The organism is Burkholderia diffusa, from assembly GCF_902499115.1.
GTDB lineage: Bacteria > Pseudomonadota > Gammaproteobacteria > Burkholderiales > Burkholderiaceae > Burkholderia > Burkholderia diffusa.
This window is the reverse complement of sequence record NZ_CABVPN010000016.1, coordinates 55630-112841: the sequence shown is the minus strand read 5'-3', so window position 1 is coordinate 112841 and position 57212 is coordinate 55630. Positions and strand designations below refer to the sequence as shown.

Annotated in this window: 49 protein-coding genes (2 of these 49 only partly in view); 23 read left to right on the top strand and 26 right to left on the bottom strand. The window is 68.5% G+C overall.

The features are described from left to right. On the bottom strand, positions 1–254 hold the beginning of the coding sequence (locus BTE28158_RS17960; protein ID WP_151049678.1) for an AAA family ATPase. The gene continues 589 nt to the left of window position 1, outside the view; the window shows 254 of its 843 coding nt (coding positions 1–254); its start codon is at positions 252–254; its stop codon lies beyond the left edge, outside the window. 246 nt (positions 255–500) lie between these two features. On the opposite strand from BTE28158_RS17960, the gene BTE28158_RS17955 reads away from it, so the two are divergent. Both BTE28158_RS17955 and BTE28158_RS17950 read left to right on the top strand, forming a co-directional pair. Continuing rightward, positions 501–860: a c-type cytochrome gene (locus BTE28158_RS17955; protein WP_011885616.1), complete on the top strand. Its 360-nt coding sequence runs from the start codon at positions 501–503 to the stop codon at positions 858–860. 40 nt (positions 861–900) lie between these two features. Further along, a complete protein-coding gene (locus tag BTE28158_RS17950; protein WP_124612467.1) occupies positions 901–1260 on the top strand; it encodes a c-type cytochrome in 360 nt (119 codons plus the stop codon). A 72-nt stretch (positions 1261–1332) separates the two neighbouring features. Here BTE28158_RS17950 and BTE28158_RS17945 read toward each other — a convergent pair whose 3' ends face one another. Continuing rightward, entirely contained in the window at positions 1333–1800 is a 468-nt protein-coding gene (locus BTE28158_RS17945) for a DUF1841 family protein (RefSeq protein WP_409360402.1), read from the bottom strand. A gap of 214 nt (positions 1801–2014) precedes the next feature. Between BTE28158_RS17945 and BTE28158_RS17940 the strand changes: the two genes are divergently transcribed. Further along, positions 2015–2944 carry a DMT family transporter gene (locus BTE28158_RS17940; RefSeq protein ID WP_151052646.1) on the top strand — a complete coding sequence of 310 codons (930 nt, stop codon included), beginning with the start codon at positions 2015–2017 and terminating at the stop codon, positions 2942–2944. 109 nt (positions 2945–3053) lie between these two features. Here BTE28158_RS17940 and nth read toward each other — a convergent pair whose 3' ends face one another. Both nth and rsxB read right to left on the bottom strand, forming a co-directional pair. Further along, positions 3054–3698, bottom strand: a complete 645-nt coding sequence (gene nth / locus BTE28158_RS17935; RefSeq protein WP_151052648.1) for an endonuclease III — start codon at positions 3696–3698, stop codon at positions 3054–3056. After that, entirely contained in the window at positions 3695–4699 is a 1005-nt protein-coding gene (gene rsxB / locus BTE28158_RS17930; RefSeq protein WP_174919988.1) for an electron transport complex subunit RsxB, read from the bottom strand. The genes nth and rsxB overlap by 4 nt, the downstream gene beginning before the upstream one ends. Positions 4700–4855: 156 nt before the next feature. On the opposite strand from rsxB, the gene BTE28158_RS17925 reads away from it, so the two are divergent. After that, a complete protein-coding gene (locus BTE28158_RS17925; RefSeq protein ID WP_041490613.1) occupies positions 4856–5488 on the top strand; it encodes a TetR/AcrR family transcriptional regulator in 633 nt (210 codons plus the stop codon). Positions 5489–5585: 97 nt separating this feature from the next. Here the strand turns inward: BTE28158_RS17925 and BTE28158_RS17920 are convergent, their stop codons facing one another. Both BTE28158_RS17920 and BTE28158_RS17915 read right to left on the bottom strand, forming a co-directional pair. After that, positions 5586–7082, bottom strand: a complete 1497-nt coding sequence (locus BTE28158_RS17920; protein ID WP_151051665.1) for a polyhydroxyalkanoate depolymerase — start codon at positions 7080–7082, stop codon at positions 5586–5588. Positions 7083–7293: 211 nt separating this feature from the next. Continuing rightward, on the bottom strand, positions 7294–9123 hold the full coding sequence (locus BTE28158_RS17915; RefSeq protein WP_059600372.1) for a glycoside hydrolase family 15 protein: 1830 nt from the start codon (positions 9121–9123) through the stop codon (positions 7294–7296). Between the two features lie 165 nt (positions 9124–9288). Between BTE28158_RS17915 and BTE28158_RS17910 the strand changes: the two genes are divergently transcribed. Further along, entirely contained in the window at positions 9289–10536 is a 1248-nt protein-coding gene (locus tag BTE28158_RS17910) for a lactonase family protein (RefSeq protein WP_108064692.1), read from the top strand. Between the two features lie 100 nt (positions 10537–10636). On the opposite strand, the gene BTE28158_RS17905 is transcribed toward BTE28158_RS17910, so the two are convergent. Next, positions 10637–15517 (bottom strand): DNA translocase FtsK, encoded by a 4881-nt coding sequence (locus BTE28158_RS17905; RefSeq protein ID WP_174919987.1) that lies wholly within the window; start codon positions 15515–15517, stop codon positions 10637–10639. Positions 15518–15697: 180 nt separating this feature from the next. Beyond that, positions 15698–16243 carry an META domain-containing protein gene (locus BTE28158_RS17900; protein WP_059600375.1) on the bottom strand — a complete coding sequence of 182 codons (546 nt, stop codon included), beginning with the start codon at positions 16241–16243 and terminating at the stop codon, positions 15698–15700. A gap of 216 nt (positions 16244–16459) precedes the next feature. Here BTE28158_RS17900 and purT point away from each other — a divergent pair, with 216 nt between their 5' ends. From purT to BTE28158_RS17880, 4 genes are all read left to right on the top strand, one after another. Further along, positions 16460–17674 (top strand): formate-dependent phosphoribosylglycinamide formyltransferase, encoded by a 1215-nt coding sequence (purT, locus tag BTE28158_RS17895; protein WP_059600376.1) that lies wholly within the window; start codon positions 16460–16462, stop codon positions 17672–17674. 18 nt (positions 17675–17692) lie between these two features. Further along, positions 17693–17887, top strand: a complete 195-nt coding sequence (locus BTE28158_RS17890) for a DUF6726 family protein (protein ID WP_151051617.1) — start codon at positions 17693–17695, stop codon at positions 17885–17887. 82 nt (positions 17888–17969) lie between these two features. After that, on the top strand, positions 17970–18353 hold the full coding sequence (locus BTE28158_RS17885; RefSeq protein WP_124903341.1) for an MliC family protein: 384 nt from the start codon (positions 17970–17972) through the stop codon (positions 18351–18353). Positions 18354–18850: 497 nt separating this feature from the next. Further along, positions 18851–20344 carry a DEAD/DEAH box helicase gene (locus tag BTE28158_RS17880; protein ID WP_477021229.1) on the top strand — a complete coding sequence of 498 codons (1494 nt, stop codon included), beginning with the start codon at positions 18851–18853 and terminating at the stop codon, positions 20342–20344. A gap of 246 nt (positions 20345–20590) precedes the next feature. On the opposite strand, the gene gluQRS is transcribed toward BTE28158_RS17880, so the two are convergent. Next, positions 20591–21484, bottom strand: coding sequence for a tRNA glutamyl-Q(34) synthetase GluQRS (gluQRS, locus tag BTE28158_RS17875; RefSeq protein WP_151051619.1), 894 nt, complete (start codon positions 21482–21484; stop codon positions 20591–20593). A 22-nt stretch (positions 21485–21506) separates the two neighbouring features. Further along, the gene (locus BTE28158_RS17870) at positions 21507–22361 is read right to left on the bottom strand and encodes a sulfurtransferase (protein ID WP_059527299.1); all 855 of its coding nucleotides are present in this window, start codon (positions 22359–22361) and stop codon (positions 21507–21509) included. A 222-nt stretch (positions 22362–22583) separates the two neighbouring features. On the opposite strand from BTE28158_RS17870, the gene dnaE reads away from it, so the two are divergent. The 3 genes from dnaE to BTE28158_RS17855 all read left to right on the top strand — a co-directional run bounded on the left by dnaE (position 22584) and on the right by BTE28158_RS17855 (position 28956). Continuing rightward, positions 22584–26117 carry a DNA polymerase III subunit alpha gene (dnaE, locus tag BTE28158_RS17865; protein WP_059600381.1) on the top strand — a complete coding sequence of 1178 codons (3534 nt, stop codon included), beginning with the start codon at positions 22584–22586 and terminating at the stop codon, positions 26115–26117. Positions 26118–26441: 324 nt separating this feature from the next. Continuing rightward, a complete protein-coding gene (locus BTE28158_RS17860) occupies positions 26442–27530 on the top strand; it encodes a glycosyltransferase family 9 protein (RefSeq protein WP_151052294.1) in 1089 nt (362 codons plus the stop codon). 247 nt (positions 27531–27777) lie between these two features. Beyond that, positions 27778–28956 (top strand): glycosyltransferase family 9 protein, encoded by a 1179-nt coding sequence (locus tag BTE28158_RS17855; protein WP_151052296.1) that lies wholly within the window; start codon positions 27778–27780, stop codon positions 28954–28956. 169 nt (positions 28957–29125) lie between these two features. Here BTE28158_RS17855 and BTE28158_RS17850 read toward each other — a convergent pair whose 3' ends face one another. The 3 genes from BTE28158_RS17850 to BTE28158_RS17840 all read right to left on the bottom strand — a co-directional run bounded on the left by BTE28158_RS17850 (position 29126) and on the right by BTE28158_RS17840 (position 32281). Then, positions 29126–30406: an O-antigen ligase family protein gene (locus tag BTE28158_RS17850; RefSeq protein WP_059600384.1), complete on the bottom strand. Its 1281-nt coding sequence runs from the start codon at positions 30404–30406 to the stop codon at positions 29126–29128. A 134-nt stretch (positions 30407–30540) separates the two neighbouring features. Continuing rightward, positions 30541–31383 (bottom strand): glycosyltransferase family 2 protein, encoded by an 843-nt coding sequence (locus BTE28158_RS17845; RefSeq protein ID WP_151052298.1) that lies wholly within the window; start codon positions 31381–31383, stop codon positions 30541–30543. A 145-nt stretch (positions 31384–31528) separates the two neighbouring features. Then, on the bottom strand, positions 31529–32281 hold the full coding sequence (locus tag BTE28158_RS17840; protein ID WP_174919986.1) for a glycosyltransferase family 2 protein: 753 nt from the start codon (positions 32279–32281) through the stop codon (positions 31529–31531). 224 nt (positions 32282–32505) lie between these two features. On the opposite strand from BTE28158_RS17840, the gene msbA reads away from it, so the two are divergent. Together msbA and BTE28158_RS17830 are read left to right on the top strand one after the other, a co-directional pair. Beyond that, on the top strand, positions 32506–34257 hold the full coding sequence (gene msbA, locus BTE28158_RS17835) for a lipid A export permease/ATP-binding protein MsbA (RefSeq protein ID WP_239007344.1): 1752 nt from the start codon (positions 32506–32508) through the stop codon (positions 34255–34257). Between the two features lie 88 nt (positions 34258–34345). After that, positions 34346–34738, top strand: coding sequence for an RcnB family protein (locus BTE28158_RS17830; protein ID WP_151049479.1), 393 nt, complete (start codon positions 34346–34348; stop codon positions 34736–34738). A 58-nt stretch (positions 34739–34796) separates the two neighbouring features. Here BTE28158_RS17830 and BTE28158_RS17825 read toward each other — a convergent pair whose 3' ends face one another. The 13 genes from BTE28158_RS17825 to upp all read right to left on the bottom strand — a co-directional run bounded on the left by BTE28158_RS17825 (position 34797) and on the right by upp (position 46348). Further along, positions 34797–35375: an FUSC family protein gene (locus BTE28158_RS17825; RefSeq protein ID WP_124626821.1), complete on the bottom strand. Its 579-nt coding sequence runs from the start codon at positions 35373–35375 to the stop codon at positions 34797–34799. A gap of 31 nt (positions 35376–35406) precedes the next feature. After that, a complete protein-coding gene (locus BTE28158_RS17820) occupies positions 35407–36666 on the bottom strand; it encodes an MFS transporter (protein WP_151049481.1) in 1260 nt (419 codons plus the stop codon). Then, a complete protein-coding gene (locus BTE28158_RS17815; protein ID WP_151049483.1) occupies positions 36663–37625 on the bottom strand; it encodes a PRC-barrel domain containing protein in 963 nt (320 codons plus the stop codon). The genes BTE28158_RS17820 and BTE28158_RS17815 overlap by 4 nt, the downstream gene beginning before the upstream one ends. A gap of 393 nt (positions 37626–38018) precedes the next feature. Next, entirely contained in the window at positions 38019–38354 is a 336-nt protein-coding gene (locus BTE28158_RS17810; RefSeq protein WP_059600391.1) for a YggL 50S ribosome-binding family protein, read from the bottom strand. A 121-nt stretch (positions 38355–38475) separates the two neighbouring features. Next, positions 38476–39945, bottom strand: a complete 1470-nt coding sequence (gene rng, locus BTE28158_RS17805) for a ribonuclease G (RefSeq protein WP_059600392.1) — start codon at positions 39943–39945, stop codon at positions 38476–38478. 8 nt (positions 39946–39953) lie between these two features. After that, the gene (locus BTE28158_RS17800) at positions 39954–40586 is read right to left on the bottom strand and encodes a Maf family protein (RefSeq protein ID WP_151049485.1); all 633 of its coding nucleotides are present in this window, start codon (positions 40584–40586) and stop codon (positions 39954–39956) included. A gap of 51 nt (positions 40587–40637) precedes the next feature. Further along, on the bottom strand, positions 40638–41108 hold the full coding sequence (gene rlmH / locus BTE28158_RS17795) for a 23S rRNA (pseudouridine(1915)-N(3))-methyltransferase RlmH (protein ID WP_044844705.1): 471 nt from the start codon (positions 41106–41108) through the stop codon (positions 40638–40640). 19 nt (positions 41109–41127) lie between these two features. Then, complete coding sequence (gene rsfS, locus BTE28158_RS17790) at positions 41128–41568, bottom strand: ribosome silencing factor (RefSeq protein ID WP_006752218.1); 441 nt, start codon at positions 41566–41568, stop codon at positions 41128–41130. A 4-nt stretch (positions 41569–41572) separates the two neighbouring features. Continuing rightward, entirely contained in the window at positions 41573–42331 is a 759-nt protein-coding gene (locus BTE28158_RS17785) for a nicotinate-nucleotide adenylyltransferase (protein WP_151049486.1), read from the bottom strand. Next, positions 42328–43248: an oxygen-dependent coproporphyrinogen oxidase gene (hemF, locus tag BTE28158_RS17780; RefSeq protein WP_151049488.1), complete on the bottom strand. Its 921-nt coding sequence runs from the start codon at positions 43246–43248 to the stop codon at positions 42328–42330. The genes BTE28158_RS17785 and hemF overlap by 4 nt, the downstream gene beginning before the upstream one ends. Before the next feature lie 117 nt (positions 43249–43365). Further along, on the bottom strand, positions 43366–44646 hold the full coding sequence (gene purD, locus BTE28158_RS17775; RefSeq protein ID WP_059600396.1) for a phosphoribosylamine--glycine ligase: 1281 nt from the start codon (positions 44644–44646) through the stop codon (positions 43366–43368). Positions 44647–44751: 105 nt separating this feature from the next. Beyond that, positions 44752–45480 (bottom strand): YebC/PmpR family DNA-binding transcriptional regulator, encoded by a 729-nt coding sequence (locus tag BTE28158_RS17770; protein WP_044844700.1) that lies wholly within the window; start codon positions 45478–45480, stop codon positions 44752–44754. 217 nt (positions 45481–45697) lie between these two features. Continuing rightward, positions 45698–46348, bottom strand: coding sequence for a uracil phosphoribosyltransferase (gene upp / locus BTE28158_RS17765; RefSeq protein WP_006478229.1), 651 nt, complete (start codon positions 46346–46348; stop codon positions 45698–45700). Between the two features lie 216 nt (positions 46349–46564). On the opposite strand from upp, the gene BTE28158_RS17760 reads away from it, so the two are divergent. The 9 genes from BTE28158_RS17760 to kdpE form a co-directional block, all read left to right on the top strand. Beyond that, positions 46565–47344, top strand: a complete 780-nt coding sequence (locus BTE28158_RS17760; protein ID WP_059600397.1) for an SDR family oxidoreductase — start codon at positions 46565–46567, stop codon at positions 47342–47344. A 55-nt stretch (positions 47345–47399) separates the two neighbouring features. Further along, positions 47400–47792 carry a methylglyoxal synthase gene (locus tag BTE28158_RS17755; RefSeq protein WP_059533273.1) on the top strand — a complete coding sequence of 131 codons (393 nt, stop codon included), beginning with the start codon at positions 47400–47402 and terminating at the stop codon, positions 47790–47792. A gap of 172 nt (positions 47793–47964) precedes the next feature. Further along, positions 47965–48939 carry a quinone oxidoreductase family protein gene (locus tag BTE28158_RS17750; RefSeq protein WP_124626835.1) on the top strand — a complete coding sequence of 325 codons (975 nt, stop codon included), beginning with the start codon at positions 47965–47967 and terminating at the stop codon, positions 48937–48939. 307 nt (positions 48940–49246) lie between these two features. Further along, a complete protein-coding gene (gene kdpF, locus BTE28158_RS17745; protein ID WP_006752209.1) occupies positions 49247–49339 on the top strand; it encodes a K(+)-transporting ATPase subunit F in 93 nt (30 codons plus the stop codon). Next, positions 49336–51141, top strand: coding sequence for a potassium-transporting ATPase subunit KdpA (gene kdpA, locus BTE28158_RS17740; protein ID WP_151049492.1), 1806 nt, complete (start codon positions 49336–49338; stop codon positions 51139–51141). The genes kdpF and kdpA overlap by 4 nt, the downstream gene beginning before the upstream one ends. A gap of 54 nt (positions 51142–51195) precedes the next feature. Continuing rightward, positions 51196–53280 carry a potassium-transporting ATPase subunit KdpB gene (gene kdpB / locus BTE28158_RS17735; protein WP_151049494.1) on the top strand — a complete coding sequence of 695 codons (2085 nt, stop codon included), beginning with the start codon at positions 51196–51198 and terminating at the stop codon, positions 53278–53280. A gap of 27 nt (positions 53281–53307) precedes the next feature. Continuing rightward, positions 53308–53889, top strand: coding sequence for a potassium-transporting ATPase subunit KdpC (kdpC, locus tag BTE28158_RS17730; protein WP_151049496.1), 582 nt, complete (start codon positions 53308–53310; stop codon positions 53887–53889). 146 nt (positions 53890–54035) lie between these two features. Then, positions 54036–56879 (top strand): DUF4118 domain-containing protein, encoded by a 2844-nt coding sequence (locus BTE28158_RS17725; RefSeq protein WP_151049498.1) that lies wholly within the window; start codon positions 54036–54038, stop codon positions 56877–56879. After that, on the top strand, positions 56872–57212 hold the 5' portion of the coding sequence (gene kdpE, locus BTE28158_RS17720) for a two-component system response regulator KdpE (protein WP_124626846.1). 358 nt of this gene lie beyond the right edge of the window; only the first 341 of its 699 coding nucleotides appear in the window; its start codon is at positions 56872–56874; its stop codon lies off the right edge, out of view. Before BTE28158_RS17725 ends, kdpE begins: the two co-directional genes overlap by 8 nt.

Here is a 57212-nt window from a genome sequence, read left to right as displayed (position 1 = left end):
TCGCCGAGCTGCGAGTCGCGCAGCCGCGATACCGCGTCGTATTCGTACAGGCCCTGCTGCGCCTTCGTCGTCGACTTGATGTGCCACTGCAACAGCGGCATGTCGAGCGCGGCCGCCACTTCCTCGGCGAGCATGGTCTTGCCGGTGCCGGGCTCGCCCTTGATCAGCAGCGGGCGTTGCAGCGTCAGCGCGGCGTTGACCGCGAGCTTCAGGTCGTCGGTGGCGACGTAGTGCGAGGATCCTTCGAAACGCATGGCGGCGCTCTTTCCTGGTCGCAAAAAAACCCAGTATAAGTCAGAAGGGCTGTCCGGTTGGCCCGGGGCCGCGTATCGTTGCGGGGTTGCGGCGGGGCCGGACTGGGGCGCCATATGGACGCGTTCCCCGCCGACGCGGTACAATCTGGCCGTTTTTTTTGGCCTGCGTGGCGATCCGATAAGCAAAACGGCGCGGGCCGTTGCCGCTTCGGCGCCAGTTTCCCCTCAAGCTAGGTTACAAGAGCTATGAACAAATTCGTCGGCAAACACGTCGTTGTCGCAGCGCTCGTGGCGCTCGCGGGCAGCGCGCAGGCGGCCGGTGTGGTCGGCAACCCGAAGGACGGGGCGAGCAAGGCCGCCATGTGCATCGGTTGCCACGGCATCCAGGATTACCGCGCGGCGTACCCGGAGGTCTACCGGGTGCCGGTCCTCGGCGGCCAGAACCAGCAATACCTCGAGAACGCGCTGAAGGCCTACCGCAAGAAGGATCGCCACTTCCCGTCGATGAATGCGATCGCCGGTTCGCTGACGGACCAGGACATCGCGGATCTGGCGGCTTACTACGCCGCCCAGAAGGCCGACACGAAGGACAATCCCTACAAGTAAAGCGCGCGCCGCCGATCTGACCGGCGGGACAGGAGCATTCATGAATAACGCATTCAAGACGGCGGCGGTTGCACTGGCGGCCGGCCTCGCGATCGGTACCGCGCATGCGGCGGACACCACGAAGGGCAAGGAGCTGGTCGAGTCGCACAATTGCGCGGCCTGCCACGGCGCGCAGCTGAACAAGCCGATCAACGCAGAGTATCCGCGCCTCGCCGGCCAGCACGCCGACTACCTCGTGTGGGCGATGCGCCAGTACCAGATGGGGCTGACGAACCCGCTGCTCGGTCGCAATAACGCGATCATGCAGGCGCAGGTGCAGAACCTGTCGGTCAACGACATGAAGGACATCGCGGCCTACATCGAGTCGCTGAAAGAGACCGATCTCGTCTTCAAGAAGTAAGCGCATCGGACCTTCCTGGTCCGTGCAGCCAGAGTACCCCGCCGCGGCGGGGTATTTTTTTGTCCGCGGCGCTCAGTCGCGCGACGCGCGGCGCAGGATGCGCTGCAGGTACGCGTCCGTATCGGGCGGCGTGCCGGTGCGCTGCGCTTCCCAGATCGTCTCGCCGAGGCATTCCATGATCATGTGCTGCGCCTCGTGGGTCGAATCGAGCTTCGCGGCCAGCTTGTCGTGCGCGGCGCGGATGCCGGGCGGCTGGTCGATCGACAACTGCTCGCTGATCGCGAGGTGCATCGACAGGTGCAGGAACGGGTTCGTGCGGCCTTCCTCGGGCGTGTAGTTGCGCGCGGCGGCGCCGTCGGCGTCCGCGAGGTCGTCGTGGTATTCGGGATGCTCGACGATCCAGTCGGCTGCCATCGCTTCCAGCGGCGTCAGGATCTCGCCTGCGCGTTGCTTGCGCCAGGTCTCGGTGAAAAAGCGACGGACTTCGTCGCGACTCGGATTGAACATGGTGGGGATGCGTCGTGATTCGGGCGGCGTCATGCCGCGTCGCGCATTGTACGCCGGGTCGGCGCACGGCGCTGGCGGCGGGCGGCGCGCGGGCGGGGTGCGCACCGTGGCATAGCGCGGGCGACGTCAACTGGAGTCGGCCGGCGCGGGCCGCGGCGCGGCGCAACGGGTAAGCGCGGGCTAGGCTGCCGGCCACCGGGCCGTTAAACTCCGACGATTCCCGTCGTCGCGCTCACACCGTTCCGTCATGTCCGCCACCGTCCGCTCATCGTCCGCCGCGCTGCAGGGCGCGCTCTATGTCGCGCTGTCCGCCGCCGCATTCGGCGCGATGGCGATCTTCGGTCGTTATGCGTATGCGGCCGGCGTCGACGTGCTCGGGCTGCTCATCGTGCGCTTCGCGATCGGCGGCGCGGTCCTTGCCGCGATCGCCCGGCACCGCCGCGTCGCATGGCCGCGCGGCCGCGCGCTCACGCCGCTCGTGGCGATGGGCGCGCTCGGCTACGTCGGGCAGTCGTTTTGCTATTTCAGCGCGCTCCAGCATGCGCAGGCGAGCCTCGTCGCGCTGCTGCTGTACCTGTATCCGGCCTTCGTCACGCTGTTGGCCGCGTGGTGGCTCGGCGAGCGCCTCACGCGCGCGAAGGCGGTCGCGCTCGTGCTCTGTGTCGCGGGCTCCGCGCTGATGGTCGGCGGCGGCCACGGCGAGCCGCTCGGCATCGCGCTCGCACTGGCCGCCGCGGTGATCTATTCGCTGTACATCGTCGGCGGCACGAAGGCGACGCGCGGCGTCGATCCGCTCGCGACCACCGCGATCATCTGCCTGTCGGCGACCGCGACGCTCGTCGCGATCGCGATCGTGCGGACCACGGCGTTCGGCGCGCCGCCGCGCTGGCCGGAGACGGGCGCCGGCTGGGCGTCGATGCTCGCGATCGCGCTGGTGTCGACGGTCGCAGCGATGCTCGCGTTCTTCGCCGGGCTCGAGCGGCTGGGGGCCGCGCGCACGTCGATGCTGTCGACGCTCGAACCGGTCGTGACGGTCGCGCTCGCGGCGCTGCTGTTCGGCGAGGCGCTGTCGCCGTTGCAGTGGGTCGGCGGCGTCGCGATCCTCGCGGCCGTGCTGGCGCTCGTGCGTGCGGGCGGCGCGGCGGCCGACGACGCGACGGCGACGTCCAACGCATAAGCAGGGAAACGGGGAAAGTCGTGGGGGCCGCAACGGCGCTCCCGGGTCGTGCCCGCGCGCCGCGCACGGCTCGGGCGGCCGCTTGCGGCGCGTCAGCCGCGGCCGGCGGTCACTCGTTCGGCGGTGGTGTCTTCGGCCGGAATTCGCACAGCGGCTCGATCGCGCAGTGCCAGCATTCGGGCTTGCGGGCCTTGCACACGTAGCGACCGTGCAGAATCAGCCAGTGATGTGCGTCCTGCAGGAATTCCTTCGGCGTGAACTTCTCGAGCGCGGCCTCGACGGCTCGCACGTCCTTGCCCGGCGCGAGCCCCGTGCGGTTCGCGACGCGGAAGATATGCGTGTCGACCGCGATCGTCGGCTGGCCGAACGCGGTGTTCAGCACGACGTTCGCGGTCTTGCGGCCGACGCCCGGCAGGCTCTCGAGCGCGTCGCGATCGGCCGGCACTTCGCCGTCGTAGCGCTCGAGCAGGATGTTGCACGCCGCGATCACGTTCTTCGCCTTGGTGCGGTAGAGGCCGATCGTCTTGATGTAGTCGGCGACGCCTTCTTCACCGAGCGCGACGATTTGTCGCGGGGTGTTCGCGACCGGGAACATCTTGCGCATCGCCTTGTTGACCGACACGTCGGTTGCCTGCGCGGACAACATCACCGCGATCAGCAACTCGAACGGCGTCGTGTATTCGAGCTCGGTCGTCGGATGCGGATTGAGGCTCTGCAGCGTTTCGTAGATCGCGCGTCGTTTGGAGGCGTTCATGGACGGTTCTTGTCGGGCGGCGCGGTCGGGCCGTTCCGGTCGTCGTTGTTCGGATCGTCGTGGTCGTCGTGGTCGTCACGGGTGTCCGCAGCCTCGGTGTCGCGCTGCGCCTGCTGTTCGGCGAGCCGCTTGCGGCGGGCTTCGGCCGCGTCGATCTGCGCCTGCACGGCCGCGCTCACGCCTTCGGTGTTCTTCGGTCCGGCACCTCGTTCGGACAGTTCTTCCTTCTTCTTGCGTGCGCGTTCGAGCGCGGCGGCGATGATCGCGCGTTTCCTGGCGTCGGCATCGTCGGCCGGGGCGGCGCCCGGTGCGCCAGGCTGTGCCGCGGCCGGCGCAGCCTTGGCCGCACCGGCACTGGCCGCGCGGCGGGCGGCGGCACGCGCTTCGGCGGCCTCCCGTTCGCGACGCTGGCGGGCGAGCCGGCGGTCGTGGCGTTCGCGCGCGGCGTCCGCCTGTTCCTGCGACCACGCGTCCCAGCCGGTGCGCTCGTCGGTCACGGGGACCATCGCGATGCAGTCGACCGGGCAGGGCGGCACGCACAGGTCGCAGCCGGTGCACAGCGATTCGACGATCGTGTGCATCTGTTTCGGTGCGCCGACGATCGCGTCGACCGGGCATGCCTGCATGCACAGCGTGCAGCCGATGCACAGGCTTTCGTCGATGAACGCGACGGCGCGCGGATGCTCGGTGCCGTTGACGGGGTTCAGCGGGATCACGGGCTTGCCGAGCAGGTTCGCGAGGCGTGCGATGCCTTCGGCGCCGCCGGGCGGGCACTGGTTGTAGTTCGCGTTGCCGGCGGCGATCGCGTCCGCGTACGGACGGCAGCCGTCATAGCCGCACTTCGTGCATTGCGTCTGGGGAAGCAGATCTTCGATGCGATCTGCGAGGGTCTTGGAATCGGTCACGGTGACAACGGGCGCAGCAGCGCCGAATGGCTCTCGGCCGCGTCTGGCGCGGCCGGAAAGGTTTGCCAAACCTCGATTATCGCCGATTTCCCGCATTGCGCTGGACGCTGTCTGTGCGCATAATCGAACCGCTTTTTTGCAGGGGCTCAGCAGGAGGGCGGCCGCACGCGGTGCGCTCGTTCCAGGGCAGCCGGCGCCGAGGCGGTGGGGGTGCCGGTCCGGATCACGCGGCTCACATAGCAAAACGCCACCATGAATCAGCCAAAAATCAAAAGAGATCCTGAAGGTACCCGCCGCCGCATCCTGATGGCGGCAGCCGAAGAGTTCGCGAGTGGAGGGCTGTTCGGCGCGCGCGTCGACCAGATCGCGCGCCGGGCCGAAACCAACGAGCGCATGCTCTATTACTATTTCGGCAGCAAGGAGCAGTTGTTTACGGCCGTGCTCGAACACGCGTTCTCCGCGCTGACCGAGGCCGAGCGCGTGCTCGATCTCGACGGCGTCGCGCCCGTCGAGGCCGTGACAAGGCTCGCGCATTTCGTGTGGGATTACTACCGCGATCATCCGGAGCTGCTGCGGCTCATCAACAATGAGAACCTGCACGAAGCGCGCTACCTGCACAAGTCGACGCGAATCCGCGAGATGATGTCGCCGATCGTCGCGAAGCTCGGCAACGTGCTGATGCGCGGCCAGAAGGCTGGGCTGTTCCGCAGCGACGTCGATCCGCTGCGCTTCTACGTGACGCTGTCGGGGCTCGGCTACTACATCGTGTCGAACCGTTTCACGCTGGCCGCGACACTCGGCCGCGACTTCAGCGAAGCCGACGAGCGCGCGGAGATGGTCAGGATGAACACCGAGGTGCTGCTCGCGTACCTGTTGCGACGCTGAGCCCGCGCGCCGATGAGCGGCTCACCGTTGGCCGCCGGATAAAAAAACGCCGCCGTGCGCAAGCAACGGCGGCGTTTTTGCGTCGGAACGCGGCGCGTCAGGCGGCCTTGCGCGCGCGAACGGTTTTGGCGCGTGTGCCGCCCGCGCGTTTCGCGGCCGGTGCGGCCGGTGCGGCCTTCGCGGTTGCCGTCTTGGCGGGCGCAACCGTGACGGCCGGCGCCTTCGCGCGCGCGCGCTTCGGGGCGGTCGCGCGCACCGTCACCTCGGGTTGCGGCTTGCCGGCCGGCACGGCGGTGAGGGTCGTCGCTGCCGGTGCTTCGGCGGGCACCTTGGCCGCGCCGTTCTTCGGTTCCGGCGCATGCTCGCGGATGAAATCGCGCAGCTGCGGGTAAATGATCGTGCGCCAGCGGCGGCCCGAGAAGATCCCGTAGTGACCGCACTTCTCGGCGGTCAGGCTGCGGCGATCGTCCTGCGGGATGCCCGTGCACAGCTCGTGCGCGACGTGCGTCTGGCCGCTGCCCGAGATGTCGTCGAGTTCGCCCTCGATCGTCATCAGCGCGGTGTGCTTGATGTCCTGCGGACGCACGCGCTCGCCTTCGACATCCCACGTGCCTTCCGCGAGCCGGAATTCCTGGAACACGACGCGGATCGTCTCGAGGTAATACTCGGCCGCCATGTCGAGCACCGCGTTGTACTCGTCGTAGAAGCGGCGGTGTGCCTCGGCGTCATCCTCGTCGCCGCGCAGCAGGCTCTGGTAGAAGTCCCAGTGCGACTGCGCGTGACGTTCCGGATTCATCGCGACGAAGCCCGTGTGCTGCAGGAAGCCCGGGTACACCTGGCGGCCTTCGCCCGGATAGTTCGCGGGCACCGTGTGGATCACGTTGTTCTCGAACCACGCGGTCGAGTGCTGCGTCGCGAGCGAATTGACCGACGTCGGGCTGCGGCGCGCGTCGATCGGGCCGCCCATCATCGTCATCGTGAGCGGCGTGTCCTCGCCGCGGCTCGCCATCAGCGAGATTGCCGCGAGCACCGGCACGGTCGGCTGGCACACGGAAATCACGTGCAGGTTGCGCGCGCCGATGTGGCGGATGAATTCCTGGATGTACGCGATGTAGTCGTGCAGGTGGAACGGGCCGACCTCGACCGGCACCATCCGCGCGTCGATCCAGTCGGTGATGTACACCTTGTGATCCTGCAGCAGCGTGCGCACGGTGTCGCGCAGCAGCGTCGAGTGGTGGCCCGACAGCGGCGCGCAGACCAGCACGACCGGCTCGTCCTTCAACTGCGTGACGGCATCGGCGTCGTCCGAATAGCGTTTGAAGCGCAGCAGCCGGCAGAACGGCTTCTCGACGATCGTCTGCTCAACGATCGGGATGTTGTGGCCGTCCTTGACGATCTGATGAATGTTGAATTCGGGCTTCTCGTAATCCTTGCCGAGCCGGTACATGAGCTCGTACGCGGCGGCCATCCGCGTCGCGCCGGGCATCAGCGAGAACGGGCTGGACGGATTGGCGAACGACTTGGATGCGGCCTGGGCCCAGGCCGTGAGCGGGCTCAACATCGCCCGCTGGAATTCGTGCAGTTGGTAAAGCATGCAGACTACTCCCGCGTGGGGGACGGTGCGCAAGGGCGGCGTGGGGCGTCGCGGCGTGCCGTGTGGGTCGGCGACCGGCCATGTTGCAGTGCGGCCGGACAATCGAATCGATCATATCGGACAACGATGGGTGGTGCAATGCAACATTTCCCCGATTTTTCATCAAACTGTTGCGAATTGACGATCTCTGAAGAAGCCGTTCCGCCCCCGGTCAGCGCCCCGTCGCCACGGCCGGCGCGGGCTGGCCGGCCGCGCGCGCCATGGCGTCCTCGTGGTGCATCAGGTTCATCGCGGTGTGCACCAGCGCAACGTGCGAGAACGCCTGCGGGAAGTTGCCGACGAGCCGGCCCTCGACCGGGTCGTATTCCTCGGCGAGCAGCCCGAGGTCGTTGGACAGCGCGAGCAGCCGGCTGAAGAGCCGGTGCGCGTCGTCGATCCGGCCGAGCAGCGCGTAGTTGTCGACCAGCCAGAAACTGCAAGCGAGAAACGTGCCTTCGCCGGGCGGCAGGCCGTCGTCGTACTCCGTCGTTCGGTAGCGCATCACGAGGCCGTCGTGCAGCAATTCCCGCTCGATCGCGTCGACCGTGCCGACGATGCGCGGGTCCTCCGGCGGCAGGAAGCCGAGCAGCGGCATCAGCAGCACGCTCGCGTCGAGCTCGTCGCTGCCATAGCTCTGCGTAAACGCCCGTTTGCCTTCGTGCCATGCGTTGTCGCAGACGTCGGCGTGGATCCGGTCGCGCAGCGCGCGCCAGCGGTCGAGCGACGCGGGCAGCCGGAACATCTCCGCCGACTTGATCGCGCGGTCGAACGCGACCCACGCCATCACCTTCGAGAACGTGAAATGGCGGCGGCCGCCGCGCGTTTCCCAGATGCCCTCGTCGGGCTCCTGCCAGATCTTCTCGAGATGATCGAGCAGCGAACACTGGACGGACCACACCGTGTCGTCGGCCTGCAGGCCGCCCACGCGCGCGAGGTGCAGCGCGGCCATCACTTCGCCGAACACGTCGAGCTGGAGCTGGTTCGCCGCGCCGTTGCCGACGCGCACCGGTTTCGAGTCCTGGTAGCCGGGCAGCCAGTCGAGCTCGATTTCCGGCAGCCGGCGCTCACCCGCGATCCCGTACATGATCTGGATTTGTTCGGGCGAGCCGGCCATCACGCGGCCGAGCCATGTGCGCCAGGCGCGCGCCTCGTCGTAGTAGCCGCCGCGCATCAGCGCGAGCAGCGTGATCGTCGCGTCGCGCAGCCAGCAGTAGCGGTAGTCCCAGTTGCGGTTGCCGCCGATCTTCTCCGGCAGCGACGTGGTGGGCGCCGCGACGATCCCGCCGGTCGGCTCGTACGCGAGTGCCTTCAGCGTGATCAGCGAGCGGCGCACGGCGGCCGCGTAGCGACCCTGCACCTGGCAGCGGCCCGACCATTCGAGCCAGTAGTTCTCGGTGCGGGCGAGCATCGACAGCGGATCGCGCGCGGGCGGCAACCGCAGGTGCGACGCCGCGTAGCTGAGCGAAAACGGCACGCGTTCGTCGGCGCTCACCGTGAATTCCGCGAGCGTATGGAGGTTCTTGCCCGTGAGCGGCACGGGCGTGCGCAGCACGACGGTATCGGGGCCGGCGATCGCCTTCATGCCGTCCTCGCGCGTCAGCTGCGTGACCCACGGGACGGAGAAACCGTAGTCGAAGCGCAACACCAGTTCCATGCGCATCTTCATCGTGCCGTGGCGGCCGACGACGATCCGCACCAGTTCGGACCAGCCGTTGCCGGGCGGCATGAAGTCGATCACGGTGACGGCGCCGTCGGCGCTTTCGTAGTCGGTTTCGAGGATCAGCGTATCGCCGCGATAGCGGCGCGTCGTGTGCGTGATCGCGGCGTCGGCGGCCGGCGCGAGCAGCCAGCGGCCGTGCTCGGGCGTGCCGACCAGCGCCGCGAAACAGGCGCCCGAATCGAAGCGGGGCCAGCACAGCCAGTCGACGGAGCCGTCTTTCGAGATCAGCGCGGCGGTGTGGCCGTCGCCGACGAGGGCGTAGTCTTCGATCAGGGCGGGCATGGGCAAGCGGTCCTTGAGTATTCGAGTTCACTATGCAGGCTGCGGCGCCCGGGCTTCACCTGCCGGCGTCGCGCCCCGTATACTCGGCTCGGCGGCGGAGCGCATGAACGGCCGGCGTTTCGTCCTATCTCAACACTTGAAGCGACTCGATGCAAGGAGGATTCAATGCCCAGCCGTTTACGCGAGCGTGACGCACGCGCTTCGACACGAGGGTTCCCGCTTAGGCTCGCTCACTGGATGAAAGGTTTCGCGATCGTGCTGTCCTTGTCCGCAACCCAGGCATTCGCTCAACAATCGCCGGCGCCGGCCGACGGCGTCTACAACCTGCTGGTGGGCACCTATACGGGGCACGGCAGCGACGGGATCTACGTATACCGCTTCGATACGAAAACGGGCAGCGTCGCGCCCGTGTCGTCGGCGAAGACCGTGAACCCGTCGTACCTGTTGCCTAGCCGCGACGGTCGCACCGTCTACGCGGTCAATGAACTGCCCGGCGACAACGGGCCGGCCACGCAGCGCGGCGGCATCAGCGCGTTCAGCTTCGATCCGAAGACAGGCGCCCTCACGTTCGTCGACCGCGTGTCGTCGGAAGGGAACGATCCCTGCTATCTCGCGCTGTCACCGGACGGCAAGTACCTCGTCACGGCCAACTACTCGGTCGCGGCCGATCCGGGCGGCAGTTTCGCCGTGTTCCCGGTCCGCGACGGCGGTGCGGTCGGCCCGGCCGTGCTGACGGTGCATCATGAAGGCACGGGGCCCGTGAAGGGGCGCCAGGACGGCGCGCACGTGCACTCGACGGTGTTCTCGCCCGACGGCCGTTACCTGTTCGTGCAGGATCTCGGCGCGGACAAGATCTACGGCTACCGCTACACGGTGGACGGCAGCCGCGGGCTGATCAGCCCGACCGACACGCGCTACACGCCGGTGAAGGCCGGCTCGGGCCCGCGTCACATGGTGTTCAGTGACGACGGCCGGTTCGCGTACGTGACGAGCGAGCTCAACGCAGCGGTCGAGGTGTTCGGCTACCACGACGGCAAGCTGACGCCGGTCGAGACGCTGCCGATGACGGTGCCGGGCTTCAAGGGCAAGGTCGGCGGCGGTGCGATCCATCTGTCGCCGGACGGCCGCTTCCTGTACGCGAGCAACCGGGGCGACGTGAACGACATCGTGATCTACGCGGTGAACAAGGCCGACGGCCGGTTGAAGACCGTCGGCCGCCAGTCGAGCCTCGGCAAGACGCCGCGCGAATTCCTGATCGATCCGACCGGCAAGTGGCTGATCGTCGGCAACCAGGACAGCGACACGTTCTACGTATTCAGTCGCGACGTCGAAACGGGGCAGCTCGGCCCGAATCCGCAGAAGGTGGCGGTCGGCAGCCCGGTCGACTTCAAGCTGGTGCCGGTGGCGCAATAAATGCAGAAAGGGCGCTGCCTCGGCAGCGCCCTTTTTCGTTCGGGCGGCCGCTTGCGCGGGGTGCCCGTATCGGTCGTTGTCGGCCGCGCGGCCGCCGTGCTCAGTCGGCCGCGGCTGGCACGAGCACCTCGCGGCTGCCGTTGATGCCCATCGGTGACACGAGTCCGGCCGCTTCCATCTGCTCGACGAGTCGCGCGGCGCGGTTGTAGCCGATGCGCAACTGGCGCTGCACCGACGAGATCGACGCGCGCCGCGTGCGCACGACGAACGCGACCGCTTCGTCGTACAGCGGATCGGCTTCCGCATCCGGCGCGTCGCCGAACAGGTCCTGCGTCGCGCCGTCGGCCGCCGGGCCGTCGAGAATCCCTTCCTCGTACTGCGGCTCGCCGAACTGCTTCAGGTATTCGACGACCCGGTGCACTTCCTCGTCTGCGACGAACGCGCCGTGCACGCGCTGCGGGTAGCCCGTGCCTGGCGGCAGGAACAGCATGTCGCCCTGGCCGAGCAGCGATTCGGCGCCCATCTGGTCGAGGATCGTGCGCGAGTCGATCTTCGACGACACCTGGAACGCGACGCGGGTCGGGATGTTCGCCTTGATGAGGCCGGTGATCACGTCGACGGACGGGCGCTGGGTCGCGAGGATCAGGTGGATGCCGGCCGCGCGCGCCTTCTGCGCGAGGCGGGCGATCAACTCCTCGATCTTCTTGCCGGCGACCATCATCAGGTCGGCCAGCTCGTCGATCACGACGACGATCAGCGGCAGCTTCGACAGCGGCTCGGGATCCTCGGGCGTCAGCGAGAACGGGTTGCCGATCTTCTTTTCCTTCGCCTCCGCGTCGCGGATCTTCTGGTTGAAGCCCGCGAGGTTGCGCACGCCGACGGCCGACATCAGTCGGTAGCGCTTCTCCATTTCACCGACGCACCAGTTCAGCGCGTTCGCCGCGAGCTTCATGTCGGTGACGACCGGCGCCAGCAGGTGCGGGATGCCTTCGTAGACCGACAGTTCGAGCATCTTCGGGTCGATCATGATGAGCCGCACGTCCTCGGGCGTCGCCTTGTACAGCAGCGACAGGATCATCGCGTTGATCGCGACCGACTTGCCCGAACCCGTCGTGCCGGCGACCAGCATGTGCGGCGCCTTCGCGAGATCGGTGACGACCGGGTGGCCGGTGATGTCCTTGCCCATCGCGATCGTCAACTGCGATGCCGAATGCTGGTACTGGCGCGATTCGAGGATTTCCGACAGGCGGATCATCTGGCGTTTCGCGTTCGGCAGCTCAAGGCCCATGCAGGTCTTGCCGGGAATCGTCTCGACGACGCGGATCGACGTGAGGCCGAGGCCGCGCGACAGGTCCTTCATCAGGCCGACGATCTGGCTGCCGCGCACGCCGAGTGCGGGTTCGATCTCGAAGCGCGTGATCACCGGGCCCGCCGATGCGCCGACCACGGTCACCGGCACCTTGAACTCCTGCAGGCGTTGCTCGATGACCTGGGCGGTCTGCGCGAGGTGTTCCTCGGTGATCGTTTCGACGTCGTCGGAGGCAGGCTCAAGCAGGTCGAGCGTCGGCAGTTCGACGTTGAACGATGCGGGTGCGTGGAATTCGAACGCGTTCGGGCGCGGCTGGCGCGCGGGTGCGGCCGATGCGTCCGGGGCCGGGACGCTCGATTCCGCCGGAGCCGGCGGCACGGTGGTCCCGGAAAGCGTTGCGTCCGGAGGCGGTGCGGTCGTGACGGCCGGGATGGCGGTGCCGGTTGCCGCAGGCGTCGCGCCGGCGCCGGGCATGGACCAGCTCGCCGATGCAGCCGCGGGAGCCAGCGGGGTGGTGAACGACTGGGCCTGCGGCGCCGGAGCGGACGCGATGGCGTGCGCCGGTGTCGCCGTGTCGATGGATTCGCCCGGTGCGGAGAAGGTTGGCATTGCCGACACAGGCGCCGTCGCGTAAGTCGGGGACGCGGCCGATGCCGTCGCGGCGGTGGTCGTGGCGAAGGAGGCCGGCGCGCTACCCGACGCCGCAGGCACGCCGCCGAACGCGGCGGGCGCAGCGGCACCGATCGTGCTCGTTTGGGCGAGCGCGCCGGAAGACGGCGCCGGGACGACCGACGGGGAAGGCGCGATGCCGGGTGCTGAGTGCGCTGCTCCGGCCGGCACGGCCTGCGTACCGGTCGACCAAGCGTCAGGCGTGCGGCTCGTCGGTGCTGCCGAAGGCGTCGCCGATGCGGTCGACGTTGCGGTTGATGCGCTGCCGGACGGGGCGGTAGACGCGATCGCAGGCGACACCTGCGTGCTTTGCGCCGGCTGCAATCCGGTTGCGCTGAAGGACATGCCGGTCGATGCGGGGGCCGTCGCGGCTGCCACGATCGGCGCGGTCGCGGACGGCTGCGACATGGCCGGACCGGAAGCATTCATCGCGGGCGTCAGGGCAGACGCCGCCGCCATGCCTGGAACGGCCGCAGAAGGTTGTGTCACGGTCACACTGTGGGCTCCGGTCGCAGCCGTCGGAGCAGACGTCGCCGCGGGTGCGGGCGGCTGCGCGGTGGGAAGGGCGGCGGCACCGGTCGAAGGCGTGTGGGCGGGTGTCGTCGGTGCGGCTGCCGGCGTGACCGTGGCCGATGCCGCGCCCGTGGTACCGAGCGCCGATGCTGCCGCTGCCGGCACATGACCGCTGGAACCGTATGCGATCCCCGTGGCGCCCGCCGGCGCGGACGGCTCAGCCGATGCAACGGGCGCTGCCGATGCGGGCGGTTGCGACGGCGACCAGGAGGCCGTGCTCGTCATGCCGGACAACGAAGGCGTAGCGGCGGCAGGTGTGCTGTTCGACGTGTTCGCGAGTGCCGGCGCGGTGCCGACGCGCGACGACGCGGCAGTTGACGAAATCGTCTGCGCAGGAGAGGGGGATTCAGCGGACAACGGCTTCGACCACGATGCGGACGCAGGTTCCGCGATCGCGGATGTCGACGCCGCCGGTGCGGGTGGCATGGCGTGTTGCGTGCCGGCAGGCGATGGTGCGGTTTCTCCAGCGTGCTTTGCTGCTGCATGCCAGGCCGTTCCCGTCACGCCGCCTGCGGATGCGGCGTTCGACGTGTCCGAGGCTGCCGGCGTCGCTGCCGCGACGGGCATTGCATCGGCAAGCGGCCACGTGGGCGTTGCCGCGATCGACGAAGCGGGGAGGGCAGCGGTCGGCGCGACCTGCTGGGCAGGCTTCACGACGTCCCGAGCTGCTTGCGTGTCCTGTTTCGTATCGACCGATACGGCGGTATCGGCCGGCGGCGTGGATTGCGACTGGATCTGACCGACCGTCCCTGCGGCCGTTGCCGCATCCTTCGCATCGGCGGTGCGGCCCATGTCGCTTGCCGTGGACGTAGCGGCGGCCGGATGCGTATTGACAGATTCGCTCGTCGCCGCCGACTCGTCCGTGCCGGACAGCGGTGCGGCAGTGAGGTTTTCATGCGATGCGCCGAGTCCGGAAACCGGCGCGCTGACGATGTCTTCCCACGGTGCAAATTCGATCGGGGAATCGAGTGCCGGCGCGGCGGGCGCATCGGCGTCCGCCTGACGCGTCGGTGCATTGGTCTCGACGCCGGTATCCGGTGCGGCATGCCGCGCAGTTTCACCGAAGGCCGGAATGCTCGTACCAACATCGACAACGGGCATGCGCACGCTCGGCTCGGCCGGCATGAATGCACCGAGCACGATCGGTGCGTCGTCGTATGCCGGCGCAGCTTCGCGCGAAAGGCCTGCGTCGCGGGGCGCGGCCTGATGCGCGCCCGCAACGATCCCGGCGGGTATGGCCGTCGATGCCGATGCCGACGCCGATGCCGACGCCGTGACGCTCCCTGCCGCCGCAACTGCGCCGGCCAAGGTCGTCGCGGCGGCCGTCGCCGGTGCCGCATCGGGCGTCCGCACATCGTCCAGCGTCGCCCATTGCGCGGTGCTGGCCTCGATCGAGCGCAGCGTGTCGTGAACGCTCGGCGCCGGCGTGATCGGCTCCGCGGGCTGCTGCACCCATGCGTAGAGCGGTGCGCGCGCGGGGACCGGTGCCGCGGGGCGGCGCCGTGTCGCGTCGGGCGACGGGCCGGCGGCGCCTGCGCCCGCCACTGGGCGTGCGGGCGTGCGCGGCGGCGTCGCGGCGGCCGGGCGCGGCGTGACCACGGTGCGCGGCGCGGCCGGCTGCTTCGATGCGGCCGCGGTTGGTCGCGCGGTGGTCGGTTGCGGCCGAACGGGCTCGAACCCGGCCGGAAGCGGGGCCGGATTCGGGCGCGGCACCTGTGCGTTCGCGGCGGCCCGCGCGAGGCTGGCGGTGCTGCCGGTCGTCGGCGGCGGCATGGCGTTCGTCGTGCCCGGTGCGGGCGGCGGGGGCACGCGATGGGCCGATGTCGGCTTCAGCCAGCCCGACGGCGCGACCGGCTCGGTGAGCGGACGCGGCGCTGCGTTGCCGCGCGGCTTCGGCCGGGCTTGCGGATCGGGTTTCCACAACGTTGGGCGCGAATAGCGGCCATTCTGGCGCGGCGCCATCGAGTTGACGGTGTGTGCGGTGGTCGGCTGCACGATGTCGTCGTCGCGATGCAGCGCGCTGCGCGGCAGGTCGGCGACGCCGCGCACGTCGTCGTCGACGTCGCGCGCGAGCTTGACGCCGAAAGACGTGTCGACCCACGCGGCGAACTGCCGCCAGCCGATGCCGGTCAGCCACGGCAGGCCCGCGAAGAACAGCACGACCATCGCGACCGGCGTGCCGATCGGGCCGAGCACATGCGCGAAGCCGTTCGAGAACGCGTGGCCGAGCGCGTTCGTGTCGGGGCCCGACAGCGGGCTCGTCAGCGCGCAACTCGCGATGAACACGGCCGCGAAGCCGAGCCACAGGCGAATCGAGCCGCGGCCGGCGAGTCCGCCGCCGCCGGGCAGCATCGCCTGAACGAGACGCCAGATGAGAAGGAGGAACCAGACGGCGGAGATGCCGAACCAGCCGAAGACAACCGTGTGCATGCTTTGATGAAACAGGAAGAGGGTGGGGAGCGCGGTGCGCGACCCGCCGAGTTTAACCGGCCGGCGAACAGGACTCTAAGGCAGCATGAAGGCGTCGAAGCGCTTCCAGGCCGCGGGACGCGTGCGTCCGGGATTCGCGCGCGGCGAAGGCGGCCGGTCGGCCTTCGCCCGCGCGCGGCATCAGGGGCTCCGGCGCGTGAAGGTCAGCGTTGCGCCGGCTTCGGTCACGATCTGCAGCTGCTGCGGCTCGCGCATCTGCACGCCGGTCTTCTCGATGTGCGCGAGCGCATCGAGGTACGCGTGTTCGAGCTGGCCGCCGAGTGTGTTCGTGCATGCCATGCGCGTGCCGGCCAGCGGCCCGAAGCTGAGCAGACCGTTCTTCAGCGCATAGGTGCCCATGTAGCGGTTGCAGCCGGAAAAGCCGCTGGCACGCCGGACGCCCGATTCGGTGGACAGCGCGAGCTTGATCGGCTCGCCGTTGTCGCCGTGCGGAATCGTGCGCGGCGTGCCGTCGGCGTTCACCCAGCTCGTGAGCTCCCAGCTCGTGTCGTCGAGCAGCTGGACGGCGGCGGGGTTGTACGGGTCGGGTGCGGGGGCGGCGGAATCGGGGTGGGTCGGCATCGCGCAGGCGGCGAGAAGCGTGGCAAGCGTCAACGCGCAGAGCGGCGCGCGCAACGGGCGAAGCAGGCCGGTGCGTGCGCGTGCGGCGGCGGACAGGTGGGACATGAGCCTCGTTCCTCATCGGATTCTGATCAAGCCGTAAGAGTAACGCACCCGCCCCGCGCGAGGCGAGCCGACACTTCGCGCGCGAAAACGTTCGCATCCCACCCGCGGGCCTCGCGCGGCGGGGCGGCGAAACGACGAAACCGGCCGGACCGGCGCGGGTGCGCGTGTTAACATCGAAGCCGTTTTCGTCCTCCAACAGAACCAGCGGGAAATCACATGCAGATCGGTCAGCGGCTCGGTACGCCGCTTTCACCCTCGGCCACGCGCGTCATGCTGCTCGGCGCGGGCGAACTCGGCAAGGAAGTCATCATCGCGTTGCAGCGTCTCGGCGTCGAAGTCGTCGCGGTCGACCGTTATCCGGACGCGCCTGGCCACCAGGTCGCGCATCGCGCGCACGTGATCGACATGACCGACGCCGCCGCGCTGCGCGCGGTCGTCGAGGCCGAGCGCCCGCACCTGATCGTGCCGGAGATCGAGGCGATCGCGACCGATGCGCTCGCGGCGATCGAGGCGGCCGGCCTGGCCGAGGTGATCCCGACCGCGCGCGCGACGCAGCTCACGATGAACCGCGAAGGCATCCGCCGCCTCGCGGCCGAGGAGCTCGGGCTGGCGACTTCGCCGTATGCGTTCGCCGAGTCGTTCGACGCGTTCAGCGCGGCTGTCGCGAAGATCGGCATGCCGTGCGTCGTGAAGCCGGTGATGTCGTCGTCGGGCAAGGGACAGTCGGTCGTGCGGACCGAGGCCGACGTGAAGCCGGCCTGGGATTACGCGATGGCGGGCGGCCGCGTGAACCACGGCCGCGTGATCGTCGAGGGCTTCATCGATTTCGAGTACGAGATCACGCAGCTGACCGTGCGCGCGATCGATCCGGCGACGCTCGAGACGCGCACCTACTTTTGCGAGCCGGTCGGGCACGTGCAGGTGGCGGGCGATTACGTCGAATCGTGGCAGCCGCAGCCGATGAGCGCCGTCGCACTGGAAAAGTCGCGCGAGATCGCGCACAAGGTGACCGAGGCGCTCGGCGGGCGAGGGCTGTTCGGCGTCGAGCTGTTCGTGCGCGGCGACCAAGTCTGGTTTTCCGAGGTGAGCCCGCGGCCGCATGACACCGGCCTCGTGACGCTCGCGTCGCAGCGCCAGTCGGAATTCGAACTGCACGCGCGCGCGATTCTCGGGCTGCCGGTCGATCCGACGCTCGGCTCGCCGGCCGCGTCGGCGGTGATCTACGGCGGGCTCGACGAGCGCGGCATCGCGTTCGAGGGCGTGCGCGACGCGCTGGCCGTGCCGGGCGCCGACCTGCGCCTGTTCGGCAAACCGGAGAGCTTCGCGAAGCGGCGCATGGGCGTCGCCCTCGCGACCGGCGCGACCGTCGACGAAGCCCGTGAACGCGCGAAGCGCGCCGCGGCGGCCGTGCGGCCCGTGTCGGCGCGCTGACCAGACGAGGAGCGCGCGGTGGCGTCGACATGGCGGCGGATCGGACGTATCGGCAAGGTGGGCGTCGCGCTGGCGCTGGTCGCGAGCCTCGCGGGGTGCGGCCTCGCGGCCGCTCCGTGCCGGGTCGTATCGGCCGGGCTGAAGATCGTGCCAGTCGTCGGCCATGTCGCGGCCGCGCCGACCGACGCATGCGCCGACGTCATCGATCCCTGAGCGACGAACGCTCAACCCATAACCAACGATAGCCGCACGCCCCGTGAGGGCGCGCTTACACCCGTCTCGTGAGAGGACCTGCATGATTCGCCAAGCCTTCGCCGCGCTCGCGCTCGCCGGCACCGCCGTTTCCGTCGCGCATGCCGCGCAACTGACCGTCGAGGAGATCGACGCCGATTCGCGCCAGCAGGCGTTCTATCAGTGCGCGAACCAGAAGCAGCCGGTGCGGGTGTCGTACTGGCGCGCGGGCAACGGCCAGAGCTTCGCGCTGGTGCCGGTCAACGGGCAGCAGCTGCTGTTCGTCGATACCGTTTCGGCGTCTGGCGTGCGCTACCAGGCCGGACGCTATACGTGGTGGACGAAGGGCAAGGAAGGGACGCTGCGCGACGAGATCGCAGACCAGAATGCGGCACCGCTGCTGGGCGACTGCGTGCAGGTCGAGAAGAAGAAAAAGAAGAAGGGCTGAGCGCCGCACGCGATCGAATACGCCGTGCGGGCGTGCCGATTACCGCGATCGATGCGGGCAGCCGGGTTCGGCCTCGAGCCGGACCGCGGGGCAGGCGGCGCTCGGGTTCGTCGACCGCTTGCCGACTTCCCGAACCACACGCCCGCAATTCGACCCCTATTTTTCCCATCGGCCGATCGGGATAGCCCGGTCGCTTGACGCATCCGCGCGCGCCCGGCCTGCCGGAACTCGCCGCGAACCGCCACCGTGGACGTTCGCGGCGTTGTCACGGACAGATTGCCGCGCAGTGCTACAATACGGCCCTTTCCGCCGGCATTCGCGCCGAACGGAGTCCGCACGGCCTGTGGCGCCCGATGTTCGAAATGAACCGGTCCCAAGCGCCAGAGCGGCGCCGCGCGGCGCGCCGCGGCTCCGTCTACTTCCGAAATGTGATGAGCGCAGGCCCGGCCGGCCTGACGCACGATGTCCCCGCCGCGCCTTTTGAGCGAAACGCCACCATGTCCGATTCTGTCGCTAAGCCAGCCGACGCAACCTTCGATCAATTCGGCCTTGCCGCCGATATCCTGAAAGCCATTGCGGAGCAGGGTTATACGACGCCGACGCCGATCCAGGCGCAGGCCATTCCGGTCGTGCTCGCCGGCCGCGACGTCATGGGCGCCGCGCAAACGGGTACCGGCAAGACCGCGAGTTTCTCGCTGCCGATCCTCCAGCGGCTGCTGCCGCAGGCCAACACGAGCGCATCGCCTGCGCGCCACCCGGTGCGCGCGCTGATTCTCACGCCGACCCGCGAGCTCGCCGACCAGGTCGCCGCGAACGTGCATGCGTACGGGAAGCACACGCCGCTGCGCAGCGCGGTCGTGTTCGGCGGCGTCGACATGAACCCGCAGATGGCCGAGCTGCGCCGCGGCGTCGAGATCCTGATCGCGACGCCCGGCCGCCTGCTCGACCACGTGCAGCAGAAGACGGCGAACCTCGGGCAGGTGCAGATGCTCGTGCTCGACGAGGCCGACCGGATGCTCGACATGGGCTTCCTGCCGGATCTGCAGCGCATCCTGAACCTGCTGCCGAAGGAGCGTCAGACGCTGCTGTTCTCGGCCACTTTCTCGCCGGAAATCAAGAAGCTCGCATCGACCTACCTGCGCAACCCGCAGACGATCGAGGTCGCGCGCAGCAACTCGACCAACGCGAACGTCACGCAGATCGTCTACGACGTCGCCGAAGGCGACAAGCAGGCCGCCGTCGTGCAGCTGCTGCGCGATCGCGGGCTCAAGCAGGTGATCGTGTTCTGCAACAGCAAGATTGGCGCAAGCCGGTTGGCCCGCAACCTCGAGCGCGACGGCGTGGTTGCGTCGGCGATCCACGGCGACAAGACACAGATCGAGCGGATGCAGGCCCTCGACGCGTTCAAGCGCGGCGAAATCGAGGCGCTGGTCGCGACCGACGTGGCCGCGCGCGGTCTCGACATCGCCGAACTGCCGGCCGTGATCAACTTCGACCTGCCGTTCAACGCGGAAGACTACGTGCACCGGATCGGCCGCACGGGCCGCGCGGGCGCGACGGGCGATGCGCTGTCGCTGTGCAGCCCGAACGAGCGCAAGCAGCTCGCCGATATCGAGAAGCTGATCAAGCGTCCGCTCGACGTGCAGACGCTCGCGATCGACAAGCCGGCGCGCCATCGTCACGACGAGCGTGGCGGCGATCGCGGGGGGGAGCGCAGTGGCGAACGCGGCGGCGAACGCGGCGGCCGCCGCGAGCGCGACGAGCATCGCGGTGCGTCGGGGCGTCGTTCGGGCGGGTCCGAGCGTGGCGGCCATCATCGTCGTCACGAGGCGCCGATCGACGATTTCTTCCTGAAGCCGTACGAACCGTCGGCGCCGGCGACACAGCCGGAAGAGACGAAGTCCGGGCAGCAGCCCGAGAAGAAGGGGCCGAAGCGTCAGGTCGCCGCGCTGCTCGGCGGCTTCGGAATGCCGCGCAAGCCGTCTGCGTAAGCGGGCGGTTCAGGCGGTCGGTGCGGCGCGCGAGCGCTGCCGCGGAAACGGGTGCATGCGATGAGCATGTGCCCGTTTTTCATTGGGCGAGACGGTTCGTGACGAGGCCGTTGAGAGGAGGGGTGACTTGTCGCGCGGGCAGCGGGGCTTCGGTGCAGTATCGTCAGCGTGCGTCCGGTCTCCGGTCGATTCAGCGCCGACGAATTCCGGAACCTGGTCGATACGAACCGGGATTCCGCGCGCGACTCAGCCGGCGCGTGGCCCGAAGCGACGCGCCCACGCATCGGTCGCGGCCGCGTAGAACGCATCCATCGTGCCGCCCGACGGATCGCCGTCGGCGGCAAGGCCGAGATGCGCGGCGGCGGCCCGCAGCGCCGGCAGCGGATCGTCGCGCTCGAGCGCGATCGCGCCCGTCTGCTTGCTGAGCTTTTCGCCGTTCGCATCGACGACGACGGGGACGTGCAGGTAGGCGGGCGTCGGCACGCCGAGACAGCGCTGCAGGTAGATCTGGCGCGCGGTCGAATCGAGCAGGTCGGCGCCGCGCACGACGTGGGTGATGCCCGCGTCGGCATCGTCGACCACGACCGCGAGCTGATACGCCCATTGGCCGTCCGCGCGCTTCAGCACGAAATCGCCGACTTCGGTCGCGAGGTTCTGCGCCTGCGTGTGTTGCCAGCGGTCGTCGAACGTGACGATCGCATCGTCGCCGTCCGGCACGCGCAGCCGCCATGCACGCGCGGGCTTGCCGTGCAGGCCGGTGCGGCAGGTGCCTGGATACGCGAGGGTCGTGTGGCGCTCGTGCGCGGCACGCAGCGAATCGGCGATTTCCTTGCGTGTGCAGCCGCACGGATAGACGAGACCCGCGGCGACGAGCCGTTCGAGCGCGGCTGCATAATCGGCATCGCGCGTGCTTTGCCACACGGGCGGTTCGTCGGGGGTCATGCCGAAATGCGCGAGCGTTGCAAGGATGTCGTCGGCGGCGCCGGGCACCGTGCGCGGGCCGTCGATGTCCTCGATGCGCACGAGCCACGCGCCGCCGTGCGCGCGCGCGTCGAGCCAGCTCGCGAGCGCACCGACCAGCGAGCCGAAATGCAGCGGGCCGGTGGGCGATGGCGCGAAGCGGCCACGGTAGCCGTTCATCGGGGCGCGGAGCGACGCGCGCTTACGCGGCGCTGGCTGCCTGCGCGCAGGCCGGGCACGACTGGCCAGCCACGTAGCTCGGCGATTGCTGGGCTTCCGGCGTGACGACCGCGCGGCACGCGAAGCACGTGACGTTTTCGGTCGGCTGCAGTTGCGGGTTCAGCGCGGTGCGGTAGTCGAACACGAAGCAGTCACCGTGATAGTGCGCGCCGCCGACTTCCTCGAAATACTTCAGGATCCCGCCCTCGAGCTGGTACACGTTCTCGATGCCGATTTCCTTCATGTGGATCGCTGCCTTCTCGCAGCGGATGCCGCCCGTGCAGAACGACACGACCGTCTTGCCCTCGAGATCGGCGCGGTTCGCGTCGATCACTTCCGGGAACTCGCTGAACTTGTCGATCCGGTAGTCGAGCGCGTCGTCGAACGTGCCGACGTCGACTTCGAACGCGTTGCGCGTGTCGAGCATCACGACGGGGCGGCCGGCATCGTCGTGGCCGCGGTCGAGCCACGCCTTCAGCGTGCGCGCGTCGACCGACGGCGCGCGGCCGAGCTCCGGCTTGATCGCGGGCTTCTTCATCGTGATGATCTCGCGCTTCAGGCGTACGAGCATCCGGCGGAACGGCTGCGAGTCGGACAGGCTCTCCTTGAACTGCAGCGTCGCAAACTTGCCTTCGAACAGCGGATCGTGGCGGATGTAGTCGATGAACGCGTCGGTCGCTTCGCGCGGGCCGGCGATGAACAGGTTGATGCCTTCCGGCGCGAGCAGGATCGTACCGCGCAGGCCGAGTTCGTTGCAGCGGGCGGTGACGAGCGGGCGCCATTGCTCGGTCGCGTCGAGCGACACGAAGTGGTAGGCGGCAAGGTTGACGATGGTCATGATGGTCCGACGGGAAAACGGCCGCGGCCGTGCGGCGGGCGCACGGCGGCCCCGCAAAAAAGGGTGCGAAGCCGGGGCGATGATTCGAAAACCCGTATTATCCCGCAAACTGCGCATGCACCGGCACCTGACCATTCGGCCGACGTCGCGCGCATCGGCCGAACGGCCGGGCGTGGGGATTTTTTGGGCAGCCGGCGCGACGACGCGGCTACAATATCGCCCATGTCAGATCCCCGTTTCGTCCATCTTCGCGTTCACTCCGAATTCTCGATTGCCGACGGCATCGTGCGTCTCGACGACATCGTCAAGGCGGCAGCCGCGGACGGTCAGGGCGCGCTCGCCCTCACCGATCTCGGCAACGCATTCGGCCTCGTCCGTTTCTACCAGGAAGCCCGCGGCAAGGGCATCAAGCCGATCGCCGGCTGCGACGTCTGGATCACCAATCCGGACGATCGCGACAAACCGTCGCGCCTGTTGCTGCTGGTGAAGGACAAGGTCGGCTACCTGAACCTGTGCGAACTGCTCTCGAAGGCGTGGCTCACGAACCAGTATCGCGGCCGCGCGGAGCTTGATGCGAGCTGGCTCGACGGCGAGCTCTCGCACGGGCTGCTCGCGCTGTCGGGTGCGCAGCAGGGCGATATCGGGCTCGCGTTCGCGGCCGGTAACGAGGAAGCCGCGCGCCGGCATGCCGAGCGCTGGGCGAAGGTGTTCCCGGGCGGCTTCTACATCGAACTGCAGCGGTACGGCCAGCCGGGCGCCGAGACGTACATCCAGCAGGCTGCGACGCTCGCCGCGTCGCTGAAGCTGCCGGTCGTCGCGACGCATCCGACGCAGTTCATGACCGATGACGACTTCACCGCGCACGAAGCGCGCGTGTGCATCTCGGAAGGCGACATGCTCGCGAATCCGCGACGCCAGAAGCGCTTCACGACCGATCAGTATTTCCGCACGCAGGACGACATGGTCGCGTTGTTCGCTGACTTGCCGTCGGCGGTCGCGAACACGGTCGAGATCGCGAAGCGCTGCAACCTGAAGCTCGAGCTCGGCAAGCCGAAGCTGCCGCTGTTTCCGACGCCGGACGGCATGTCGCTCGACGACTACCTGGTCCAGCTGTCGAAGGAAGGGCTCGAGAAGCGCCTCGAACAGCTGTATCCGGATGCGGCGGAGCGCGAAGCGCAGCGCGAGACGTACTACAAGCGGCTCGAGTTCGAGTGCGGGACCATCACGAAGATGGGCTTCCCGGGCTACTTCCTGATCGTTGCGGACTTCATCAACTGGGCGAAGAACAACGGTGTGCCGGTCGGCCCGGGCCGCGGCTCGGGCGCCGGTTCGCTGGTCGCGTACGCGCTCGGCATTACCGATCTGGACCCGCTGCGTTACAACCTACTGTTCGAGCGATTCCTGAATCCGGAGCGCGTGTCGATGCCCGACTTCGACATCGACTTCTGCCAGCACGGCCGCGATCGCGTGATCCAGTACGTGAAGGAAAAATACGGCGCGGACGCCGTGTCGCAGATCGCCACCTTCGGCACGATGGCGGCAAAGGCTGCCGTGCGCGACATCGGCCGCGTGCTCGACCTCGGCTACATGTTCACCGACGGCGTCGCGAAGCTGATCCCGTTCAAGCCGGGCAAGCACGTGACCATCGCCGACGCGATGAAGGAAGAGCCGCAACTGCAGGAGCGCTACGACCACGAGGACGAAGTGCACCAGCTGCTCGACCTCGCGCAGCGCGTCGAGGGCCTGACGCGTAACGTCGGGATGCACGCGGGCGGCGTGCTGATCGCGCCGGGCAAGCTGACCGATTTCTGCCCGCTGTACACGCAGGGCGACGACGGCGGTGTCGTCAGCCAGTACGACAAGGACGACGTCGAAGCCGTCGGCCTGGTGAAGTTCGACTTTCTGGGCCTCACTACGCTGACGATCCTCGACTGGGCCGAGCGCTATATCCGCCGTCTCGATGCGTCGAAGGCCGACTGGTCGCTCGCGCAGGTGCCGCTCGACGATCCGGCATCATTCCAGATCCTGAAGAAGGCCAACACGGTCGCCGTGTTCCAGCTGGAAAGCCGCGGGATGCAGGGCATGCTGAAGGACGCGCAGCCCGACCGTTTCGAGGACATCATCGCGCTCGTGTCGTTGTACCGTCCGGGCCCGATGGACCTGATCCCGAGCTTCTGCGCACGGAAGCACGGCCGCGAGAAGGTCGACTATCCGGATCCGCGCGTCGAACCCGTCCTGAAAGAGACCTACGGCATCATGGTCTATCAGGAGCAGGTGATGCAGATGGCGCAGATCATCGGCGGCTACTCGCTCGGTGGCGCCGACCTGCTGCGTCGCGCGATGGGCAAGAAGAAGCCCGAGGAGATGGCCAAGCACCGCGAGATCTTCGCCGAGGGTGCGGCGAAGAACGGCCTCACGCGCGAGAAGTCCGACGAGATCTTCGACCTGATGGAGAAGTTCGCGGGCTACGGCTTCAACAAGTCGCACGCGGCGGCCTACGCGCTGCTCGCGTATTACACCGCGTGGCTGAAGGCGCACCATCCGGCCGAATTCATGGCGGCCAACATGACGCTCGCGATGGACGACACCGACAAGGTGAAGATCCTGTTCGACGACTGCGTCGTGAACAACCTCACCGTGCTGCCGCCGGACATCAACCAGTCGCATTACCGGTTCGAGCCCGTCGCGGAAGCCGACGGCAAGCGCTCGCGCACGATCCGCTACGGTCTCGGCGCGGTGAAGGGCAGCGGCCAGAACGCGATCGAGGAGATCCTGCGCGCGCGCGAGGAAAAGCCGTTCACCGACCTGTTCGATTTCTGCGAGCGGATCGACCGGCGGGTCGTCAACCGCCGCACGGTCGAGGCGCTGATCCGTGCCGGCGCGTTCGATTCGCTGAACGCCAATCGCGCGCAGATGCTCGCGTCGGTGCCGCTCGCGATGGAAGCGGCCGACCAGGCCGCGGCGAACGCGATGCAGGCCGGCCTGTTCGACATGGGGGCCGAGTCGCCGCACGCGCATGCGCTCGTCGACGAACCCGCGTGGGACGACAAGCGCCGCCTGCAGGAAGAAAAGGGCGCGCTCGGCTTCTATCTGTCCGGGCACCTGTTCGATGCGTATCGCGACGAAGTGCGCCGGTTCGTGCGGCAGAAGGTCGGCGACCTGAAGGAAGGGCGCGACAAGCTCGTCGCGGGCATCATCGCATCGCTGCGCACGCAGATGACCCAGCGCGGCAAGATGCTGATCGCGTTGCTCGACGACGGTTCGGGCCAGTGCGAGATCACGATCTTCAACGAGCAGTTCGAGGCGAACAAGGCGCTGTTCAAGGAGGACGAACTGCTGATCGTGCAGGGGCAGGCGCGCAACGACGCGTTCACCGGCGGCATCCGTTTCACGGCCGACACGGTGATGGATCTCGAGCGCGCGCGCAGCCGCTACGCGCAGGCGGTGCGGCTCACGATGAACGGCAATGCGGATGCGGCGGCGCTGCGCCGCGTGCTCGAGCCGCACGTGTCGAAGGACGATCCGGCGGCCGCGCAGGCGGTCGAGGCGCCCGCGCCGCGTGGCGGCGGACGCGATGGCGGCCGTCGCCCGCAGGCGCCGCTGCCGAACGGGCTCGCGGTCCAGATTCACTACAGCAACGCGCGCGCGCAGGGTGAAATGCGTCTCGGCGACGCGTGGCGCGTCAAACCCAGCGACACGTTGCTCTCGGAGTTGCGTGCGACGTTCGACGGCAGCATCGTCGAAATCACGTACTGAACGCCCCTCGCCGGACGGCCGTCGCCTGCATGGCCCGTCGCATCGCCATCGTGCGGTGCGGCGGGCCGTTTTCATTTCGGCGGGTGCTTGGGGCCGTCATCCGGACGCTATACAATCCCTCGCGCGCGACGCAGATGCGGCGCCGGCTGCGGCACGTCCGCCGGCCGGAGGCGATATCGCGCGCTTGAAGACGGGGGCGGGTCAGCGCAGCACGCGATGCGGCGCGATGCCGCGAGCGACCACGCGACGATGCCGGCACGGGGAAGTACGCCAGGATGCCGGTCGGTACGCGACGATAAAAAAACCGACAGCACGACCACAACAATGGCCAACGGAAAACCGACGGGGCGGATCCTCGTGATCCGGATTGATTTTCTGGGCGACATGCTGTGCACGACCGCTTTTCTCGGCGCGCTGAAACAGCGCTGGCCCGATGCGGAACTGCACGTGGTCGCGAACCGCTACAACGCGGCCGCGCTGGCCGGCAATCCGGACGTGCACACGGTCCATACCTACGTGTACAGCCGTCAGTGCGAGCGCAACGACCGCCCGGGACGGATGCGCGCGTTCTTCGACAGGCTGCGGCTCGTGCGCAGGCTGCGCCGCTTGCGGTTCGACCTCGTGGTCGTGCCGAACGGCGGCATGCATCGCAGCAGCATCCAGTTCGCGCGGCAGCTCGGCGTGAAGGATTGCCGCTGGCACGATGCCGATTCAGAATTCGACGATCGCAAGCCCGAACACGTCGCGTCGCGGCCGATGTGCCATGAGGCGCTGTCGGGATTCCGGCTCGTGCCCGAGCTCGGCCGCACCGAGCTCGAGGGTCTCGCGCTGTCCGTCCACCCGGACAGCGCGCTGCAGGAAACGTGGTCTCGGCTGCTCGGGCCGCGCACGAAGCCGCGCGTCGGGCTCTTCGTGTCGAACAAGGCGGCCGAGCGGCGCTGGCCGGCCGATCGATGGTGCGACCTCGGCCGGCGGCTCGCACCGCTCGCCGACGTGATCGTGTTCCGCGATCCCGCCGTGTCGGCCGCGGCCGACCACGACAGGTGGCGGGACGTGAGCGCCCGGCATGTCGCGCCGTCGTCGGTCGCCGAACTGGTGGCCGCCGCGAGCCTGCTCGACGCGATCGTGTCGGCCGACAGCGCGCCCGTTCATCTCGCGTCGGCGCTCGGCGTGCCGGTCGCCGCGCTGTTCGAGGACCGTCCCGAGAAATACCGGCGCTGGCATCCGCTCGGCGTGCCGCATGTGATCCTGCGGGCCGGCGCGACGGTCGACGCGATCGGCGTCGACGCGCTCGAGCGCGCGGTGCTTCATCTGTTGATGCCGGCCGGACAGCCCGACGACGCGATGGAGGCAGCGGTGCCGCTCCCGGCCGCCACGTCCGCGGCACCCGGGGTCGACGCATTCGTTTCGTAGCCCCGGGAAGCCAGGCGGCGACCGCATTGCCGGCAATGCCGTCGAACGGGCAAATGGGCACCAGGCGTTGCGATGGCCGCAGGCCCCGCCGTGCACGACGCGTCGTTGCCCGCCGCGATGCGGGGCGGGTGCCCCAGCAGCTACCGACCGCGGCGCGTTATCGGCGCCTGCGCCCGCCGCCACGCCACCGGCGGCAAAATCCTGTACATTGCGAGCCTTGTCCAGCCAGCTAGACGGAACGATCGCCGTGGCCCTGTTTTCTTCCGCCCGCCCGCCCAGAACCATCCTCGTCGCAGCCCCACGCCGCATCGGCGACGTGCTGCTGACGACGCCGCTCGTGCGTTCACTGAAGGCGCGCTGGCCCGACGCGCAGATCGACATGCTGGTGTTTCGTGGCACCGAGGGTGTGCTGGAGCACAACCCCGACGTGCGGCGCGTGATCGTCGTCGCGCAGCGTGCGGGGTTCCGGGAGCGTCTGCGCGACGCGCTGTCGATGTGGCGCCGCTACGATCTCGCGTGCGCGGCGCTGAGCTCCGACCGGCCGCGTTTCTACAGCTGGTTCGCCGGCCGCAAGCGCGTCGGCCTCGTCGATCCGAACCGCGTCACCTGGCTGACGCGAATGATGCTGAACGGCATCGCGATCAATCATCACGAATCCGCGCATACGGTCGTCAGCACACTCGCGCTCGCACCGGTGATCGGCATCGAGCCGGTATCCGAAGTCGTCGCGCCGGGCATCGGCGACGATCCCGAGCGTCGCGCGCGATTCGACGCGTGGCTCGCGGAATCGCCGGCGATCCGCGAGGGCAAGCCGCTCGTGGTGCTGCATCCGTATCCGATGTTCCGCTACAAGCAATGGCGGCTCGAAGGCTGGGTCGAGATGATCGACTGGCTGCGCGCGCAGGGATTCGCGATCGCGCTGTCGGGCGGTCCGGCCGATCGCGAGCGTGAGTACGCGGAGCAGGTCGCGGCCGAGGCGGGCGGTGACGTGCTGAATCTGGTCGGTCGGCTGACGTTCGGTGAAAGCGCGGAACTGGTGCGGCGTGCGCGGCTCTTCATCGGGCCCGATACGGGTGCGACGCACGTTGCGGCTGCGACGGGCACCGACACGATCGCGCTGTTCGGTCCGTCCGATCCGGTGCGCTGGGGGCCGTGGCCGCAGTACTGGCCCGCGACCGAGAACCCGTGGGCGCTGCGCGGTTCCGCACGGCACGGCAACGTTTGGCTGTTGCAGGGCGAGGGCGATTGCGTGCCGTGCCGGCACGAAGGCTGCGAGCGCCATGTCGACAGCCGTAGCGACTGCCTCGTCAATCTAGGCACGCAGCGCGTGAAGGCGGCGGCAGCCGAGATGCTCGGGCTGAATCCGCTGGGCGCCGCCGACGCGGTCATCGACACGTCGCGATTGCATCGCGCGCGTTCCGACTGACGAGTGAAGGCCTTGCGTTTCCTGATTTGAAAAGCGGGGGAGTGACGACGCGTCGACGGCGCGCGGCCGTGCTTCCGGCAGCGGCGCGCGTGCGCCGCCATTGAAGCCCGAGAGGCCGAATCCGTGGCAGGTGGCAACGCGGATCGCGCGCCGCCCGCCGCATGATGCGTTACGCGCTGCGCCGGATCGCCGACGTCTCGCGGGGCAGTGCTTCGGTGCGCGCGCCGCAGCCGAGCAGGATCCCGGCGAGCAGCACCAACAGGTGGCCTTCGGCGAAATCGAGCAGCAGCGAATTCGCGAGGCTGCCGATCGCGAAGATCGCGAGCCACGCGAGCAGCAGCTGCCGCGAACCCGGATCGAGCGCGCGGCTGCCGCGCGCGATCTGCACGATCAGGTTCACGAACAGCAATACGCCGAGCGCGCCGAGCTGCACGGCCATCAGCAGGTATTCGTTATGCGGATTCGACGTGAGCTGCCCTTCGGCGGCCGTCTTGCCGGCCGTGAGCTTCTCGAACTCGAACTCGAGGCCACCCGCACCGTAGCCGATCACGGGACGCATGCGATACAGCTCGAGCCCCTTCTTGTACCACTCGAGACGCAGCCCGGTCGATGTAACCGCATCGGTCTGCCGATACTGCTGCACTTCCGACACCACCTTCACAAGCCGGCCGTTGTGCACCGTGCATGCAGCGACGACGAGTGCGACGCCCGCCAGGACCAGTGCACCGGCGGCGAGGCCCGCGCGCAGCGCCGACTGGCGGCGCATCAACAGCACGAAACGCACCGCCACAACGAGGATCAGCAGCAGCGCGATGACCTGCCCGGTGCGCCCTTGCAGCATCACGAACACGTTGATCAGCGACCATGCGGCGACGGCGGCATACGCGGCTCGCGACAGCGCGGTGCGGGCCGAAAGCGCGAGGTCGGCGGCCTGGTAGAACAGCAGCGCGCCGAACATGCCGGCCGCAATGTGGTTCTTGAACACCCAGGCACGCGAGAGCGGCAGTTCGGTCGCATGCGCGGGCCCGATCGCGGTCAGCCCGAGATAGTTGGTGGTCGACAGCAGCAGGATCACGCACAGCGTCCCGAACCACGCTCGCCGCACGATCGGCGCCCAGTTCGAGTGGCGGAAGGCGAGCACGGCAAACGGCAGCAGCAGCAGCTTGTCGTACTTGGCGACCCAGTTCCACGCCTTCGGGTGCGGCGCGACGGTATAGGTGACGCTCGCGGTCAGCGCCGCGAGGATCAGGAGCGCCGCGAGCGACGCCGGTTCGGTGATGAACGTGCGCAGGTCGCGCCAGAATTCGGGGGAGATGACGAGCGCGGCCGCGAACAGCCCGCAGAACACGTTGGTCAGCGCGGTCGAGACGGGCACCATGCACAGCGCGATGACGGCGAAGGCGCGGGCGGCGGTCAGGCGCCGCGTGGCGGGAGCGGAAAACGAAAGCATCGGAACCTGTCGAATGGGCGAATGCGGCATGCAGGCACCGTGCTGCGCGCCGCGCGTCCCGGCGGCACCGCGCGGGACGAAGCGCGCAGTATACGCGAAGCGGCGGGCGTTTCTTTACCGTTTCCGGGGTCCGATCAGCTGAATGCGCGCTTGATCCGCGAGCGCAGCAGTGCGCGCTTCAGGCGCCCCTCGACGGCCGGCGTATCGAGCGCGAGTCGCGAGCCGGCCGGCTCGCCGCGATGCAGGTAGTAGCGGTCGAACGTGGCCTGGGTCATGCCCCATTTGTTGAGGAACTGGCGGCGGCCATCGTTCTTGACGATCTTGCCCGTGCTCTTCTGCTGGAAGTGATAGACGAGGCTGTCGCCGACGCCGAGGAAGATCCGGCAGCCGGCGTCCCAGAATTTCATCGAGAAGTCGTTGTCGCTGCTCATCCCCGGCGACAGCTCGCTGCTGTAGCCGCCGATGCGGTTCCACCAGTCGCGGTGCACGAGCGTCGGCGGCCAGGTCGAGCCGAGCCAGTCCGCGCGCGCGAGCCGCGGCGTTGCCGCGACGAGGCCGGCCGCGTCGAACTGTTCGGCGTCGCGGCCGAAATTGCTGACGACAACGCACGGATTGCGCGTGTCGACCGGCTCCACCATCGTGCCGGACAGCATGAACAGGTCGGTCGGCATCTGCTCGATGCGCCGCACGAGCGCCGCGTCCCAGCCGGGGCAGCAGTACATGTCGTCGTTCATGTAGACGACGTAGTCGCGCGTCGCGCGCGCGGCGGCCAGGTTCACCGCGTGGCAGATGCCGATGTTGGCCGGCGACGCGGTGTGCTCGATGCCTTCGCCGCGCACCCAGTCGAGCGTGCCGTCCGAGCCGTCGTTCACGTGCACGATGATCTGGTGGTCATGCGCCGAATGGCGGCGCAGGCTGTCGACGACGAGCTTGAGGTACGGCAGGTTGTTCCAGGTCGGGATGATGATGGAGAACATGGCGGTCGGATTCGGTGGTCGTCGTGTCGGCGGCGCGTGGCGCGGCGCCGCACTCGGGCGCGCATGGCGCGCGGGCAGCCCGGCATTGTAACGCCGGGCCGGCCGCATGCCGGCGCCGTCAGGATCGGGGCAGGGCGGCGCGCGCTCAGCGGGTCGGCTCGTGGCCGAGCTTCAGGAACCGGTAGTACACCGTTTCCGCGTTGAACACGGCGATCATGAAGCCCGCGCGGCCGTCGAGAAACCCGCGCCGCAGCACGTAGGTCCGCACGAACGCCCATGCGCCGCGCGCGAGCGCCTTGCCGAAGCCGCCGCGCTGGCCGGCCGCGCGGCGCTGGCGCGCGCCGGCCGTCGAATACGCATCGAGCTTGCGCACGACGGTTTCGAAATCCTCGTACGAATAGTGCATCAGCTTGCCCGGCAGCCGCTGCGCGGGCGTGTCGAACACGAGCCGTTCGTGCACCAGGTCGTCGGAGAAGCGGGCGGTGCCGCGCCGGAACAGGCGCGGCACCCAGTCCGGATACCAGCCGCTGTGGCGGATCCATTGGCCGCAGAAGCTCGACAGCCGGTCGAGCGCATAGACCTGCGCGGCCGGTGCGCGAATGACCGCGCGGATCGACTGCGCGAGTTCCGGGCTGACCACCTCGTCGGTGTCGAGCGACAGGATCCAGTCGGTCTCGAGGGCGTCGAGCGCGCGGTTCTTCTGCGGGCCGAAACCCGGCCAGTCGCGCTCGACGATCACGCGGGCGCCGTGCGCGCGGGCGATCGCCACGGTATCGTCGGTGCTGCCGCCGTCGATCACGACGACGTCGTCGGCGAAGGTCAGCGCGTCGAGGCACTGCGCGAGCCGCGCGGCCGCGTTGAGGGCGATGAGGGCGACGCCGAGGGTGGGTTCTGCCATGAAATCGTCGAAAAGGCGGAGAAAAACGGTGAGCGGCAGTATACCCGCGCGCCGGCCGGCGGCCGCTTCGGCGGCGGCCATGCCGGCGAGGGCGGTGCAGCTATAATGTTGGGCCTTTTTCGGCACCCGCCGGACGGGGTGAATTCCGGGCAGTCACGCCCCGGGCGCCGCGTCGCGGCTCAAGAAGGATTGCCTTGGAAACCCAGAACACTCTTCGCAAACCGATGGACGGCACCGGTACGTCGCCGGTCACGGTCCTCAAGCGCCTGTGGCCGTACATCCGGCCGCTCATCGGCATCGTGGTGCTCGCCGTGATGACGATGGGCGTCGTCGCGGCCACGGAAGCCGGGATCCCGGCACTGCTCAAGCCGCTGCTCGATCACGGCTTCGGCTCGCACGGCAGCGACCGCGCGAAATGGTACGTGCCGATCGCGGTGATCGGCCTCGCGCTCGTGCGCGGCGTGTCGCAGTATGCGTCCAACTACCTGCTCAACTACGTGTCGAACCGCATCCTGCTGCAACTGCGGCTCGAGATGTTCCAGCGGATGATCCACACGGGCGCATCGTTCTTCCAGCGCGAGACCGCGAGCACCGTGATCAACGCGATCGTGTTCGAGGTCAACCAGATCCTGTCGGTGCTGACCGGCGTGATGGTCACGCTCGTGCGCGACTCGCTGACCGTGGTGTTCCTGCTCGGTTACCTGTTCTACCTGAACTGGCGGCTCACGCTGATCGTCGCGGTGATCCTGCCGGGCATCGGCTGGCTCGTCAGCAAGATCAACCGTCGCCTGCGCCGCCTGAACCGCGAGCACCAGACGCTGACCAACGAGCTGTCCTACATCGTCGAGGAGACGGTCGGCGGCTACAAGGTCGTGAAGGTGCACAACGGCGAAGCGTACGAGATGGATCGCTTCACGACGATGAGCAAGCGCCTGCGCGGCTACGCGATGCGCATGACGATCTCGGGCGGGCTCGCGCAGCCGCTGACGCAGTTCCTCGCGTCGATCGCGCTCGCGGTCGTGATCACGATCGCGGTCGTGCAGTCGACCAACGACCAGACGACGGTCGGCGGCTTCGTCGCGTTCGTCACGTCGATGCTGCTGGTGATTTCGCCGCTCAAGCACCTGATCGACGTCAACCAGCCGCTGCAGCGCGGGATGACGGCCGCCGAGCTGATCTTCGGGCTGATCGACGAGCCGGCCGAGCCGCAGGGCGGCGACCGTGCGCTGCCGAACGCTCGTGGCGAGATCGAATTCCGCGACGTGTCGTTCGACTACGGCGCCTCCGAGCGGCCGACGCTCGACCGCATTTCGTTCAAGGTCGCGCCGGGCGAGATGATCGCGCTCGCGGGGCCGTCGGGCAGCGGCAAGACGACCCTCGTCAACCTGTTGCCTCGCTTCTTCGATCCGACGGGCGGCGCGATCCTGGTCGACGGCGTGGCGGTGTCCGACTACGACATCCACGCGCTGCGCAGCCAGATGGCGATGGTCAGCCAGGACGTCGTGCTGTTCAACGACACGATCGCCGCGAACGTCGCGTACGGGCAGACGCCCGACCGCGCACGCGTGCAGGCGGCGCTCGAGGCCGCGAACCTCGCCGACGCGGTCGCCGCGATGCCGGACGGGCTCGACACGCTGGTCGGCGGTAACGGGATGCGTCTGTCGGGCGGCCAACGGCAGCGGCTCGCGATCGCGCGCGCGATCTACAAGGACGCGCCGATCCTGATCCTCGACGAGGCGACCTCGGCGCTCGATTCGGAATCCGAGCGCCACGTGCAGGCCGCGCTCGAGCGGCTGATGGAAGGGCGCACGACGCTCGTGATCGCGCACCGGCTGTCCACGATCGAGCGTGCGGACCGGATCCTCGTGCTCGAAGCCGGCAAGATCGTCGAAACGGGCAGCCACGACGAGCTGCTGCGCCATGGCGGGCTGTACGCGCACCTTCACCGGATCCAGTACCAGCAGCAGGCGGCGTGACGTCGGATCGCACCCGTGTGCTAGTCTTGATCCGGCAGGTCCGGTTTCGTTGTTTCCGGTTCGACGTGACAACACGGAGGGAAGGGCGATGAAGAAGATGCACGGGATGATGCTGGCCGCGCTGGTCGCGGCGGGTTTCGCAGCGCCGGTCGCGATGGCGCAGGATCACGGCAACTACGACAACCGCGGAGACCACGGCGGCCCGGGTATGCGGCACGGCCACGGCCCGAGGCACATGCCGCCGGGGCAGGCGATGCATCGCGAAGACGACGTGCCGCCGCGCTGGGCCGACCAGCCGCGCCGTGAGTGGCACAGGGGCGATCGTCTCCCGGACGAATTCCGCGATCGCCAGTACGTGGTCGACGACTGGCGCGGCTACCGCCTGAGCCCGCCGCCGCGCGGCTATCACTGGGTGGGCGTCGGCGGCGACTACCTGCTCGTGCAGATCGGCTCGGGCATCGTGCTGCGGGTCGGTCCGTAACACCTGTCGCCGATCATCGATTCATCAGGATGCCGGAGCGTGCGCTCCGGCAGCCGCGTCACTTGTCCTTATCCTTGTCCGCCGCCCGGCGGAACCCGCGCCGCTCGATGTGCGACATCGCCCAGCACACGGCCAGCGCGCAGACGGTGCCGAGCGCCACTTCCCCGAGCCGCATCAGCGGAATGTCCCATAGCGGGCCGTTGCCCGGAAACAGCAGCACGATCGTCGTGGTCACGCCGCCGAGCCGAGCCGCGCTGCCGACATTCAGGCACCAGCAGCTGATGATCGTGACCGCGACCGCGATCGCATAGGCGACGAGGCGGTCGCCACCGAGCGCGGCACCCGCGAAGCCGACCAGGCCGCCGATCATCGCGCCGATGAACTGGTCGCGCGACAACGACATCGTGTCCGAATAGTTGTGCTGCGTGACGGCGATCGCGGTGACCGCCGCCCACACTGCCTGCTCGGTGTGCAGCGCGCGACCGATCGTGTACGCGAGGCACGCGCCGCAGACCGCTTGCAACGCCATCAGCGCGCCTTGCGTGAGCCGCTCGCCGAAAGTCAGCCCCTTGAACAGATCGAAGATCGACTGCTGGATCTGCTGGCGGGCTTCGTTGAGTGTCCTGATCGTATCCATCGTGTCGGGCCGGGAAGCGGGTGCGGGCGCGTCAGTGCGCCTGTTCCGACGATGCGGCGGCCGGCTCTCCGGTGGCCGCATCGCCGTTTTCGACGCGCGTTTCCGGCATCGCGAGCCAGACCAGCAGCACGGCGAGCGCGCCGGCGGCGGCGAGCCCGAAGAAGCTGACCGCATTGCCGAAGTGATCGGCGACAAAGCCGGCCACGGCCGTGCTGAGCGTCGCGCCGATTCCGGCCGCAAGCCCGAACAGCCCGATGCACAGGTTGTAGCGGCCCTTGCCGCCTGCGACATCGGCCGCGATCAGCGGCAGCATCACACCGAACACGGCCGCGCTGATGCCATCGAGCATCTGCACCGGCACCAGCAGGTAGGGGCTGCTCACGCCGGCGAACAGCAGCGCGCGCACCGGCAGCGCCGAGAAGCCGAGCAGCAGGATCGGCCGGCGTCCCCAGCGTTGCGCGGAGCGGCCGACCCACGGAGACAGCATCGCGACGATCGCCTGCGGCACGATGATGCACGCGGCGATCACGAGCTGCACGTTCTCGCCCATGCCGGCCGTCACTTCGCCGGCCGCGAGGTTGAGCATCGCCGCGTTCGACAGGTGGAACAGCACGACGCATGCCGCGAAGGTCAGCATCCGGCGATCGCGCAGCAGCTCGGAAAGCGTCTCGCGTGCCTCGCCTTCGTCGTGGTCGTCGGGTTTCGGCGCATGCGGAATCACTTCGTGTGTCGGCTGGATCATCGCGAGCGCGAACAGCGCGGGCAATGCCAGCACGGCGGTCAGCCAGAACACAGCGCGCGCGGAGAAATACTCGCCGGTGAGCCCCATCAGGCCCGCGGCGACCGCGCTGCCGATCGATGCCCAGCGCGCGTTGCGGCCGAGCCGGTCGCCGAGGTCGGCGCGGCCGACCAACGAGAACGAGATCGCGGCCATCGCGGGCACGAGCATGCAGCTCGCGAAGCCGTGGAACACTTCGGCCGCGATCACCGGCACGATCGTCGGGCTCGACGCGAGCAGCACCGCGGACAGGATGATGGCCGCGATCGCCCATGCGGCCGCGCCTTTCTTGTTCTTCAGCGCGTCGACGGCGGCGCCGCCCGGCACCTGGCTGACCATCGCGCTGATCGTGCCGATCGACAGCACCATGCCGATCTCGCCCTGCGTCCACTTGTGCGACGCGAGGTAGGACGCGATGAACGGACCGAACCCGGTTTGAACGTTTGCAACGAAAAAGTTGAGCCAGTCGAGGGCCCGGAGACTGCGAACGCTGACGGAATGCTTGATCGTCATCGGGCGGCACTCGCAGGCGAAGCCGGCGCGGCAGTAACCGGCGGCGAGACCACGACGATCGGCTTGTCGGCCGCGTAGGGCGGCGACGCCTTGATCTGCGCGTCGTTCAGGTCGAGTTGCGGACGCAGCGCCTTGTCGCGCATGACGAAGCGCAACGCGCCCCAGCTCGCGGCGATCGAGCGGCGGTCGGTATTGACGAGCCCGCCGAGGTCGAGCACGACGGCCTGCGGTTGCGCGCCGCGGTCGATCAGCACGTCGACGACCCGGCCGATCTTCGTGCCGTTCGGGCGTTCGACGTCGCTGTCGAGCAGCGGCAGACGCGTCGCGGGCGACGCCGCGGCCGAGCCCGACAGCGGCACGGCCTTGGGGCGGGCGGCCGGCGGCAGGTCGCCCGATGGCACGTCGAGCACGATCGGTTCCTGTTTGCCGCCCGGCGTGAAGCGGAACACGTTCCACGGGAAGACGACCTTGCGGTCGCCGACACCCATGAACCCCTGCAGGTTGACGATCATCTCGCGCGGTTTGCCGCTTGCGTCGGTCACCATGTCGACCGCGCGGCCGATCACCTTGCCGTTGCGGCGCGCGACCTCGCTGTCGAGCAGCGCATGGATCTGGGTGCGGTCGAGCGGGCGTGTCGCGACGAGCGGCGGCGGGGGCGGCGGAGGCGGCGTCGGCGATTCGGGGCGCTGCACCGGCTTCGGCTTCGTCACTTCACGGTGCGGCTTCTTCGGCGCTTCCGGTTCCTCCGGCTGGACGAGCGGCGGCACGGGCGGCATCGTCAGCGGTTCGCCGGCTGTTTCCCCGATGGGCTCGACGAGCGCCTCGCTGATCGGCGCAGGCGGATTCTGGGTCGGCAGCAGCCCGCAGCCGGACAGCAGCGCGGCGGCCGCGAGAACGAGGAAGACCGTCGAGGACGGTAACGACATGCGGGATGCGGGAAACGGGAGTCCGCCGCTCATTGACACTCACTCCATGGGTCGGGGGCGGGCCCGGAGGCTCGCGGCTGGCGATGGATGGCGGGTGCGGGCGGCGCACCACGCGAGGTGAGAGTTTAACGTGTCTTGCTTTCAGGACCGATTTCGATGGCCGATTGGAGGCGGACCGTCGGGAAAAGGAAGGGATCGGTGGCGGCCCGAGGGATGCCGAATGATGGTCGAGGATGCAGCCGCGGCGCCTGATCAGGGGTAGTCACGGTCGACACGGCGTGAATCGTGCGAGCCGTGCCGGTTGCGCGGGTGTCGGGAGGCGGGTAACGGAGGCGGAAGAGAAGGCGGGACATCCAGGCGCCGGCCTGGCCCGCCGTCATGGCGGGCCGGCGCGGGCGCTGCCCGATGCAGGCAGAAACCGGAAAGTCAGGCGTCCGGATACCACGCATCGGTGAATTCGCTGACCTTGACGTCGGTCAGCTCGGGCCGTGCGGCCAGCCATGCACGGACGTTTTCGCGGTCGGCATCGGTCGTCGTGCCGCGCGGTGCGCCGGAGATCACGTATGCGCCGATCCCTTCGTCGGCGGACGCGACGGTCAGCAGCCCGTTCGCTTCGACGAAATCGATGAACGAATCGATCAGCTGACCGCGTTCGAGGTCGGACAATTCTTTGCTGTATTGCGCGGTCGCGTTGAACGCGAGTTCCTGGAACTCGGCGATGTGGAGTTTCTTGCGCTGGCGGCGGTTGTGGCGTTGGCTCATGGTGTGTGATGAACGGGAAGAGGAAAAAGGCAGCGGCGGCGGGCGCGGATATGACATGCGCGAGCGGCCGGCGCCGCGTTGGATCGCCGCGCGGCGTAGCCGGCGGCGGGCAGACGGAACGTCACATCAGCACGATATCGTACTGCTCCTGGCTAAGGTTCGACTCGACCTGCAGCGATACCGGCTTGCCGATGAAGTCGATCAGCATCGCAAGATGCTGCGACTCCTCGTCGAGGAACAAATCGATCACCTGCTGCGCGGCGATCACGCGGAATTCGCGCGGGTTGAACTGGCGCGACTCGCGCAGGATCTCGCGCAGGATGTCGTAGCACACGGTGCGCGACGTCTTCACCTGGCCCTTGCCCTGGCAGGTCGGGCATGGCTCGCACAGCACGTGCGCGAGCGATTCGCGCGTGCGCTTGCGCGTCATCTCGACGAGCCCGAGCTGCGAGAAGCTGTTGACCGTCACGCGCGTGCGATCGCGCGACAGCGCCTTCTTCAGCTCGGACAGCACCGCGTCGCGATGCTCGGCGTTCTCCATGTCGATGAAGTCGATGATGATGATCCCGCCGAGGTTGCGCAGACGCAGCTGCCGCGCGATCGTATGCGCGGCCTCGAGGTTGGTCTTGAAGATCGTGTCGTCGAAGTTGCGTGCACCGACGTAGCCGCCGGTGTTCACGTCGATCGTCGTCATCGCCTCGGTCTGATCGATCATCAGGTAGCCGCCCGACTTGAGGTCGACGCGGCGCGACAGTGCGCGCTGGATCTCCGTCTCGATGTTGTACAGGTCGAACAGCGGCCGCTCGCCGGTGTAGTGATGCAGCTTCGGGCTCACCGCCGGCGTGAACTCGCCCGCGAATTCCGCGAGGCGCTGGTAGGTCTCGCGCGAATCGACCTGGATGCGCGTCGTGTCGTCGTTCGCGAAATCGCGCAACACGCGCTGCGCGAGATCGAGATCCTGGTACAGCAGGCTCGTCGCCGGCAGCCGCTGCGCTTGCGCGACGATCGTCGCCCAGGTCTTGCGCAGATACGTGACGTCGCCCGCCAGTTCGTCGGAAGTCGCATCCTCGGCGATCGTGCGCACGATGTAGCCGCCTTTCTCGTCCGGCGGGATCACGGCGGTCAGCCGTGCGCGCACGGCCTCGCGCTCGGCCTCGCTCTCGATCTTCTGCGAGATGCCGATGTGCGGCTCCTGCGGCAGGTACACGAGCGTGCGGCCTGCGATGCTGACCTGCGTCGACAGTCGCGCGCCCTTCGTGCCGATCGGATCCTTGATCACCTGGACCATCAGCGTCTGGCCCTCGAAGACGGTCTTCTCGATCGGCTGGTGCGGCGCGCCCGACTGCGGCTCGCCCGCGAGGCGCGGATGCCAGATGTCGGCGACGTGCAGGAACGCCGCGCGCTCGAGGCCGATGTCGATGAACGCCGACTGCATGCCGGGCAGCACGCGCACGACCTTGCCGAGGTAGATGTTGCCGACCCGCCCGCGCGACAGCGTGCGCTCGACGTGAAGCTCCTGCACCGCGCCTTGCTGCACGAGTGCGACCCGCGTTTCCTGCGGCGTGAGGTTGATCAGGATTTCTTCGTTCATGGTGGGATTCAGAAGTCGACGCGCGCGGCGCGCAGCAGTGCCGCAGTCTCAAAGAGGGGCAGACCCATGATACCCGAATGGGAGCCCTCGATTCGCTCGATGAATTCGGCCGCACGCCCCTGGATCGCGTAGGCGCCGGCCTTGCCTAACGGTTCACGGCTGTCGACGTAACGTTCGAACGCGTCGCGCGGCGTGGCCGCGAAGCGCACCGACGAGCGCGACAGCGCGGGCGGCAGCAGTTCGCCGTCGGCGCCGATCACCGCGACCGCGGTGAGCACCTCGTGTTCGCGGCCCGCCAGGCGGGTCAGCATCGCGAGCGCGTCGGCGGCATCGGCCGGCTTGCCGAGGATCGCGCCGTCGATCGTCACGGTGGTGTCCGCAACCAGCACCGGCGCGGCCGGCTTGCCGCTCGCGACGAGGCGCGCACGTGCGGCCTCGGCCTTCGCGACGGTCACGCGCCGGACGTACACATCGGCGGCTTCGCCGGGCAATTCGGCTTCGAGCGCCTCGGCGTCCTCGTCGGGGCGCGGCAGCAGCAATTCGAAGCGCACGCCGATCTGCAGCAGCAGCTCCTGGCGGCGCGGGCTTTGCGAAGCGAGGTAGAGAATCGGGAAAAGGGCGGGGGGCGTGCTGGACGGCATGGTGTCGTTATCTCGTCGTGCGCGCGCGTCGCGCGTCCAGAAGACGACGCGTCATGCGCGGTGATAGGGGTGATTCTGCGTGATGCTCCACGCCCGGTAAAGCTGTTCGGCAAGCAGCACGCGCACCATACCGTGCGGCAGCGTCATGCTCGAAATGCGCAGTAGCAGGTCGGCGCGCGCCTTGAGTTCCGGATCGAGCCCGTCGGCGCCGCCGATCACGAATGCGACGTCACGGCCGTCCTGCTGCCAGCCGGGCAGCGCCTGCGCGAGCTGCATGGTGGTCCAGTCGCGGCCGCGCTCGTCGAGCGCGACGATGCGCGCGCCCTTCGGCAGCGCGGCCTCGATCTTCTGCCGCTCGGCCGCCATCACGCTTTCCGCGCTGCGGCCGCCCGAACGCAGTTCGGGCTTGATCTCGCGCAGCTCGATGCGCAGCTCGGGCGGCATGCGCTTCGTGTATTCGTCGAAGCCGGACGCGATCCAGCCGGGCATCTTGTGGCCGACCGCGAGGATGAAAAGCTTCATCGGGACGACTCGCTGCGGCTCAGCGGCGGCGGGCCGCCGTCTTGCGCGCCGGGCGTGCGGGCGCTTCTTCCTCGTCGTCCTCGCCTTCGCTGGCCGTCGCGAAACCGTCCTTGCCGCCGCCGAGCTTCATCCGCACGGGCTTGTCGCCCCAGATTTCCTCGAGGTTGTAGTACTGGCGCAGCGCCGGTTGCAGGATGTGCACGACGGCGTCGCCGCAGTCGACCAGCACCCATTCGCCCGTGTCTTCGCCCTCGGAGCTGACGATGTCGCCGCCGGCTTCCTTGACCTTGTCGCGCACGCTCGACGCGAGCGCCTTGGTCTGGCGGTTCGACGTGCCCGACGCGACGATCACGCGGTCGAACAGTTCGGTCAGGTGGCTGGTGTTGAACACCTTGATGTCTTGCGCCTTGATGTCTTCGAGAGCGTCGACGATCACGCGCTGCAGTTTGCGGATATCCATGGAATCAGGAATGGTAGAGACGATGTTGAAGAATATAGGCCCAGACGGCGGCCGGTACATGTTCGGCCGACGCGTCGGGCATCTGCGCATGACGCGCGATGCATTCGCGCAGGTGCGCACGGATGTCGGTTGCGGCGATATCGAACGCCAGTGTCGTGTCGATCAGCAGGTGGCCGGCCGGTGTCGCTTTCAGCACATCGGCGCCGGCCTGCCGCCGCGCGATTTCCCGTGCGACCGCCGGTGGCGCCGTGCCGAGGTCGAAGCCCGGGCGCGTCGACGCGCACACGTGCGCGTAGTCGAACAGCTTGCGCCAGTCGCGCCACGTGTCGAGCCGCACCAGCTGGTCGGCGCCGATCAGCAGCGACAGCGAGGCGTCGGGGCCGATCCGATCGCGCCAGCGCGCGAGCGTCTCGACCGTATAGGTCGGCCCCGCGTGCTCGATCTCGTCGGTCGCGACGGTGATTGTCACGCCGGGCAGAGACAGCGAGCCGGCAGCGGCGCGCGTCATCGCGAGCCGATGCTCGGCGGCCGACACGTCGCGCTTCTGGTAAGGCTGCCCGGCGGGCAGCAGCACGAGGTCGGTCAGGCCGAGCACGTCGGCGAACCGGCGCGCGAGCGCGAGGTGGCCGTCGTGGATCGGATCGAACGTGCCGCCCAGCAGGCCGATGCGACGTAACGGCGGGCGCGGCTGCGGGGCGGGGCGGGCGGTGGTGTCCAGAAAAACGTGTCCTGTTCTTGGGGCGGCGGGGCGCGACGGGCTCAGACCCAGTCGCGCGGCAGGAGGAACTCGCTCAGGCGCGCTTCGGGCGAGCCCGGCTCGGGCTGCCAGTTGTAGCGCCAGTTCGCGACCGGCGGCATCGACATCAGGATCGATTCGGTCCGGCCACCGCTTTGCAGGCCGAACAGCGTGCCGCGGTCGAACACGAGGTTGAATTCCACGTAGCGGCCGCGCCGGTAAGCCTGGAAGTCGCGTTCACGCTCGCCGTACGGCAGCGCGACCCGGCGTTCGACGATCGGCAGGTACGCGTTCAGGAACGCGTCGCCGACGCGCTGCATCATCTCGAACGAGCGTTCGAATCCGGGTTCGGAGAAGTCGTCGAAGAAGATCCCGCCGATGCCGCGCGTCTCGTTGCGGTGCTTCAGGAAGAAATACTCGTCGCACCACGTCTTGAAACGCGGATAGAGCTCGGCACCGAACGGGTCGAGCGCGTCCTTGCAGGTCTGGTGGAAATGCCGCGCGTCGTCCTCGAACGGATAAACCGGTGTCAGATCCATTCCGCCGCCGAACCAGAAGATCGGCGCCTCGTCGGGCTTCGTCGCGATCAGCATCCGCACGTTCATGTGCACCGTCGGGCAGTACGGGTTGCGCGGGTGCAGCACGAGCGACACGCCGAGCGCCTCGAAGCCGCGGCCGGCCAGCTGCGGGCGCGCGGCGCTCGCCGACGGCGGCAGCGCGTCGCCCGCGACGTCGGAAAAACCGATCCCAGCGCGCTCGAACACGCGGCCGCCTTCGAGAATCCGGGTGCAGCCGCCGCCGCGCAGGCGCTCTTCCGGCCCGCGCTGCCACGCATCGGTCGCGAGCGGCGTGCCGTCGACCGCGCCGAGCGCGTCGGCGATACGTGTCTGCAGGCCCTGGAGGTACGTGCGCACGCGCGCCACGTCGTAGGTCGAATCGGTCATGTCTGAACTGGGTGCCTCCGCGCGAAGCGGGGGCCGTAAAAAAGGCATCTGCCGGGCATTCTATCGAACCCCGGCAGAGGAGGCCGCCGCTTGTGACGGCAGGCGGCGGTCAGGGCGTCACGCGCTCTTGCGGTTAAGCGCGCGGAAGCCGATGTCGCGGCGGTACTGCATGCCTTCGAAATTGATCTGATTGATCGTGTCGTACGCATGCTGCTGGGCTTCGCGCACCGAATCGGCGAGACCGACCACGCACAGCACGCGGCCGCCCGACGTGACGAGCTTGTCGCCTTCGGCGAGCGTCGTGCCCGCATGGAACGTCACGGCCTGTTCGGTCTCGGCCGGGATCCCGTTGATGCGGTCGCCCTTGCGCGGCGCGTCCGGATAACCGTGCGCGGCCAGCACGACGCCGAGCGCGGTGCGGCGGTCCCAGTCGAGCTCGACCGTGTCGAGCGTGCCCGCGATCGCCTGTTCGACGACCTTCGAGAAATCGCTCTTCAGGCGCGCCATGATCGGCTGCGTCTCGGGGTCGCCCATCCGGCAGTTGAACTCGAGCGTGCGCGGATTACCTTCCTTGTCGATCATCAGGCCCGCATACAGGAAGCCCGTGAAGCGGATGCCGTCCTTCTCCATCCCGCGCACCGTCGGCATGATGATTTCGCGCATCACGCGTGCGTGCATCTGAGGCGTGACGATCGGCGCGGGCGAGTAGGCGCCCATGCCGCCCGTGTTCGGGCCGCGGTCCTCGTCGAGCAGGCGCTTGTGGTCCTGGCTCGAGGCCAGCGCCAGCGCGTGCTTGCCGTCGACCATCACGATGAAGCTTGCTTCCTCGCCGTCGAGGAATTCCTCGATCACGACGCGCGCGCCGGCGTCGCCGAGCTTGTTGCCCGACAGCATCATGTCGACGGCTTCGTGTGCTTCTTCCAGCGTCATCGCGACGACGACGCCCTTGCCGGCCGCGAGGCCGTCGGCCTTCACGACGATCGGCGCACCCTTCGCGTCGATGTACGCGTGTGCGGCAGCCACGTCGGAGAACGTTTCGTACTCGGCGGTGGGGATGCCGTGGCGCTTCATGAACGCCTTCGCGAAATCCTTCGAGCTTTCGAGCTGTGCGGCTTCGCGGGTCGGGCCGAAGACCTTCAGGCCGCGTGCGCGGAACAGGTTGACGATGCCCGCCGCGAGCGGCGCTTCCGGCCCGACGAGCGTGAACGCGACGCCTTCGCGTTCCGCGAAATCGGCGAGTTCGTCGAGCGCCGTGATGTCGACGTTCTTCAGACGCTCGTCCTGCGCCGTGCCGCCATTGCCGGGCGCGACGTAGACCATCTGGACACGCGGCGACTGCGCGAGCTTCCACGCCAGCGCATGTTCGCGGCCGCCGGAACCGACGACGAGTAGTTTCATGGGATTCCCCGCAGACTAGAAAACAGGGCGGCCGGCACGCTCAGGCGCGCCGGCCGCGAAATCGGTCGGGCCGCCGCCGCGACGATGAGCACGGCGGCCGGCATCTCATTCCTCGACGATGACGGCGTTCGTATACACCTCCTGCACGTCGTCGAGGTTTTCGAGCGCGTCCAGGAGCTTCTGCATCTTCGCCGCATCGTCGCCGGTGAATTCGACTTCGTTCTGCGGCTTCATCGTCACTTCGGCGAGTTCGGCCTTGAAGCCCGCGGCTTCGAGCGCGTCCTTCACCGCCGAGAAGGCCTGCCAGTCGCACAGCACTTCGATCGAGCCGTCGTCGTTCGTGCTGACGTCGTCCGCGCCGGCTTCGAGCGCCGCTTCCATCAGCGCGTCTTCCGACGTGCCGGGCGCGAACAGGAACTGGCCGACGTGATCGAACATGAACGCGACCGAACCGTCGGTGCCCATGTTGCCGCCGAACTTCGAGAATGCGTGACGGACTTCCGCGACCGTGCGGGTGCGGTTGTCGGTCAGCGTGTCGACGATGATCGCCGCGCCGCTGATGCCGTAGCCTTCGTAACGGATTTCTTCGTAGTTCGCGCCGTCCGCGCCGCCGACGCCGCGGTCGATCGCGCGCTTGACGTTGTCTTTCGGCATGTTCGCGTCGGCTGCCTTGTCGACCGCGAGACGCAGACGCGGGTTCGAGCTGGCGTCGCCGCCGCCGAGGCGGGCCGCGACCTGGATTTCCTTGATCAGGCGGGTCCAGATCTTGCCGCGCTTCGCGTCGGCCGCTGCCTTCTTATGCTTGATGTTGGCCCATTTCGAATGACCAGCCATACCTTTCTCCGTGCCCGGGCGCGCTGCGCGGGCGATTGTGCCAATGTGTCGTTGAATCGGCGGCCGTCTGGGCGGGCATGATGCCGCGGGGCCGCGCGTGTCGAGTGGAACGTGATTTTATCACGCGGCGACCGTCGCTTCGGGGCCGCCGTGCATGGCCGAACGGCCGGGAGGGCCGCTCGGAGCGCCGTGCCGCGCGCCCCGGCGCCGCCGTGCGTCAGTTCTTGGTGCCGAACAGGCGGTCGCCTGCGTCGCCCAGGCCCGGCACGATGTACGCGTGCTCGTTCAGGTGCGAGTCGAGCGATGCGACGAACAGCTTCACGTCCGGGTGCGCGTCCTGGAACACCTGCACGCCCTCGGGCGCGGCGACCAGTGCGACGAACATGATGTTCGCGGCCGGCACGTTGCGGCGCTTGAGCACGTCGACCGCGTGCACGGCCGAATAGCCGGTCGCGACCATCGGGTCGCACAGAATGAAGATGCGATCCTCGAGATCGGGCAGGCGCACCAGGTATTCGACCGGGCGGTGATCCTCGGCGCGGTACACGCCGATGTGGCCGACGCGCGCGGACGGCACCAGGTCGAGCAGGCCGTCCGACATCCCGATGCCGGCCCGCAGCACGGGCACGATCGCGAGCTTCTTGCCCGCGATCACCGGCGCGTCGACCGCCACGAGCGGGGTTTCGACCCGCTTGGTCGTGATCGGGAGGTTACGGGTGATCTCGTAGCCCATCAGCAGCGTGATCTCGCGCAGCAGTTCGCGGAACGTGCGCGTCGACGTGTCCTTGTCGCGCATGTGGGTCAGCTTGTGCTGGATCAGCGGGTGATCAGTGATGAAGAGATTCGGGAAACGGCTGTCCTGTTTCATGACGGGGTGCCTTGGCGGCAAAAGGGGATCGGGGGCGGCGATGGCGCGAGGCCGGCCGCCGCTTATGGCCGCAATTTTACCAAGGCGCGCCACCTGATCCGGATATTATCGACGTCTCACGACAATCCGCGCGCCGTGTTCGCCCGTTTCCGACCGCTCGCCCGTCCGGCGATGCGGGCGGCTGCGCCGGCGCGCGTCGCCATAAGGGAATCGACGATGGATCTCGGCATCGCAGGAAAGACCGCGCTCGTGTGCGCGGCGAGCAAGGGGCTCGGGCGCGGCTGCGCGGAAGCGCTGGCCGCCGAGGGCGTGAATCTCGTGATCGTCGCGCGCACGCGCGACACGCTGGAGGAAACCGCGGAGGAGATCCGCGCCGGGTCGAACGTGTCAGTCACCGCCGTCGCCTGCGACATCACGACGCCCGACGGCCGCGCGGCCGCGCTCGCCGCCTGCCCGCAGCCGGACATTCTCGTGACGAATGCCGGCGGGCCGCCGCCCGGCGACTTCCGTGATTTCTCGCACGACGACTGGATCCGCGCGCTGGAGTCGAACATGCTGACGCCGATCGAGCTGATCCGCGCGACCGTGGACGGGATGATCGGGCGCGGTTTCGGCCGGATCGTCAACATCACGAGTTCGGCCGTGAAGGCGCCGATCGACGTGCTCGCGCTGTCGAACGGTGCGCGCTCGGGACTGACCGGCTTCGTCGCGGGGCTGTCGCGCAAGGTCGCGGGGCAGGGCGTGACGATAAACAATCTGCTGCCCGGGCTGTTCGACACCGACCGGATCGCGACGACGCTCGCCGCGTCGGCGAAGGCGCAGGGCGTGACGGTCGACGAGATGCGCGCGCGGCGCGCGAAGGAAATCCCGGCTGGGCGCCTCGGCACGCGTGCCGAATTCGGCGCGGCGTGCGCGTTCCTCTGCAGCGTCCATGCCGGCTACATCACCGGGCAGAACTGGCTGCTCGACGGCGGCGCGTATCCGGGTACGTTCTGACGCGCGCACCGCCATTCACACATACGACAACAATCGACCCACGAAGGAAACGGAGATGAGCAAACCCCGCATCGCATTGATCGCGCACGACGCGAAGAAGGACGAGATCGTCGCGCTCGCGGGCCAGTACCGCGAGACGCTCGCGCAATGCAGGCTGGTCGGAACGGGCACGACGGGCGGCCGCATCGCCGCCGCGCATGGGCTCGAGGTCGAGCGCAAGCTGTCGGGGCCGCTCGGCGGCGACCTGCAGATCGGTGCGGAACTGGCCGAAGGCCGCGTCGACATCGTCGTGTTCCTGCGTGACCCGATGACCGCGCAGCCGCACGATCCGGACATCACCGCGCTGGTGCGCGCGTGCGACGTGCACGACGTGCCGGTCGCGACGAACGTGGCGACCGCGCGGATGCTGCTCGACGACCTGGCGCGGAACATGCAGGACGTCTGCTAGTCGCCCGCCAGCCTGATTGCCCTTGCTGGCGGCAGGGCCATGCACGCCCGGCGGTGACGCGCGAGAATCGGGCGTCGCGACGCGCACCGCCGCCGGTCCTGTACCGATCGGCAACGGCTGGCGTCGGCGAGCCGAATTTCCCCTGACCGATTCAGAAACGAGGAGCGAAACGATGCCGAAAGCAATCCGATACGACCAGCCGGGCGGCCCGGACGTGATGAAGTGGGTCGATGTCGAGGTCGGCGAACCGAAGGCGGGCGAAGTCCGCATCCGGCAGCATGCGGTCGGGCTCAACTACATCGACGTGTATTTCCGCACCGGCCTTTACCCGCAGCCGCTGCCCGGCGGCCTCGGGATGGAGGCGGCGGGCGAGGTGACGGCCGTCGGCGACGGCGTGACCGCGCTCAAGGCGGGCGACCGCGTCGCCTACGTCGGGCAGCCGCCGGGCGCGTACGCGCAGGAGCGCGTGATGCCGGCCGAGCGGCTCGTGAAGCTGCCCGACGGGATCAGCTACGACGACGCGGCATCGGTGATGCTGCAGGGACTGACCGCGCACTACCTGCTGCGCCGCACGTACCCGGTGAAGGCCGGTGACACGATCCTGATCCACGCGGCGGCCGGCGGTGTCGGCCTGCTCGTGTGCCAGTGGGCGAAGGCGCTCGGCGCGACCGTGATCGGGACGGTCGGCTCCGACGAGAAGGCCGCGCTCGCAAAGGCGCACGGCTGCGATCATCCGATCGTCTATACGCGCGAGAACTTCACGCAGCGCGTGAAGGAGATCACGAACGGCGCGGGCGTGCCGGTCGTCTACGACTCGATCGGCAAGGACACCTACATCGGCTCGCTCGACTGCCTCGCGCCGCTCGGTCTGTTCGTCAGCTTCGGTAATGCGTCGGGCCCGCTGCCGCCGATCGACTCGAAGGAGTTTTCGTCGCGCGGCTCGCTGTTCTTCACGCGGCCGACGCTGTTCTCGTACATCGCGAAGCGTGCGGATCTCGAATCCGCGGCCGCCGAGCTGTTCGACGTGATCCTGTCGGGAAAGGTGAAGACGAGCATCAACCAGCGCTATCCGCTCGCGGAAGTCGGCCGCGCGCATGAAGATCTCGAAGCGCGCAAGACGACCGGCTCGACGATCCTCGTTCCCTGACGCATCCCTTCGTGCCGGCGCCACGCCGGCACGCATCCTGACGGGCGGCGCTGGCCGCCGCCCGCTCCGTCTTCATCCCGGCCGCCGTTTCCCACCGCACGCGTTTACGCGTTTTTTATACCGGCCCGATGACCTTTGACCCGACCTTTACGCGCGTTCCCATAAGGTTCTAGTCGTCCGATTTCGACGACGGAGAACAAAAAATGGATGGGGTTTTCATCGGCGCACTGGTGTTGTTCACCGCGCTGATCCTCGGTTTGCTTGCCGGTTGCGAGAAGCTCGTGCAATACGGTCGCGGGGGGCGCGCATGACCTGGATGCTTTGGCTCGCGGGTGCCTCGACGGCCCTGCTGTTCGCGTATCTCGTCTTTGCGCTGCTGCGCGCGGAGGACATCGAATGAACGCGAACAACCTGTTGCAGATACTGCTGTTCATCGTCGTGCTGCTCGCGGCGGCCGTGCCGGTCGCGCGCTACCTGACGGGCGTGATGGACGGCAGTTCGCGCGTCGTGCGCGTGTTCGGGCCACTCGAGCGCGCGCTGTACCGCATCGCCGGCGTCGACGCCGGCACCGAAATGAACTGGAGGCAGTATGCGATCGCCACGATCGCGTTCAACGCGCTCGGCGCGCTGTTCCTGTACGGTCTGCTGCGCCTGCAGGGCTTCCTGCCCGGCAATCCGCAGCAATTCGGCGCGATGACGGCCGACGGTGCCTTCAACACGGCCGTCAGCTTCGTCACCAACACCAACTGGCAGGACTACACGCCCGAGCAGACCGTCAGCTACCTGACGCAGATGCTCGGCCTGACCGTGCAGAACTTCCTGTCGGCGGCAACGGGCATCGTCGTGGTGATCGCACTGATCCGCGGCTTCGCGCGTCATACCGCGCAGACGATCGGCAACTTCTGGGTCGACCTCACGCGCGTGACGATGTACGTGCTCGTGCCGATGTCGATGATCATCGCCGCGCTGCTGATGAGCCAGGGCGTGATCCAGAACATGAAGGCTTACCAGGACGTACCGGTGCTGCAGGCGAGCACCTACGCGGCGCCGAAGCTCGACGCGCAGGGCAACCCGGTGAAGGACGACAAGGGCAACCCGGTGACGGTGCCCATGCCGCTCACGAAGCAGACGCTCGCGATGGGCCCGGTCGCGTCGCAGGAAGCGATCAAGATGCTCGGCACCAACGGTGGCGGCTTCTTCAACGCGAACTCGGCGCACCCGTACGAGAACCCGACGCCGTTCTCGAACTTCCTGCAGATCTTCTCGATCCTGATCATCCCGGCCGCGCTGGCCCTGGTGTTCGGCCGGATGATCGGCGACCGCCGGCAGGGCATCGCGGTGCTCGCGGCGATGACGGTTGCGTTCGCGATCGCGATCGGTGTCGAGGTGAGCGCCGAGCAGGCCGGCAACCCGACGCTCGCCGCGCTGCACGTCGACCAGTCGACGAGCGCGCTCCAGCCGGGCGGCAACATGGAAGGCAAGGAAACGCGCTTCGGCATCGCGCAGACCGGCATCTTCACGGTCGCGACGACGGCCGCGTCGTGCGGCGCGGTCGATACGATGCACGATTCGCTGACGCCGCTCGGCGGTCTCGTGCCGATGCTGCTGATGCAGCTCGGCGAGGTGATCTACGGCGGTGTCGGTTCCGGCCTCTACGGGATGCTCGTGTTCGCGCTGCTCGCGGTGTTCGTCGCCGGCCTGATGATCGGCCGCACGCCGGAATACGTCGGCAAGAAGATCGAGTCGTACGAGATGAAGATGGTGTCGATCGTCGTGCTGCTCACGCCGCTGCTCGTGCTGGTCGGCACGTCGATCGCCGTGCTCGCCGATGCGGGCCGTGCCGGCATCGCGAACCGGGGCCCGCACGGCTTCTCGGAAATCCTGTACGCGTTCAGCTCGGCCGCGAACAACAACGGCAGCGCGTTCGCGGGCCTGACGGTCGGCACGCCCTTCTACAACTGGATGACCGCGATCGCGATGTGGTTCGGCCGCTTCGGCACGATCGTGCCGGTGCTGGCGATCGCCGGCTCGCTCGCCGCGAAGAAGCGCATCGCGGTGACGAGCGGCACGCTGCCGACGCACGGCCCGCTGTTCGTCGTGCTGCTGCTCGGCACCGTGATGCTGGTGGGCGCGCTGACCTACGTGCCGGCGCTCGCGCTCGGCCCGGGCGTCGAGCATCTGATGATGTGGCTGGGCGCGTGATGCGCGCCCGCATGGCGACACCTTGCAAAGACTGAAGAGATTGAAGAGATCGCAATGACTCAACATTCCGCAACACGGTCCATGTTCGATCCGGCGCTGCTGCGCCCGGCGATCGTGGATTCGTTCAAGAAACTCACGCCGCGCACGCAGTTCCGCAACCCGGTGATGTTCTGCGTGTACGTCGGCAGCATCCTGACCACGATCCTGTGGATCGCGGCGCTCGCCGGCCAGGCCGAGGCGCCGGCGGGCTTCATCCTCGCGATCGCGCTGTGGCTGTGGTTCACGGTGCTGTTCGCAAACTTCGCCGAAGCGCTCGCCGAAGGGCGCTCGAAGGCGCAGGCCGCGTCGCTGCGCAGCGCGAAGAAGGACGTGATGGCGAAGAAGCTCAACGAGCCGCATCCGAAGTCGCCGATCCGCATCACGACCGCGTCCGACCTGCGTCGCGGCGACGTCGTGCTGGTCGAGGCCGGCGACGTGATCCCGGCCGACGGCGAAGTCGTCGAGGGCGTCGCATCGGTCGACGAATCGGCGATCACCGGCGAATCCGCGCCGGTGATCCGCGAATCGGGCGGCGACTTCTCGTCGGTGACGGGCGGCACGCGCGTGCTGTCCGACTGGATCGTCGTGAAGGTCACCGCGAACCCCGGCGAGGCGTTCCTCGACCGGATGATCGCGATGGTCGAAGGCGCGAAGCGCAAGAAGACGCCGAACGAGGTCGCGCTGACGATCCTGCTCGTCGCGCTGACGATCGTGATGCTGCTCGCGACCGCGACGCTGCTGCCGTTCTCGATGTTCTCGGTCGAGGCGATGAAGGCCGGCCACGTGGTGACGATCACCGTGCTCGTTGCGCTGCTCGTGTGTCTGATCCCGACGACGATCGGAGGGCTGCTGTCGGCGATCGGCGTGGCCGGGATGAGCCGGATGATGCAGGCGAACGTGATCGCGACGTCGGGCCGCGCGGTCGAAGCGGCCGGCGACGTCGACGTGCTGCTGCTCGACAAGACCGGCACGATCACGCTCGGCAACCGCCAGGCGTCGATGTTCGTGCCCGCGCCGGGCGTGACCGAGGAAGCGCTGGCCGACGCCGCGCAGCTGTCGTCGCTCGCCGACGAAACGCCGGAGGGCCGCAGCATCGTCGTGCTCGCGAAGGAACGCTTCAACATCCGCCAGCGCGACATGGCGCAACTGCATGCGACGTTCATCGGCTTCTCCGCGCAGACGCGGATGAGCGGCGTCGATCTGCCCGGTCGTGAAATCCGCAAGGGCGCGGCCGATGCGATCCGCCGCTACGTCGAGACGCACGGCAGCCGCTTCCCGGAAGAGGTGCGCCGCGCGGTCGACGACGTCGCGCGCCGCGGCAGCACGCCGCTCGTCGTGGCCGACCTGCATGACGGCGTGGCGCGTGTGCTCGGCGTGATCGAGCTGAAGGACATCGTGAAGGGCGGCATCAAGGAGCGCTTCGCGGAACTGCGCAAGATGGGCATCAAGACCGTGATGGTGACGGGCGACAACCGGCTCACCGCCGCGGCGATCGCGGCGGAAGCGGGCGTCGACGACTTCCTCGCGGAAGCGACGCCGGAAACCAAGCTCGCGACGATCCGCGAGCATCAGGCGGCGGGGCGCCTCGTCGCGATGACGGGCGACGGCACCAACGACGCACCGGCGCTCGCGCAGGCCGACGTGGCGGTCGCGATGAACACCGGCACGCAGGCGGCGAAGGAAGCCGGCAACATGGTCGACCTCGACTCGAACCCGACGAAGCTGATCGAGATCGTCGAGATCGGCAAGCAGATGCTGATGACGCGCGGCTCGCTGACCACGTTCTCGATCGCGAACGACATCGCGAAGTACTTCGCGATCATCCCGGCCGCGTTCGTGACGACGTACCCGCAACTGCGCGTGCTCGACATCATGCATCTGACGTCCCCGGCGTCGGCGATCCTGTCGGCGGTGATCTTCAACGCGCTGATCATCGTTGCGCTGATCCCGCTCGCGCTGAAGGGCGTCACCTACCGGCCGCTCGGCGCCGCGTCGCTGCTGCGCCGCAACCTGCTGGTGTACGGCCTCGGCGGCGTGCTGCTGCCGTTCCCGTTCATCAAGCTGATCGACATGACGCTCGCCGCGCTCGGCTGGGCCTGATGCGCCGTACCTGAAGGAAGAACCATCATGAAATCGTTGATTCGCCCGCTCGTCGTGATCTTCGTCGTACTGACCGTCGTGACGGGTCTCGCCTACCCGGCCGTGATGACCGTGTTCGGCCAGGCCGTGTTCCCGTCGCAGGCGAACGGCAGCCTGATCGAGAAGGACGGCAAGGCGGTCGGCTCCGCGCTGATCGGCCAGCCGTTCGATGCGCCGAAGTACTTCTGGGGCCGGCTGTCGGCCACGTCGCCGATGCCGTACAACGCGACCGGCTCCGGCGGCTCGAACCTCGGCCCGCTGAACCCGTCGCTGGCCGACCAGGTGAAGGCGCGCATCGCCGCGTTGCGCGACGCGGGCACCGACATGTCGAAGCCCGTGCCCGTCGACCTCGTGACGGCGTCGGCGAGCGGCCTCGATCCGGAGATCACGCCGGCCGCCGCCGCGTACCAGGTCGAGCGCGTCGCGAATGCGCGCAACCTGACGGCCGATGCGGTTGCGCAACTTGTCGACGCGAACACGACGGGCCGCCAGTTCGGCGTGCTCGGCGAGCCGCGCGTGAACGTGCTGAAGCTGAATCTCGCGCTCGACGCGACCCAGGCCGCGCACTGAGCGTATGCGACAACCTGCGTCCGGCGCGGCCCGATCCGCGTCGGACGACTTTTCCGACGGCGCATGCGCCGTCTTTGCCTTTTGCGGCGATTTGGAACAACAATGACGGTACTCGTTCGCCATCCCGCGCTTCGCCTTCCTGACGCATGAACCGCCCCGATCCCGACCAACTCCTCGACAAGCTGCAGCGAGACGAAGAAAAGCAGCGGCGCGGCCAGCTCAAGATCTTCTTCGGTGCGTCCGCCGGCGTCGGCAAGACCTACGCGATGCTGCAGGCCGCGCGCCAGCGGCTGCAGGATGGTGTCGACGTCGTCGTCGGCATCGTCGAGACCCACGGCCGCGGCGAAACCGCCGCGCTGCTCGACGGCCTCGACGTGCTGCCGCTCGCGCGCATCGACTATCGCGGCCGCACGCTCGCCGAATTCGATCTCGACGGCGCGCTCGCGCGTGCGCCGCAACTGATCCTCGTCGACGAACTCGCGCATTCGAATGTGCAGGGCGCGCGTCACCTGAAGCGCTGGCAGGACGTCTACGAACTGCTCGACGCGGGCATCGACGTGTACACCACCGTCAACGTCCAGCATCTCGAAAGCCTGAACGACGTGGTCGGCGCGATCACCGGCATCCGCGTGTGGGAGACCGTGCCCGACCGCGTGTTCGACGCGGCCGACGAGGTCACGCTGGTCGACCTGCCGGCCGAGGAACTGCTCGCGCGGATGCGCGACGGCAAGGTGTATCTCGCGCAGCAGGCCGAGCGCGCGGTGCGCAATTTCTTCCGCAAGGGCAACCTGATCGCGCTGCGCGAACTGGCGCTGCGGCGCACGGCAGACCGCGTCGACGCGCAGATGCGCGAATACCGCGCCGACCGTTCGATTCAGCGCATCTGGCAGGCGCGCGAGCGGCTGCTCGTGTGCGTCGGGCCCGGCCCCGAGGCGCCGACGCTCGTGCGCGCGGCCGCGCGGCTCGCCGCGAGCCTGAAGGCCGACTGGATCGCCGTCTACGTGGAGACGCCGCGCCTGCAGCGGCTGCCCGACGCGCGGCGGCAGCGCACGCTCGACGCGCTGAAGCTCGCGGTCGAGCTCGGCGCGGAGACGGCCACGCTCGCCGGCGACGACGCGGTCGCCGCGCTGATCGGCTATGCGAAGGTGCGCAACGTGTCGAAGCTCGTCGCGGGCGGCTCGCCGAAGGTCGGGCTCGCGCGCCGCTTCGCGCGGCCATTCGGCGAAAAGCTCGCCGAGCGCGCAGGCGACGTCGACCTGATGCTGATCCGCGCGTCGGCGAGCGACGAAGTGCGCGCCGCGCCGCTCGACGCGCGTGCACGCGACTGGCGCGACGCGTTCGCGCAATTCGGCATGCGGCGTTCGCCGCCGCGTCACTACCTGTACGCGGCCGCAATCTGCGCGGTGATCACCGGCGTCGCGAGCATCGTGTCCGAGCGGCTCGACCTGACGAACCTCGTGATGCTGTATCTGCTCGGCGTCGTGTTCTCGGCCGTGCGGCTCGGGCGTGGCCCGGGCGTGCTGCAGTCGTTCCTGTCGGTCGCCGCGTTCGATTTCTTCTTCGTGCCGCCGCGCATGTCGTTCTCGGTCAGCGACACGCAGTACTTGCTGACCTTCTTCGGGATGCTGCTGACGTCGCTCGTGATCAGCCACCTGACGTCGACGCTGACGCGCCAGGCGAGCATCGCGCAGCGCCGCGAGCGCCGCACCGGCGCGATCTACGCGATGGCGCGCGAGCTCGGCGCGGCGTTGACGACCGAGCAGATCGTCGAGATCGGCAGCCGCCACGTGGGCGAGGTGTTCCGCGCGCGCGTGGCGTTCCTGCTCCCCGACAGCGCGGACAAGGTGCGGCAGAAGATCGAGGAGCCCGATGCGGCCGTCACGCTGACGGGCGCCGATCTCGACAGCGACGTCGGCCAGTGGGTGTACGACCAGCAGAAGCCGGCCGGCCGCGGCACCGACACGCTGCCCGCGACCGCCGCGCTGTACCTGCCGCTGAAGGCGCCGATGCGCACGCGTGGCGTGCTCGCGGTCGCGTCGCGTGACCCGGGGGAGCTCGAGGTGCCCGAGCAGCTGCGGATGCTCGATGCGTTCGCCGCGCAGATCGCGCTCGCGCTCGAGCGCGTGCATTACGTCGAGATCGCGCGCGACGCGCTCGTCAACATGGAATCCGAGCGGTTGCGCAACTCGCTGCTGTCGGCGATCTCGCACGATCTGCGCACGCCGCTCACGACGATCGTCGGCTTCTCGTCGATGCTCGCGAACGGGCGCGCGGCCGCCCAGGGCGGCGACGCGGCGGCAGCCGAACGTTTCGCGCAGCGCGAGGGCGAACTCGTCGACGCGATCCACGACGAGGCGCTGCGGATGACGGGCATCGTCACGAACCTGCTCGACATGGCGCGGCTGCAGGCCGGCAGCCTGCAGCTCAAGCGCCAGTGGTCGCTGCTCGAGGAAACCGTCGGCGCCGCGCTCGCCGCGTGCAAGCGCGTGCTCGCGCGGCATCCCGCGCGCGTGTCGCTGCCGGCCGACCTGCCGCTCCTGCAGATGGACGCGGTGCTGATGGAGCGGCTGTTCACCAACCTGTTCGAGAACGCGGCGAAGTACACGCCGCCCGATACGTCGATCGACATCGGCGCCGAGCGCGTGACCGACGACGGCCAGCCGTTCGTGCGCGTGCACGTCGACGATCACGGCCCGGGCCTGCCGGCCGGCATGGAAACGCGGATCTTCGACAAGTTCACGCGCGGCGAGAAGGAATCGGCGACGCCAGGCATCGGGCTCGGCCTCGCGATCTGCCGCGCGATCGTCGAGGCGCATGGCGGTAAAATCGGCGCGCTCAACCGTACCGCGCCCGACGGCCGCGTGACGGGCGCGCGCTTCTGGTTCACGCTGCCGGTCGACACGCCGCCGGCCGTGCCTGCCGTACCCGACGACGAAATCGACGTGCCCGGCGCATCGTCCCCCTCCGAGCCATTGCCAGACCATGAGTGAACCGAGCCTGACCGTCGTCCTGATCGAGGACGAGAAACAGATCCGCCGCTTCGTGCGCGCCGCGCTCGAAGAGGAGGACATCGCCGTGTTCGAGGCGGAGACGGGCAAGCAGGGGCTGATCGACGCGGCGACCCGCAAGCCCGATCTCGTGATCGTCGATCTCGGCCTGCCCGACACCGACGGCCTCGACGTGATCCGCGAGCTGCGCGGCTGGTCCGAGGTGCCGGTGATCGTGCTGTCCGCGCGCACGCAGGAGGAGGAGAAGGTCGCCGCGCTCGACGCGGGCGCAGACGACTACCTGACCAAGCCGTTCGGCGTGTCCGAGCTGCGCGC

Excerpts from the sequence above, each read along its gene's own strand:
- BTE28158_RS17955 (WP_011885616.1), top strand. The coding sequence starts at position 501 with ATGAACAAATTCGTCGGCAAACACGTCGTTGTCGCAGCGCTCGTGGCG.
- BTE28158_RS17825 (WP_124626821.1), bottom strand. The coding sequence starts at position 35,375 with ATGGATACGATCAGGACACTCAACGAAGCCCGCCAGCAGATCCAGCAG.
- BTE28158_RS17845 (WP_151052298.1), bottom strand. The coding sequence starts at position 31,383 with ATGTTCTCCATCATCATCCCGACCTGGAACAACCTGCCGTACCTCAAG.
- nth (WP_151052648.1), bottom strand. The coding sequence starts at position 3,698 with ATGAACGCCTCCAAACGACGCGCGATCTACGAAACGCTGCAGAGCCTC.
- BTE28158_RS17725 (WP_151049498.1), top strand. The coding sequence starts at position 54,036 with ATGAACCGCCCCGATCCCGACCAACTCCTCGACAAGCTGCAGCGAGAC.
- BTE28158_RS17830 (WP_151049479.1), top strand. The coding sequence starts at position 34,346 with ATGAAGAAGATGCACGGGATGATGCTGGCCGCGCTGGTCGCGGCGGGT.
- rsfS (WP_006752218.1), bottom strand. The coding sequence starts at position 41,568 with ATGGATATCCGCAAACTGCAGCGCGTGATCGTCGACGCTCTCGAAGAC.
- BTE28158_RS17945 (WP_409360402.1), bottom strand. The coding sequence starts at position 1,800 with ATGACGCCGCCCGAATCACGACGCATCCCCACCATGTTCAATCCGAGT.
- rlmH (WP_044844705.1), bottom strand. The coding sequence starts at position 41,108 with ATGAAGCTTTTCATCCTCGCGGTCGGCCACAAGATGCCCGGCTGGATC.
- BTE28158_RS17840 (WP_174919986.1), bottom strand. The coding sequence starts at position 32,281 with ATGGCAGAACCCACCCTCGGCGTCGCCCTCATCGCCCTCAACGCGGCC.
- kdpF (WP_006752209.1), top strand. The coding sequence starts at position 49,247 with ATGACCTGGATGCTTTGGCTCGCGGGTGCCTCGACGGCCCTGCTGTTC.
- upp (WP_006478229.1), bottom strand. The coding sequence starts at position 46,348 with ATGAAACAGGACAGCCGTTTCCCGAATCTCTTCATCACTGATCACCCG.
- BTE28158_RS17950 (WP_124612467.1), top strand. The coding sequence starts at position 901 with ATGAATAACGCATTCAAGACGGCGGCGGTTGCACTGGCGGCCGGCCTC.
- kdpB (WP_151049494.1), top strand. The coding sequence starts at position 51,196 with ATGACTCAACATTCCGCAACACGGTCCATGTTCGATCCGGCGCTGCTG.
- BTE28158_RS17755 (WP_059533273.1), top strand. The coding sequence starts at position 47,400 with ATGAGCAAACCCCGCATCGCATTGATCGCGCACGACGCGAAGAAGGAC.
- purT (WP_059600376.1), top strand. The coding sequence starts at position 16,460 with ATGCAGATCGGTCAGCGGCTCGGTACGCCGCTTTCACCCTCGGCCACG.
- BTE28158_RS17770 (WP_044844700.1), bottom strand. The coding sequence starts at position 45,480 with ATGGCTGGTCATTCGAAATGGGCCAACATCAAGCATAAGAAGGCAGCG.
- rsxB (WP_174919988.1), bottom strand. The coding sequence starts at position 4,699 with ATGCGGGAAATCGGCGATAATCGAGGTTTGGCAAACCTTTCCGGCCGC.
- BTE28158_RS17880 (WP_477021229.1), top strand. The coding sequence starts at position 18,851 with ATGTCCGATTCTGTCGCTAAGCCAGCCGACGCAACCTTCGATCAATTC.
- BTE28158_RS17885 (WP_124903341.1), top strand. The coding sequence starts at position 17,970 with ATGATTCGCCAAGCCTTCGCCGCGCTCGCGCTCGCCGGCACCGCCGTT.
- BTE28158_RS17820 (WP_151049481.1), bottom strand. The coding sequence starts at position 36,666 with ATGACGATCAAGCATTCCGTCAGCGTTCGCAGTCTCCGGGCCCTCGAC.
- BTE28158_RS17800 (WP_151049485.1), bottom strand. The coding sequence starts at position 40,586 with ATGCCGTCCAGCACGCCCCCCGCCCTTTTCCCGATTCTCTACCTCGCT.
- BTE28158_RS17940 (WP_151052646.1), top strand. The coding sequence starts at position 2,015 with ATGTCCGCCACCGTCCGCTCATCGTCCGCCGCGCTGCAGGGCGCGCTC.
- BTE28158_RS17760 (WP_059600397.1), top strand. The coding sequence starts at position 46,565 with ATGGATCTCGGCATCGCAGGAAAGACCGCGCTCGTGTGCGCGGCGAGC.
- BTE28158_RS17915 (WP_059600372.1), bottom strand. The coding sequence starts at position 9,123 with ATGCCCGCCCTGATCGAAGACTACGCCCTCGTCGGCGACGGCCACACC.
- BTE28158_RS17905 (WP_174919987.1), bottom strand. The coding sequence starts at position 15,517 with ATGCACACGGTTGTCTTCGGCTGGTTCGGCATCTCCGCCGTCTGGTTC.
- BTE28158_RS17810 (WP_059600391.1), bottom strand. The coding sequence starts at position 38,354 with ATGAGCCAACGCCACAACCGCCGCCAGCGCAAGAAACTCCACATCGCC.
- kdpC (WP_151049496.1), top strand. The coding sequence starts at position 53,308 with ATGAAATCGTTGATTCGCCCGCTCGTCGTGATCTTCGTCGTACTGACC.
- BTE28158_RS17860 (WP_151052294.1), top strand. The coding sequence starts at position 26,442 with ATGGCCAACGGAAAACCGACGGGGCGGATCCTCGTGATCCGGATTGAT.
- BTE28158_RS17925 (WP_041490613.1), top strand. The coding sequence starts at position 4,856 with ATGAATCAGCCAAAAATCAAAAGAGATCCTGAAGGTACCCGCCGCCGC.
- rng (WP_059600392.1), bottom strand. The coding sequence starts at position 39,945 with ATGAACGAAGAAATCCTGATCAACCTCACGCCGCAGGAAACGCGGGTC.
- BTE28158_RS17750 (WP_124626835.1), top strand. The coding sequence starts at position 47,965 with ATGCCGAAAGCAATCCGATACGACCAGCCGGGCGGCCCGGACGTGATG.
- kdpA (WP_151049492.1), top strand. The coding sequence starts at position 49,336 with ATGAACGCGAACAACCTGTTGCAGATACTGCTGTTCATCGTCGTGCTG.
- BTE28158_RS17920 (WP_151051665.1), bottom strand. The coding sequence starts at position 7,082 with ATGCTTTACCAACTGCACGAATTCCAGCGGGCGATGTTGAGCCCGCTC.
- BTE28158_RS17900 (WP_059600375.1), bottom strand. The coding sequence starts at position 16,243 with ATGTCCCACCTGTCCGCCGCCGCACGCGCACGCACCGGCCTGCTTCGC.
- BTE28158_RS17850 (WP_059600384.1), bottom strand. The coding sequence starts at position 30,406 with ATGCTTTCGTTTTCCGCTCCCGCCACGCGGCGCCTGACCGCCGCCCGC.
- gluQRS (WP_151051619.1), bottom strand. The coding sequence starts at position 21,484 with ATGAACGGCTACCGTGGCCGCTTCGCGCCATCGCCCACCGGCCCGCTG.
- msbA (WP_239007344.1), top strand. The coding sequence starts at position 32,506 with ATGGACGGCACCGGTACGTCGCCGGTCACGGTCCTCAAGCGCCTGTGG.
- dnaE (WP_059600381.1), top strand. The coding sequence starts at position 22,584 with ATGTCAGATCCCCGTTTCGTCCATCTTCGCGTTCACTCCGAATTCTCG.
- BTE28158_RS17870 (WP_059527299.1), bottom strand. The coding sequence starts at position 22,361 with ATGACCATCGTCAACCTTGCCGCCTACCACTTCGTGTCGCTCGACGCG.
- BTE28158_RS17815 (WP_151049483.1), bottom strand. The coding sequence starts at position 37,625 with ATGAGCGGCGGACTCCCGTTTCCCGCATCCCGCATGTCGTTACCGTCC.
- BTE28158_RS17910 (WP_108064692.1), top strand. The coding sequence starts at position 9,289 with ATGCCCAGCCGTTTACGCGAGCGTGACGCACGCGCTTCGACACGAGGG.
- purD (WP_059600396.1), bottom strand. The coding sequence starts at position 44,646 with ATGAAACTACTCGTCGTCGGTTCCGGCGGCCGCGAACATGCGCTGGCG.
- hemF (WP_151049488.1), bottom strand. The coding sequence starts at position 43,248 with ATGACCGATTCGACCTACGACGTGGCGCGCGTGCGCACGTACCTCCAG.